This window comes from Enterobacter sp. FB (assembly GCF_000805795.1).
GTDB classification, from domain to species: Bacteria; Pseudomonadota; Gammaproteobacteria; order Enterobacterales; family Enterobacteriaceae; genus Enterobacter; species Enterobacter roggenkampii.
The window spans coordinates 1-55,393 of the sequence record NZ_JSZC01000002.1; the positions used below are offsets into that span (position 1 = coordinate 1).

The following is a 55,393-nucleotide window of genomic DNA, read 5'->3' on the forward strand; positions in this document are numbered from 1 at the left end:
GGCCAGCGGCCTCAACCTGGTGACGGCGGCTATCGTGCTGTGGAACACGGTGTACCTGGAACGCGCCACCCAGGGGTTGGTCGAGGCCGGCAAGCCGGTGGACGGCGAGCTGCTGCAATTCCTGTCGCCGCTGGGCTGGGAGCACATCAACCTAACCGGCGATTACGTCTGGCGGCAGAGCCGCAGACTGGAAGACGGGAAGTTTCGGCCCTTACGGATGCCCGGAAAACCTTAGCGTACGATTTTTTCCGAATTCTGCGGGCTCCCGACTATGCTCAATACTCGTGTGCACCAAAGCGAGGTGAGCATGGCGACGGAGGCTCTGTTGCAAAGATTGGGGCAGTCAGAGGTAGGCTGTCGCTCTGCGCCGATCAGGCGGCTGCTGCGAAATGGTGGTTGAGCATGCCCATGGCCTCCGTCAGCGCCGAGGGCCCAATGCCAAAAGCTCTCTCCACAAGGCGCACCTCGCCCCTGATGCCGGGCTGCAGGCACCAGGGCGAGCCTGTCCTTTGCGCAGGCTCGCATGACTTCGAATCCCTTGATCGTGGCATAGCCGTGGGGATCGATTTGAAACCGCGCACCGGCTTGATCAGTATCTTGAGCTTTCCGTGATCGGCCTCGATCACGTTATTGAGGGCTCTGTTGCAAAGATTGCGGCAGTCAGAGGTAGGCTGTCGCTCTGCGCCGATCAGGCGGCTGCTGCGAAATGGTGGTTGAGCATGCCCATGGCCTCCGTCAGCGCCGAGGGCCCAATGCCAAAAGCTCTCTCCACAAGGCGCACCCTCGCCCCTGATGCCGGGCTGCAGGCACCAGGGGCGAGCCTGTCCTTTGCGCAGGGCTCGCATGACTTCGAATCCCTTGATCGTGGCATAGGCCGTGGGGATCGATTTGAAACCGCGCACCGGCTTGATCAGTATCTTGAGCTTTCCGTGATCGGCCTCGATCACGTTATTGAGATACTTCACCTGCCGGTGGGCCGTCTCCCGGTCCAGCTTTCCTTCGCGCTTCAATTCGGTGATCGCTGCACCATAGCTCGGCGCTTGTCGGTATTGAGCGTGGCAGCTTTTCCCAGTGCTTCAGGCCTCGCAGGGCCTTGCCCAGGAACCGCTTCGCTGCCTTGGCGCTGCGGGTCGGCGACAGGTAGAAATCGATCGTGTCGCCCCGCTTGTCGACTGCCCGGTACAGGTAGGTCCACTTGCCCCGCACCTTGACGTAGGTTTCATCCAGGCGCCAGCTCGGATCAAAGCCACGCCGCCAGAACCAGCGCAGCCGCTTCTCCATCTCCGGGCGTAGCACTGGACCCAGCGATAGATCGTCGTATGGTCGACCGAAATGCCGCGTTCCGCCAGCATTTCCTCAAGGTCGCGATAGCTGATCGGATAGCGACAATACCAGCGCACCGCCCACAGGATCACATCACCCTGGAAATGGCGCCACTTGAAATCCGTCATCGTTCCGTCCGTCCAATCTCCGCCAAGCATGCTCAAGCTTCACGATTTTTGCAACAGAGCCCACACGAGTATTGAGCATAGTCGAGATTGGTGCAGATCACTTCTGATATTGAACTGTCAGGAGCTGGCTGCACAACAGCCATTACGCCCAATCAACTGGTGCAGTCGTCTTCTGAAAATGACATTTGGTATCTCTCATAAACGGATGTTTTTGAGAGAACTATCTTCGGCCTTCACACGCACGAAAGGCGGCGAAGCTCCGCCGTTAATCCGTCCGCCGGAGATCTCGCCCAGGCAGGCTGAAGGCCGAGCAAGCCTGACAGGCCCGAAAAGCCCGGCACGGGCGTCGGCGGCGATGACGGCGGCGGCATTATCCAGGGTTGATGATGGAAGTGGAGGATATCGACAACCTCTCGCGCAACCAAGACATCGCGGTCGGACTGCAAGTGATCTTGAAGCCACGGGCCCGTCCCACCCCGACATGGACCTCGATGCCCGAACGGACGTTAGATTTCGAGTTCTAGGCGTTCTGCGATGAAGGTTGGATCCCAGCCGGGATTGAAAGTGTCGACGTGGGTGAATCCGAGCCGCTCGTATAGGCCACGCAGGTTCGGGTGGCAGTCGAGCCGCAGCTTGGCGCACCCCTGCGTTCGCGCGGCATGGCGGCAAGCCTCGATCAGCGCGGAGCTGACACCCCGGCCCGCATGTGTCCGTCGCACCGCGAGCTTGTGCAGATATGCGGCCTCCCCCTTGAGGGCGTCGGGCCAGAACTCGGGATCCTCGGCCGACAAGGTGCAACAGCCGACGATGCCGTCGCTGCAACTCGCGACTAGGAGCTCGGATCTCAGGACGAAGGTCTCCGCGAATGTCCGGTCGATCCGCGCGACGTCCCAGGCGGGCGTTCCCTTGGCGGACATCCACGCCGCAGCGTCGTGCATCAGCCGCACAACCTCGTCGATATCACCCGAGCAGGCGACCCGAACGTTCGGAGGCTCCTCGCTGTCCATTCGCTCCCCTGGCGCGGTATGAACCGCCGCCTCATAGTGCAGTTTGATCCTGACGAGCCCAGCATGTCTGCGCCCACCTTCGCGGAACCTGACCAGGGTCCGCTAGCGGGCGGCCGGAAGGTGAATGCTAGGCATGATCTAACCCTCGGTCTCTGGCGTCGCGACTGCGAAATTTCGCGAGGGTTTCCGAGAAGGTGATTGCGCTTCGCAGATCTCCAGGCGCGTGGGTGCGGACGTAGTCAGCGCCATTGCCGATCGCGTGAAGTTCCGCCGCAAGGCTCGCTGGACCCAGATCCTTTACAGGAAGGCCAACGGTGGCGCCCAAGAAGGATTTCCGCGACACCGAGACCAATAGCGGAAGCCCCAACGCCGACTTCAGCTTTTGAAGGTTCGACAGCACGTGCAGCGATGTTTCCGGTGCGGGGCTCAAGAAAAATCCCATCCCCGGATCGAGGATGAGCCGGTCGGCAGCGACCCCGCTCCGTCGCAAGGCGGAAACCCGCGCCTCGAAGAACCGCACAATCTCGTCGAGCGCGTCTTCGGGTCGAAGGTGACCGGTGCGGGTGGCGATGCCATCCCGCTGCGCTGAGTGCATAACCACCAGCCTGCAGTCCGCCTCAGCAATATCGGGATAGAGCGCAGGGTCAGGAAATCCTTGGATATCGTTCAGGTAACCCACGCCGCGCTTGAGCGCATAGCGCTGGGTTTCCGGTTGGAAGCTGTCGATTGAAACACGGTGCATCTGATCGGACAGGGCGTCTAAGAGCGGCGCAATACGTCTGATCTCATCGGCCGGCGATACAGGCCTCGCGTCCGGATGGCTGGCGGCCGGTCCGACATCCACGACGTCTGATCCGACTCGCAGCATTTCGATCGCCGCGGTGACAGCGCCGGCGGGGTCTAGCCGCCGGCTCTCATCGAAGAAGGAGTCCTCGGTGAGATTCAGAATGCCGAACACCGTCACCATGGCGTCGGCCTCCGCAGCGACTTCCACGATGGGGATCGGGCGAGCAAAAAGGCAGCAATTATGAGCCCCATACCTACAAAGCCCCACGCATCAAGCTTTTGCCCATGAAGCAACCAGGCAATGGCTGTAATTATGACGACGCCGAGTCCCGACCAGACTGCATAAGCAACACCGACAGGGATGGATTTCAGAACCAGAGAAAGAAAATAAAATGCGATGCCATAACCGATTATGACAACGGCGGAAGGGGCAAGCTTAGTAAAGCCCTCGCTAGATTTTAATGCGGATGTTGCGATTACTTCGCCAACTATTGCGATAACAAGAAAAAGCCAGCCTTTCATGATATATCTCCCAATTTGTGTAGGGCTTATTATGCACGCTTAAAAATAATAAAAGCAGACTTGACCTGATAGTTTGGCTGTGAGCAATTATGTGCTTAGTGCATCTAACGCTTGAGTTAAGCCGCGCCGCGAAGCGGCGTCGGCTTGAACGAATTGTTAGACATTATTTGCCGACTACCTTGGTGATCTCGCCTTTCACGTAGTGAACAAATTCTTCCAACTGATCTGCGCGGGAGGCCAAGCGATCTTCTTCTTGTCCAAGATAAGCCTGTCTAGCTTCAAGTATGACGGGCTGATACTGGGCCGGCAGGCGCTCCATTGCCCAGTCGGCAGCGACATCCTTCGGCGCGATTTTGCCGGTTACTGCGCTGTACCAAATGCGGGACAACGTAAGCACTACATTTCGCTCATCGCCAGCCCAGTCGGGCGGCGAGTTCCATAGCGTTAAGGTTTCATTTAGCGCCTCAAATAGATCCTGTTCAGGAACCGGATCAAAGAGTTCCTCCGCCGCTGGACCTACCAAGGCAACGCTATGTTCTCTTGCTTTTGTCAGCAAGATAGCCAGATCAATGTCGATCGTGGCTGGCTCGAAGATACCTGCAAGAATGTCATTGCGCTGCCATTCTCCAAATTGCAGTTCGCGCTTAGCTGGATAACGCCACGGAATGATGTCGTCGTGCACAACAATGGTGACTTCTACAGCGCGGAGAATCTCGCTCTCTCCAGGGGAAGCCGAAGTTTCCAAAAGGTCGTTGATCAAAGCTCGCCGCGTTGTTTCATCAAGCCTTACGGTCACCGTAACCAGCAAATCAATATCACTGTGTGGCTTCAGGCCGCCATCCACTGCGGAGCCGTACAAATGTACGGCCAGCAACGTCGGTTCGAGATGGCGCTCGATGACGCCAACTACCTCTGATAGTTGAGTCGATACTTCGGCGATCACCGCTTCCCTCATGATGTTTAACGCCTGGCACAGCTGCCGACAAAATTGGCGCTTGTTTTGCCGGCTTTTTGGCAAAACAAGTGACACTTTTGGCGGTCAGTTGCTGCCACTTGTTAACCCTTTTGCCAGATTTGGTAACTATAATTTATGTTAGACACGAAGTCTTGGCTAAAAACTGGCCTAAAACTACTGGGGATTTCTGGAAAATAGACATCACCTTCTGGCTCAATGTCGATTGTTGAAATATGTAAAGTATCAACTTTATCGATCAGGCTTTTGTATATTTCACCACCACCAGACACAATCACATGATCCGTTATCGTCTTCAGATGATTTAGCGCTTCATCGATAGATGGAAATACCAATACATTCTCATCACTGGAAGTGAAGCTTGAACGAGTTACAACGGCATATTTTCGGTTGGGTAAAGCCCCCATTGACTCGAAAGTCTTTCGGCCTACCAAAAGCCACTGATTATAGGTAATCGCTTTGAAGAGTAATTGTTCCCCTTTGGCACTCCATGGAATATCTGGGCCATTTCCGATAACTCCATTCTTCGAAATTGCTGCCATTAGTGATAGTTTCACGATACTTCCTTAGGGGTTAACTTTGTTTTAGGGCGACTGCCCTGCTGCGTAACATCGTTGCTGCTCCATAACATCAAACATCGACCCACGGCGTAACGCGCTTGCTGCTTGGATGCCCGAGGCATAGACTGTACAAAAAAACAGTCATAACAAGCCATGAAAACCGCCACTGCGCCGTTACCACCGCTGCGTTCGGTCAAGGTTCTGGACCAGTTGCGTGAGCGCATACGCTACTTGCATTACAGTTTACGAACCGAACAGGCTTATGTCCACTGGGTTCGTGCCTTCATCCGTTTCCACGGTGTGCGTCACCCGGCAACCTTGGGCAGCAGCGAAGTCGAGGCATTTCTGTCCTGGCTGGCGAACGAGCGCAAGGTTTCGGTCTCCACGCATCGTCAGGCATTGGCGGCCTTGCTGTTCTTCTACGGCAAGGTGCTGTGCACGGATCTGCCCTGGCTTCAGGAGATCGGAAGACCTCGGCCGTCGCGGCGCTTGCCGGTGGTGCTGACCCCGGATGAAGTGGTTCGCATCCTCGGTTTTCTGGAAGGCGAGCATCGTTTGTTCGCCCAGCTTCTGTATGGAACGGGCATGCGGATCAGTGAGGGTTTGCAACTGCGGGTCAAGGATCTGGATTTCGATCACGGCACGATCATCGTGCGGGAGGGCAAGGGCTCCAAGGATCGGGCCTTGATGTTACCCGAGAGCTTGGCACCCAGCCTGCGCGAGCAGCTGTCGCGTGCACGGGCATGGTGGCTGAAGGACCAGGCCGAGGGCCGCAGCGGCGTTGCGCTTCCCGACGCCCTTGAGCGGAAGTATCCGCGCGCCGGGCATTCCTGGCCGTGGTTCTGGGTTTTTGCGCAGCACACGCATTCGACCGATCCACGGAGCGGTGTCGTGCGTCGCCATCACATGTATGACCAGACCTTTCAGCGCGCCTTCAAACGTGCCGTAGAACAAGCAGGCATCACGAAGCCCGCCACACCGCACACCCTCCGCCACTCGTTCGCGACGGCCTTGCTCCGCAGCGGTTACGACATTCGAACCGTGCAGGATCTGCTCGGCCATTCCGACGTCTCTACGACGATGATTTACACGCATGTGCTGAAAGTTGGCGGTGCCGGAGTGCGCTCACCGCTTGATGCGCTGCCGCCCCTCACTAGTGAGAGGTAGGGCAGCGCAAGTCAATCCTGGCGGATTCACTACCCCTGCGCGAAGGCCATCGGTGCCGCATCGAACGGCCGGTTGCGGAAAGTCCTCCCTGCGTCCGCTGATGGCCGGCAGCAGCCCGTCGTTGCCTGATGGATCCAACCCCTCCGCTGCTATAGTGCAGTCGGCTTCTGACGTTCAGTGCAGCCGTCTTCTGAAAACGACACCATGTGCAAACGATGTCAGAATAGAGTTAAATTTCCTATTGATTGACATATTCCGTCAAAGGTAATAGATTTCATCCTGACACTTTTGCCTTTGGAGGCATCTTGCAAGGTCAACGCATCGGCTATGTCCGCGTCAGCAGCTTCGACCAGAACCCGGAACGGCAATTGGAGGGTGTTCAGGTGGCGCGGGTGTTCACCGACAAGGCTTCTGGCAAGGACACCCAGCGTCCCGAGCTGGAAAGGCTGCTGGCCTTCGTCCGCGAGGGCGACACCGTGGTGGTGCATAGCATGGACAGGCTGGCACGCAACCTTGATGACCTGCGCCGCATCGTCCAAGGGCTGACACAACGGGGCGTGCGCATGGAGTTCGTCAAAGAAGGGCTGAAGTTCACCGGCGAGGACTCACCGATGGCCAATCTGATGCTGTCGGTCATGGGAGCCTTCGCTGAGTTCGAGCGCGCCCTGATCCGCGAACGTCAGCGCGAGGGAATCGTGCTGGCCAAGCAGCGCGGTGCCTACCGGGGACGAAAGAAATCGCTGAACAGCGAACAAATTGCCGAGTTGAAACGGCGAGTTGCGGCAGGCGACCAAAAAACCTTGGTGGCCCGTGACTTCGGCATCAGCCGCGAAACCTTGTACCAGTACCTGCGGGAAGACTGACCATGCCACGCCGCTCAATCCTGTCCGCCACCGAGCGCGAAAGCCTGCTGGCACTGCCAGATGCCAAAGACGAACTGATACGGCACTACACGTTCAACGAAACCGACCTGTCGGTGATCCGTCAGCGTCGCGGCGCCGCGAATCGATTGGGCTTCGCTGTGCAGCTTTGCTACTTGCGATTCCCTGGCACCTTTTTGGGCGTCGATGAGCCTCCGTTTCCGCCCCTGTTGCGCATGGTGGCCGCGCAACTCAAGATGCCAGTGGAAAGTTGGAGCGAGTACGGCCAGCGCGAACAGACACGGCGGGAGCACTTGGTCGAGCTGCAAACGGTTTTTGGGTTCAAGCCCTTCACCATGAGCCACTATCGGCAAGCCGTGCATACATTGACCGAGCTGGCCTTGCAGACCGACAAAGGCATCGTGCTGGCGAGCGCACTTGTCGAGAATCTGCGGCGGCAGAGCATTATCCTGCCCGCCATGAATGCCATCGAGCGCGCAAGCGCCGAGGCCATCACCCGTGCCAACCGACGCATTTACGCGGCGCTGACCGATTCTTTGTTATCACCCCACCGTCAGCGCCTGGACGAACTTCTCAAGCGCAAGGACGGCAGTAAAGTGACGTGGCTGGCATGGCTGCGCCAGTCGCCTGCCAAACCGAACTCTCGCCACATGCTCGAACATATTGAGCGCCTGAAATCCTGGCAAGCACTTGATCTGCCCGCAGGCATCGAGCGGCAGGTTCACCAGAACCGCCTGCTCAAAATCGCTCGTGAAGGTGGCCAGATGACGCCTGCTGATCTGGCAAAGTTCGAGGTGCAACGACGCTATGCCACGCTGGTAGCGCTGGCCATCGAAGGCATGGCCACCGTCACCGATGAAATCATCGACCTTCACGATCGCATCATCGGCAAGCTGTTCAACGCGGCCAAGAACAAGCATCAGCAGCAGTTCCAGGCTTCCGGCAAGGCGATCAACGACAAGGTGCGGATGTATGGGCGCATCGGTCAAGCGTTGATTGAGGCCAAGCAAAGCGGCAGCGATCCGTTCGCCGCCATCGAGGCCGTTATGCCCTGGGACACCTTCGCCGCCAGCGTCACCGAAGCGCAAACATTGGCGCGGCCTGCCGACTTTGATTTCCTGCACCACATCGGTGAAAGCTATGCCACGCTACGCCGCTACGCGCCGCAGTTCCTGGGCGTGCTCAAATTGCGGGCTGCGCCCGCCGCCAAGGGTGTGCTCGATGCCATCGACATGCTGCGCGGCATGAACAGCGACAGCGCGCGCAAGGTGCCCGCCGATGCGCCAACCGCATTCATCAAGCCGCGCTGGGCAAAGCTGGTTCTGACCGACGACGGCATCGACCGGCGTTACTACGAGTTATGCGCCCTGTCGGAGCTGAAGAACGCGCTGCGCTCCGGTGATGTCTGGGTGCAGGGTTCTCGCCAGTTCAAGGACTTCGACGAATACCTGGTGCCGGTCGAGAAGTTCGCCACTTTGAAGCTGGCCAGCGAATTGCCGCTGGCAGTGGCCACCGACTGCGACCAATACCTGCATGACCGGTTGGAATTGTTGGAGGCGCAACTCGCCACAGTCAACCGCATGGCTGCGGCCAACGACTTACCGGATGCCATCATCACCACCGCGTCAGGCCTGAAGATCACGCCGCTGGACGCGGCAGTACCAGACGCCGCGCAAGCCATGATCGACCAGACAGCTATGCTGCTGCCGCACCTCAAAATCACCGAGTTGCTGATGGAGGTCGATGAATGGACGGGCTTCACCCGCCACTTCACACACCTGAAGACCAGCGACACGGCCAAGGACAAAACCTTGCTGTTGACGACGATCCTGGCCGACGCGATCAACCTGGGTCTGACCAAAATGGCCGAGTCCTGCCCTGGCACCACCTACGCCAAGCTGTCTTGGCTGCAAGCCTGGCACATCCGCGATGAAACCTATTCGACGGCGCTGGCCGAGCTGGTGAATGCGCAGTTTCGGCAACCCTTCGCCGGCAACTGGGGTGACGGCACCACGTCATCGTCGGACGGCCAGAACTTCAGAACCGGCAGCAAAGCAGAAAGCACTGGTCATATCAACCCGAAGTATGGAAGCAGTCCAGGACGGACTTTCTACACCCATATCTCCGACCAGTACGCGCCCTTCAGTGCCAAGGTGGTCAACGTGGGCATTCGTGATTCAACTTACGTGCTTGATGGCCTGCTGTACCACGAGTCGGACTTGCGCATCGAGGAACACTACACCGACACGGCAGGCTTCACCGATCACGTGTTTGGCTTGATGCATTTGCTGGGATTTCGCTTCGCGCCGCGTATCCGTGACTTGGGCGAAACCAAGCTATTCATCCCCAAGGGCGATGCCGCCTATGACGCGCTCAAGCCGATGATTAGCAGCGACAGGCTGAACATCAAGCAAATACGCGCCCATTGGGATGAAATTCTGCGGCTGGCCACCTCCATCAAGCAAGGCACGGTAACGGCTTCGCTGATGCTGCGCAAACTCGGCAGCTACCCGCGCCAGAACGGCTTGGCCGTGGCGTTGCGCGAGCTGGGGCGCATCGAGCGCACGCTGTTCATTTTGGATTGGCTGCAAAGCGTGGAGCTGCGCCGCCGCGTCCATGCGGGGCTGAATAAGGGCGAGGCGCGCAACGCGCTGGCCAGGGCGGTCTTCTTCTACCGATTGGGTGAAATCCGCGACCGCAGTTTTGAGCAGCAGCGCTACCGGGCCAGCGGCCTCAATCTGGTGACGGCGGCCATCGTGTTGTGGAACACGGTATATCTGGAGCGTGCCACCAGTGCTTTGCGTGGCAACGGCACGGCGCTGGACGACACATTGTTGCAATATCTGTCGCCGCTGGGGTGGGAGCACATCAACCTGACCGGCGATTACCTATGGCGCAGCAGCGCCAAGGTCGGTGCGGGGAAGTTTAGGCCATTGCGACCGCTGCCACCGGCTTAGCGTGCTTTATTTTCCGTTTTCTGAGACGACCCCTGGAACATAACCCCGACGGGCTTACCACGGGTTCCCCATGCCATTTCCAGTGCTTTCATGGTGAGCCTGCTGTCCGGCGAGAACGACATGGCCCAGCCCACTGGTTTTCTTGCGAACAGGTCGAGAACAACGGCGAGGTACGCCCAGCGCTTACCCGTCCAGATATAGGTCACATCACCGCACCACACCTGATTTGGTTCCGTTACGGCGAACTGTCGCTCAAGATGATTCGGGATAGCAACGTGCTCATGACCGCCACGCTTATACCGGTGAGTCGGCTGCTGGCAACTGACCAGCCCCAGCTCTTTCATGAGTCTGCCAGCAAGCCAGCGCCCCATCTGGTAGCCTCTCTGGGTTGCCATTGTGGCGATGCTTCTTGCTCCGGCAGAGCCGTGGCTGATGCCATGCAGTTCAAGTACCTGACTGCGTAATACAGCCCGTCTGCCGTCTGGCTTTTCAGGACGGTTTTTCCAGTATTTGTAGCTGCTGCGATGAACCCCGAACACATGGCAGAGAGTGGCCACAGGATAACGCGCCCTGAGTTTCCCGATTATCGAGAACTGTTCAGGGAGTCTGACATCAAGAGCGCGGTTGTAGATTCAATTGGTCAACGCAACAGTTATGTGAAAACATGGGGTTGCGGAGGTTTTTTGAATGAGACGAACATTTACAGCAGAGGAAAAAGCCTCTGTTTTTGAACTATGGAAGAACGGAACAGGCTTCAGTGAAATAGCGAATATCCTGGGTTCAAAACCCGGAACGATCTTCACTATGTTAAGGGATACTGGCGGCATAAAACCCCATGAGCGTAAGCGGGCTGTAGCTCACCTGACACTGTCTTAGCGCGAGGAGATACGAGCTGGTTTGTCACCCAAAATGAGCATTCGTGCGATAGCTACTGCGCTGAATCGCAGTCCTTCGACGATCTCACGTGAAGTTCAGCGTAATCGGGGCAGACGCTATTACAAAGCTGTTGATGCTAATAACCGAGCCAACAGAATGGCGAAAAGGCCAAAACCGTGCTTACTGGATCAAAATTTACCATTGCGAAAGCTTATTCTGGAAAAGCTGGAGATGAAATGGTCTCCAGAGCAAATATCAGGATGGTTAAGGCGAACAAAACCACGTCAAAAAACGCTGCGAATATCACCTGAGACAATTTATAAAACGCTGTACTTTCGTAGCCGTGAAGCGCTACACCACCTGAATATACAGCATCTGCGACGGTCGCATAGGGAAGGTGCGAATAAGCAGGTCATTTCTTCCCAAGCTGACTCGCTGATTAAAATTTCGCGGATCTGGGCCGATTTTTTTCCCGCAAACACATCGAATCAGCCTATTTAGGCTATTTTTTCCACCATTTCTGGCGTTATTTCCGGTTTTTACTGAGATCTCTCCCACTGACGTATCATTTGGTCCACCCGAAACAGGTTGGCCAGGGTGAATAACATCGCCAGTTGGTTATCGTTTTTCAGCAGCCCCTTGTATCTGGCTTTCACGAAGCCGAACTGCCGCTTGATGATGCGAAACGGGTGCTCCACCCTGGCACGGATGCTGGCTTTCATGTATTCGATGTTGATGGCCGTTTTGTTCTTGCGCGGATGCTGCTTCAAGGTTTTTACCTTGCCGGGACGCTCGGCGATCAGCCAGTCCACATCCACCTCGGCCAGCTCCTCGCGCTGTGGCGCTCCTTGGTAGCCGGCATCGGCTGAGACAAATTGCTCCTCTCCATGAAGCAGATTACCCAGCTGATTGAGGTCATGCTCGTTGGCCGCGGTGGTGACTAGGCTGTGGGTCAGGCCACTCTTGGCATCGACACCAATGTGGGCCTTCATGCCAAAGTGCCACTGATTGCCTTTCTTGGTCTGATGCATCTCCGGATCGCGTTGCTGCTCTTTGTTCTTGGTAGAGCTGGGTGCCTCAATGATGGTGGCATCCACCAAAGTGCCTTGGGTCATCATGACGCCTGCTTCGGCCAGCCAGCGATTGATGGTCTTGAACAATTGACGGGCCAGTTGATGCTGCTCGAGCAGGTGGCGGAAATTCATGATGGTGGTGCGATCCGGCAGGGCGCTATCCAGGGATAATCGGGCAAACAGGCGCATGGAGGCGATTTCGTACAGGGCATCTTCCATGGCACCGTCGCTCAGGTTGTACCAATGCTGCATGCAGTGAATACGCAGCATGGTCTCCAGCGGATAGGGCCGTCGGCCATTGCCCGCCTTGGGATAAAACGGCTCGATGACAGCGGTCATATTCTGCCATGGCAGAATCTGCTCCATGCGGGAGAGGAAAATCTCTTTTCGGGTCTGACGGCGCTTAGTGCTGAATTCACTATCGGCGAAGGTGAGTTGATGGCTCATGATGTCCCTCTGGGATGCGCTCCGGATGAATATGATGATCTCATATCAGGAACTTGTTCGCACCTTCCCTAATCATCCCGCCGAATACACTGGTACCGATCGCATGCTTTGTGCTGTCACTGGCCCCATGGTAAGCATCAGCGGAACAGTGTTTAATGTGAAAACCAGAGAAGTAATCCGTATTGACCACAAGCGCTGCTTCAATGCAATCAATGTCGCATCAATAAGGGTCTTTCCTTCTTTCATCAATTGTTTCGCGAATTCGATAACCAGAATCGCATTCTTAGCGGAAAGGCCAATCAGGGTTATCTGGCCCACTTTGAAAAAGACGTCATTCGTCATATTCGTTACGGCTAAAGCCAGCACAGCGCCGAGCAATCCAAAGGAACTATAAGCATTTCCGCTAAGGGAACGGACTAGGTTTCGTAAAGAGCAATACCACCAGTATCAAGGCGAGATAGCTGCTTTATCTACTTATTAAAATGTACCTTTGAAAAAGTAGACTTTCTGCGATACGCTCTGGCGGTATCATTTCCCCCGATTTTTCACGCAGCGCGCCGGACGGTTTCCGGCCCTGACGGAGCCCTGGATGACACAGATGCCTGATGATGATCCTGACCTGTCCATGTCGCCGGCGGTCATACCACCTGATGGGGATTTCCTGCCGGCGCTGACAGGCGGCGAGGGTCCGGTCAGTCCCGCCCGGGCGTACCTGCTTTCCCTGAATTCCCCCCGCAGCCGGCAGACCATGGCCTCGTTCCTTAGCATCGTCGCGGACATGCTCGGTTCAGCTTCCATGGATGCCTGCAGCTGGGGCAGCCTGCGGCGTCATCACGTGATGGCTGTGACCGAGCTGCTGCGCGATAGCGGGCGGGCCACGGCCACCGTCAACACCTACCTTTCGGCACTCAAGGGCGTGGCGAAGGAAGCCTGGATGCTCAGGCTGATGGACGTGGAAAGCTTCCAGCACATCCGGGCGGTGCGCAACCTGCGCGGCAGCCGTCTCCCCCGCGGCCGGGCCCTGCTGCCGGAGGAGATCCTAGCGCTGTTCAGTACCTGCGAGGATGATGGCTCCAGTATCGGCCTCCGGGATGCGGCGATGCTGGGTGTCATTCTTGGCTGCGGCCTGCGCCGGTCGGAGGCCGTGGGGCTGGATTTGAGTGACGTTGTCACCACTGAGCGAGCACTCAGGGTGCTGGGTAAGGGGAACAAGGAACGGCTGGCCTATATGCCGGCGGGCACCTGGCAGCGGCTAAAGCTGTGGATCGATGAAGTGCGCGGAGAAAAAGACGGGCCGCTGTTTACCCGTATCCGTCGCTTTGACACCCTGACGAATGACCGTCTCACCGACCAGGCAGTGTACCATGTCCTGCAGGTGCGCCAGCGCCAGGCAGGAATAGCGAAATGCGCCCCGCACGATTTAAGGCGTACTTTTGCCACGGCCATGCTGGATAATGGGGAAGACCTGATTACGGTGAAGGATGCGATGGGTCATGCCAGCGTCACCACCACCCAGCAGTACGATCGCCGCGGCGAGGCGCGCCTGCGAACGGCGCGCGACCGTCTGGATCTGATATGAACTTAACAACACGTTAAGATAACAAGTTAACAAGATAGTAGGTGTGGATGCTCGCATGCTTGCAATTTTCTGAAATGGCGTCACATTGGAACTTCCGTTAAAGTAGGTCTGCCGGCTATCCCGTTTCCCCTTCTGAACCGGGGTGGTTTGGATATGCGGGATGGCCGGTCCTTTTCGTTCTTTTGCCGGGTACCATATGTGATTTTTAGGGTTATGAAGCGTGAAAATCTTCTGCAACTTCAGAAAAGTAGCTGAGTAACCGTGTATCTCTCGCGGGCATACGTTCATGAGCCGGTGTTATCAGCCCCATCAGCAGAAAGCGGCCGCTATCCCACATGTGTTCTGTGTAAATGAGATAGTGATCTGAGGTACGGTTGTAATTCTCTTGTCTGGCACTCCAGGTGAGCTGGAAATGCAGATTAACGTGAATATGCTGGACGTTAGCATCGACAGCGAATGGCGGGTAATCAAAAGGGGCGTCCCTTCCAAGAAGATTTGACGGTGCGCCAGTTGATTTATACGTAATGAACTCTGCTTGTAACTGGCTCTCCAGCTCAGGGTAAACGGCAAACGTGGGCTGGAAAAAAGTATCCCACGTGACATGACTGTACTCAGCTGTTAACGCCATTTAGCCGCTGCCCTGTTGCCTGAATCCAGCAGGTGATTCATGGCCGAGAGGTTGATTCCAGAGTCACGCACTTCTGTCGTTCGTGTGATTTGATCAATAAGACTGAGGTAGTTTTTAGTCGCAAGACTGACCATTTTAATGGCCTTAAAGAATGCAAACTCAACAGAATTCCTGTCATACGACTGAACGATTTTTTTTTCCGGCAGCATCAGAACAAAGGACTCTGCGATACCTGCGACATGGATAGTATGATTTCTGATGTCGCTGGCGACTTTGATAGCGCCGGCGAAATCGCTGTCTGCATACCGTGCCAGCTCGATGCGACTTGAGCGTAATTCTTCAGCTACGTCATTGAGAGCAACAGTGAGCTCGCTGATATCGGTTTTGTTGACTCTGGAGCCCATTTCGTAAACCCGTTCAACAATCGTAGGCTGACACGCAACCGCTTTGGGTTGCGGCTGGAAACTGGCAAGAACCAGTGCCACTGCGGCCTGCAAGTGCTGGATTTTAAATTTCACGACGGGCTCCATAATCATCATCTCTCGACGAGGCGCTGCATTTTACTACTGAACTTAACTATATGCTAAAAAAAGTTGGTTGCATATGTGGCTGGCACAGCAAACAGGAAATTGAAATCTTCTATCTGGCCGTGGCTTTCCGGATTGCTACCTGAAGCCTGTCAGCGGTTACGGCTTCCGGGAAAACCGTGATGGTGTCGGGAGTCGCCCCGCTAACGGGCATGACGATGATCCCCGGCGTTCCGGTGAGTCCCAGCGCCTCCGACAGATTGCTGTTTTTCTCAAGAGACGCGGTATGGTCGCCAGGAGCTGAGGTGGCCAGCCCCGCCTTTGACGCTGCAACGCGAATATCCTCCACCGTCAGTTTGCCTTCATTATGCCCGGTGGCGTAGATGGCATTGTGATATGTGACATAGGCCTGCGGCCCTTTCTGTTGCCAGACCGTCAGCCCCTGCTGTGCAGCCTGAAGTGAAGCTTCCCAGCGGCCACCAAATATTGGCCACTCCTTAAAGAGGTAACGGACGTCCGGCTGCGCTTTCATGACCTTCTCCAGCTCCGGCGCGAAGCGGCTGCAGAACACGCACTGGTAATCAAAGAATTCAATCACCGCGACCTTTGCATTATCAGGCCCGTAAACCGGGGTGTCCGGATCATGCAGAAGGTTCGACTGATTCTCCATCACGTTGAGTGCAAACATCTTCTGCTTACGTGCCTCCTGCTGTTCCTGCAGCTTATTACTGACGGTCACCAGAATCTCCGGGTGAGATACCAGATAGTCGGCAGCGATTTCGCCGATACGAGCTTCCTGCTCCGGGCTGAATACCGGCTGAGGTGCTGAAGCGTGTGCCGTTGAAATAAAGCTAATGTATGTTGTAACTATTAATGCGGCTAATTTTTTTGCTTTCATTGTCTGATTCTCATGGTTAAAAGGGGGATTAACGTTCTTTCTGAATGGTTCGGGTGAGGGTTTGTTCTTCACGCTCCAGCGTGCGGCCGCGTTCAGTATTTTCTGCCGCCCTGAGCATGTCGCGCTCTACGTTTGCCAGATCTGCAATCACACGCGATGCCCGCGACTGTTCACCAGCGGTCTTGTCAGCACCTTCCAGCTCGCTTCTGACGCCTGCAGCGGCTTTTTTTTCCTGTCCATCAGTGTTTTCCTCACCTCTGACCCTGGCGATCACATCCGCATCCGGGTTGAGTGGTTCCGGTTTACGCGGGTTAATGTCTTCCGGTTTCAGTCTGATAACCTCTTCCTGTGGAACTTCCGCCAGCAACGACTCCGGCTGCCTGCTCCGTCCGGCTTCTTCATTGCGAACCTGGTCTGCCAGCATTTGCTCGCGCAGCTGCTGTACGTTCTGTTCGTCCGTCAGCGTGGAGACAATACCCGGCGACACATCCTGTTTTGTCCCACCGCTTACCTTAAGCAGCCATGCTGAAGGCGGTTCATCACCGGTCTGCCAGACCACGCCGTCCTTTGGATGATTTCGTACTGCATCGAGTGCAGCCGTAAGGTCGCTGGCCACAATCGTGTTTCCGGACTGACTCCGCTGCAGCACGGCGCCACGGGTACGCTCTGTCATGACCATTCGGGTCGCCCCCTGAGTCATCCGTCCTTCCGGGCTGGAAACCAGGGAAACCAGGGCCAGGCCCGCACTCCTGCCATTGTTGTCATAAACCGGCAGCGCCAGCGCCGGTTCAGGAAAGCGCCGGGTGGCCGGGATGATTTTTGCCGTCAGTGACGCATCCTGCATGCCCTGATGGCGCACCCAGGCGCGACCGATGGCCGTTTTATTCACCGGCTGCCCCATTGCCCAGATGGCTTTCGCCTGTTTGCGCTGCGTTTCCGGTGCCAGCGCATCGTGCGCAGTTTTGATATCACGCTCCGGTGTTTTTACCGCCTTAACCCAGTCCGCTTTCCCGTCGGTGTATATCTGGACGTGCTCTTTCACGCGTGAGGCTGAAATGTAGAAGGCACGACGGGAAGCCAGTGCCTTACGTCCGTCTTTCGTGCCCTCAAGCGCAATGACATAATCACTGCTGGCCCCCTGTGCGCCGTAGCCGGTGACGGCCCAGCCGTAGTCGATATGCTGCTGCGCCCGGACCTTCTCCGGATTGATGGTGACGCGACCGTTCTCCCCTTTCAGACGGATATTCCCCTCCTCGCTGACCGACTCCACCGTATAGCGCTGGTTGGCCATCTGCCCCTGTTCGCGATCGGTCGCCGTGAACTTAAGCAGATCGCCGGAACGGACTTCCATCTCGCTGCGGCGAAACAGCTGCACGTCACCGGTGATCAGCTCATTCGGTGAAATCAGAGCAATCTTCCCTTCCTCATCACGTACCGTCACCGTTCTGCCGTTACGGTCAACAGCCACCACATCCTGGTAGCGGTCACCGCGTTTAACCACCATCCCTGCTTCCCAGGCCTCTGTTTTGTTGAACTCATGGCGCGTATGGGTGATTTTATCGAGCACAGGCACCTTAATGGCCTTCTCCCCCAGTTCTCCCCGCGCTGCAAGCGCGGCATGAATGCCGGCATTTATCGCCTTACGGTCGGCGTTCAGCTGCGCAATGATGAGCGTACGGGACCGCGCCTCCGGCGTCCGGTCCTTCCAGTCCGCCACGATGTCGTTAACAGGCGTCTCCGTTTCCTGAATCGCACTTTCCGGGAGCGCGGCTGAAGCGCTACGCGCCACACGGTCAGTCGGCTGGGTTTCAATGCGCTGCAGGGCCGCATCGATCCGGTTATCGATGATGTCGTGAACGGCGCCGCGCAACTGCAGGTCTTTCTGACGGACGATTTCCTTCATGATGGCCACATCCATCGGGCTTCGCTCCTGCATCAGCTTAAACGGCGCGCCCACGTCGACCGCTTCAAACTGGTCGATATCCCCCATCGAGACTGCACGTCCGCCGCCGCTGGCAATGGCCTGGAACAATGCCGCCGTATCCTGGTTGCCTGCCATTGATGATTCATCGATAAGAAACACCTGTCCTTTATAGTCAGGTTTCCCGCCTGCGGCCGTCGCCTGGTCATGCTCAACGACAAAGGATTTGATGGTCTGTGCCCGTACACCGACGTCGCTCATTTCTTTCACCGCCTGGTGCGTAGGAGCAAGCCCCGTCATCACCGGACGAACGTCCGCCGGTAGGGTCTCCAGTGCAGATATCACCGCCTTTAGCTGCGTGGTTTTCCCCACGCCGGCATAGCCCTGAATCCCGATAAACTGATCCGTGGTACCCAGCACCAGGGTGGTCGACTTTTTCTGGCCATCGGTGAGTCCGTTCAGCACGGCCTCCGGTACCTGTTCCAGCAACGGCTGCTGCGTACCTTTCCCTTCCTCCACCACGCGCAGAATGGCTTTCTCCATCTCCCAGGTGGACCGGGACACCAGTACCGGCTCTCCCCCTGCGGATACGGACAACAGCTCGCCATTTTTAATCATCGCGCCAATTTCATTCCCGATGGCTTCGAGGTCGGGATGATATTTCTGCGCTTCCGTCGCGAGCTTAAGCTCGCTGATCACCACGGTGCGCTGGTCGTTAATGGCACGCCAGACGGCCAGGCCCGCGTCAGTCCTGACGTTGTCATGCAGTGAATCAACCGCCTGACTGACGTCCTGGTGACCGCTCAGATTTCTGACCAGCTGCACGGGAGAGGCATTGGTCTTCATACGCTGCAGCCGGGCTTCGGCCCGGTCCTGCACTTCGGCCGTGAACACTTCCGCCCGGTGGCCACTCTGTGCCAGCGAGTTCATGGTCTGGGTCGATATGTCGCGGCTGTTCAGCGCGGCCAGCACCACGCCGGTGTCGTTATCCCGTCCGCCCGGCGCGGTCACGTAAGCATGTGACAGATAGAGCGGCTGGTCTTTTGGCAGAGTCAGGGTGTCTTCCCCCCGTTTAACCTCAATCCCCTTTTCACTTATCCCGGTCACCTCAAGACGATCTTTGGCCTTCAGGCTGTGCTCGCGGTCACCCGCCACGGACAGCAGTTTTTCGCCGGTGGCCACGCTGAGGGTTTCACGGCTGAAGAGACGCCAGTCAGCGCTGATATCCCCGATTTTCATCCGGGTCAGCACGCCGTCACCGTCGATTAGCGAGAGGACTCGCGTGTCCTCATGCACCCGGTCAATCACATAGGACTTACGCTCTTTTGCGTCCGTGCGATCTTCAAGCACCATGCCGGGACGGTACGAACCTGGCATGCGGCGCGTTTTGCTGTCGAGCCACACCGGCTGCCGGGCCTCTATCTCCACGCCGTCACGCCCCAGCTGCCCTGCGTTCTGCAGCGCCTCACGTACCAGACCCGTCAGCTGCGCCTGTTCACGTTTGCCGACCACGACGGCGGTGACGTTATCAGTTCCTCCGCTCAGCTCTGCAAACCGGTTGGCCAGCGCCTCGTAACGGTCGCGTTTGTTCGGAATACTGACCACTTCGGCCTCAAGCCCGGGCGCAGGCTCCGTGCGGCGGGAGCGAGCAACTCCCGCGGACTCCAGAACGGACATGGCGTTACCGTTCGCCTGCCGTCCGGCACTGTCGAGAAAGACCAGCTGTGCGTCCTGCGCGCGCGCTTCGCCCAGCAGAACCAGCGTCTCCTTTAGCCCCAGACGCTCTGCCCCTTCGATAATCAGCGTGCTCTGGGGTTTAAGGTGGAAATCACCGCTCAGAACATGCTGCCGGCTGATAATCCGTTCACGCAAATCGTCGGATTTTGCCAGCGAAATAGCGCGCTCGGCAGAGCTGGCCAGCACCTGCACGTCACGACCGTTCGCGCCGGCAATACCGGCCAGCTGCGCGGTCAGGTCACGGATACCTGCCACGCCTGACGGGGCATTCATCAGAACCAGGGCGTCTTTCTCTACCACTTCCAGCGCCGCTGGCGCGTACTGCGCCGGACGGGTGAAACTGACGACTTTTGTGGATTTGAGATGTTCCTGACTCAGCGCCTGGATCGAGAGTTCATCCAGCAGGTGAATACGGGAGGTGAAGACCCCTTTCTCACTGTCCAGCGGCACAATCATGCCGTCCTTCATCGCCGCATCGATGGCCACACGAATTTCCTGAATTTCCGGCAGCCGTTCGCTCAGCTCAGCGGTGGTCATCATCAGCTCGCCAAAGGTGAAGCGCGTTTTACTGTCGCTGAGCTGCGAGATGGCCAGCCGGACAGCCTCAGTCAGTTCCGGGCGGGGTATTTCAGTGTCCAGCTGCGCGGCAGGTAAGCGCCTGGTCGCCGGCGTCTTTTCGGGACAGGTCTGTGCCGGCTGACTCAGCGTGTCAGTTTGTTGTGGTACTGGCTGACGGGACAGGCTCTCCCGTTCTGCGGGTTGAGCAGGTGTGTCGACGCTCTTTTCTGCCGTGGACGACGTCTGCAGAGAAGACTGTTCAGGCCCGGCAGGAACCGGTTTAGCCTGGTGACCTTGCTCCGGCTGAGGCGCGGTCTCACGAAGACCTGCATCACGCGGCACCACGCTCTCCTGATACGCCTTCAGGTCAAATCCCTTCTCCTTCATCTGGCCCAGCCAGCGCTCCATCAGGCGCATCCGCGAAGGGTCAACTTTCGCCCTGCGGGTGTCTTTGGCGGCCACATCCCGGCTGCGCAGCGTGGCTTCCGCCCCCACGGCCCCCTGTATTTCCCTGCCCCGTGAGGAATATTCGTCCCTGACTTCTTCCGGAACGCCCTTGATCTCCCACATGCCATGCTTGCCTACTTCTTCCACTTCATGGCCAAGAGCTTCAACCCGCTCACGAAGCGCGCTGCGATAAATTTTCCCGAGGGTGACCTGGTGCTTCATGACGGTTTCGATAAAGCCGGCGTTATGGATATAGTCCGTGGCCAGGGCTTTCCATTTGCCCGCATACTCCGTCATGTTGGCAATCAGGAGATGGGTGTGCAGCTGAGGATCAAGATTGCGCGAGGTATCATGTGTATAGGCGGCCGCCACCATCTTGCCGGTGTGTACAATGGACGTAACGCCGTCTTTCGTGTCGCGGGCCGAGATGAGCTTCTCCACATAGCCAGCCGCCACGCGGACGGCATGGTTATGTGCTTCCACCATTTCTTTATCATTCCCAATGAGCGCCAGAATGGACACGCTCTTGGGAGCGGAAAAGGTCAGGTCATGGCCCGGGCGGTGGACGTGCTGTCCGTTAACCTCCTTGCCCAGCCGTGAGCCGTCCGGCAGACGGCCCTCGAGCACGGCCGTCAGGTCATCGCCACGGACGTTGCCCTCAAGGCCCAGCTCTTTTGCACCTTCCCCCATCCAGAGGCTCTGCAGGCTGCCCAGAAAATAGTAGTTATCGGAATTGCTGTAGTAGCCTGCAGCCTCGCCGGCTGACGCTACTGGGGCGACTGACATCATAGGTCATGCTCTCTGTCGTTATAGTGATGGTCGTTTTCGTCGTAACCCGGGTCGTCCGCGTGACGGTGAAGTAAAATGTTCTCTTCTTCCTGCGCCAGCTGACGGTGGGTGCTGTGGGCTTCATCCTGGGTCTGCGGTGTCACTGACTTCCCTGCCGTCGTCAGACTCAGGCCGCCGTCAGGCAGTGCCGTCACCTTCATATCCAGGTTCATTGATTCGCCCGCATTCTCGCTGGCCTGACCTTCTTCTCCGCCTGAGGTGGCTCCGGTATTGAGCCGCCGTTTCAGCATCCCCAGCGCGCCGGCTGCAGCAGGCTCGGAGGAAGTATCCAGCTGGGTTCTGCTGCGGATTTTTTGCAGTGCTGCAGGTATTTCCGGTTTAAGGGGCGCAGTCTCTTTTTGACGAGTTACTGAAGGAGGAGAAGACCGAAGTGAAACGACGTTGTCTTTTTTGTCTTCGGTGACAGGGTCTGTCACCGTGCTGTGATTTTCAGTTACTACTTCCGGGACCACTGGCTCTGTCCGCGATGTGACGTGCTCCCTGGCAGGTACCGGCTTCTGTTCAGGAGCAGCGCTGCGCGAAGGTTTCGGTTCTTCCATTCGGGTACGAGCCACTTTTTCGGTGGCCGGAGTTACCGGTGAGCCGGATGCCCCTGCAGAAGAAACCGGAGCAGGATTGTCAGCTGCAGATGATGTCTCGCTCCCCTTCTCCAGCACTTCATCGCCGGTCGGGAACGTCAGACCTGCGGCAGCCGCTGCGCGCTCGTTCTCCTGAATAACCTTCTCCAGCTCCGGACTGAGCGCATCGCGGATATTGCGCTCGAGAAGGCCTGCCTGCCGCTTCTTCGGCGCGCGATATTTCAGTTTCAGACGGACGACCGGATACTCACCCGGGAGGCGCACATAAAAGTTGAGGTTTGGCAGACGCATGATCTGCTCGTAGTCGACAATCGGGTTATTGACCTCGTCTTTACCGAGAGATACGCCGTCACGCACCTGGTCCAGACCGTAGCTGTTCTGCTCACGGATTTTGCGCTTACGCTGGTTGCCCAGTTCCTTTTCCACCACTTCGGCCATCTCCGCACTCGGTGAACGACCGTACATTCGGGTGTTCAACAGGTCGAAGATGCTTTTGGCCAGCTCGCGGCCATAGACGTGAACCAGCTGCGCCATGTTCTGCATCCCCAGCACGAAACAGCCGCCAAACTTACGCGCCTCGGCAAGCGTCTCAGCCAGCTCGGGGATGCGCTGCAGGCTGGGGGCTTCATCGATAATGAACCATACGCGGCGGTCGCTGTTCTCTCCCATGCTCTGCAGCATCAGCGTGGCCAGAGATACCCACAGCGAGATCAGAGGACGTACACTCTTGCGGTGACGTGCCTGGGTTGAAATAAACAGCCAGCTGCTGTCATAGCGTTCCTGCGTCATCCATTCCCGGATGGTGAACGGTGGCTTCGTTCCGTCATCCAGCCCCTGCAGATAGCGCAGGGCTTTGGCGTAGTTGGTTACCACTGAGCGAATGGAAATGGCCGTTTTCTCGATCTTCTCCTCAACCAGGTTGGCTGAGGGTGTGTTGGCCAGATAGTCACGCAGATTTTTCATGCTGAGGGACAGCAGGGTTTTGAGGAACTTCTCAATGCTGCGTTCCGGGTCTGTCGACATACGAATTGCAAGGTCGGCATAAATAGTTCGCGAACTGGATACCCAGAACGGATCGGAATCCCCTTCAGCCGGAATGAGGCTGGCGGCCAGGTTGTCGTAATCGACCGCGTCAACGCACTCCCCCCACATCTGCCAGTTTGCACAGCGTTCATCGTGAGCATTAAGGATGAAATCGGTGGACGGGTTGTAGTGGGTTTCTGTGAAGGTACAACCTGAGTCGTAGATGATGGCCCGGTCACCGCGTTTGCGGATGTAGTCGAGTAACCAGCGTATCAGCGTCGACTTCCCCACCCCGATAGTGCCATGCATCAGGAAGTTGAGTACCTCCGCCATCCTGACCATATGCAGATCACCCACGCGCAGGTCAGAGAACTCACCGTTTTTACGCAGGAGCTTGTTCACTTCAGCTGGCTTATCAGTCAGCTGCATCCCGGAAATGTATTCATCTTCACTTTCCTTTCTGCCGATACTGGCGATAAACCAGGTCACGGCGATAAACACCACCATACAGAACAGCCCGCTGCCACCGGCTGCCCACTGCAGCTCACGCAGGCACTGGTCGCCCATCGCCTGCATGTACGGGTCGGTATAAATCTGCGGCAGGGTCATTTTGAGCACCATTGCCGTCGCCGTTGGCGCATACCAGTAGTGGACGTCGTAGATTTTTGGCGTTCCCGATGCCGGCATCAGGTCAATAAAGCTGCTGTTGATACTGGCGAACCACCACAGGGAACCGTTATCCAGGGCTTCCTGAGGGATTCGCCAGAGAAAGATGGCGGTAGTCAGTACGGCGAACAGGATGAAGATCCAGAATCCTATCCAGTTGTTCACCTGAATGAACATGCGCCAGCGGTAGGCGGTCATCTGCCCGCCCTGGGTGAGGTTTTTTCCTGCGAAGCTCATAGCGTGTTGTCCGGCCGTTATCGCATCACCTGCTCGGTGATGTGTGTTATCAGAGAAGAAACGTTGAAAAGGGTGATGAAAAAATGTGGTACCGCGTGGGGGTTAATCGTCAGGTTATTACATCTGACTCAGGCCTGCTGACATCCGTCCTCCCAGTCCTGTTTATTAATGTATGCAGCCACAAAACGGACTGACGAGGCCACATCCCTATAAACCGCTGAATGCCCCCCCCGGGGCTCCAGATCGTAAAGGGTAAATTCATAGCCAGCCCAGAAAGCAACAATGGTCATACCCTGCCCCTCAGGAAGTGAACCGAATACATTCATCCAGGCCCTTGCTGCCATCAGCTCGCTTTCCAGATGGATAAGTGACCAGAATTCAGCTGAGTAATCTGCACGTTCATTTCTCTGATGCATCATGATGGACGAACTCCTTGAAATTAAGGACGCAACGCTCGCCGCAGACAGGGCTGCGCCTGGCGCAGTCATGCGAGGAAGCGTAATTACTGGTAACTGACAGAAAGCACTGACGCACCCTGCTCCGGAAAGAACGCGGTAAATATCAGTCTGAGGGGGAACAGGCTGTGACGGTCGCCACAGCCGCAGGGTATTACATGATGCCGGCGATGGATTTGGCCAGCTGAGCTTCCAGGACAGGTTTCGCCTCTTCGAACTTGAGGTTTACCTTGTTGGCATTGGATACCACACGGGTCTGGTATTTGGCGCGGTTACCCTGTTCTGAGCTGGTCTGTAGCTTGACGCCTGAGGTTCCCTGCTTCAGTGCAGCAATATTGTCAGTCGTGACGGTCGCCTTGCTGCGCTCGGAAATTTGCAGATCGGTCACCATCGTGTAGTTCACGTCTTCAACCATTTCATCTGCAGCCATACCAATCAGGCCACTGGCAAGCCCTACACCCAGCGTTGCGCCCGCTGAAGACGAGTTATACGCCGTAATACCCGCACCCAGTGCAGCTCCCATTGCCGCACCTTCGTACCCGGTCTTGAGGAAGCCCTGCGCATCACGCAGATCCATCTTTTCGGCTTCCAGCACGTTTGCCTGAATCCAGTAGTAGGCGGTGTCAGGAGAACTGGTGACGCGGTAACCTTTCGCGGCCAGTTCATTTGTAATTTGTGCCTGCAGACCAGACATGTCCTTGTCAGAGGTATTACGGATCTGCAAATAAACAGTCTTCTCTGATGATGGTTCCAGCCAGATGGTTTCACTCATCTGGGTTTTGACATCAAGATTACGTTTCTTCACCGCAGTGGACATGGCGCCACAACCTGACAGAGCGAGAGTAGAAGCGATCAGACCTACAACGGCTAATTGTTTTAATTTCATGAATTCATCCTGTGCATAGAAAAACGTCCCCGTTAGCGAGATATAGCTAACAGAGACGTTATCGGCTGATTTGAAAGGGAATTTAGGTTAAATAGATGATTGGCTTAGATTACTACAAAAATTAAGGGGGCCATTGCCCCCTTACTCTCAGTATCCCCGGTTAGGGTCATACGTATTTAAAGGTTCGTTGAAGTTTGTTCCCCAACTGTTTCCGTGTATATCCAGGCCAGAGATGCCACCAACCATTGGCATTCCTGATGCAGGGTTCACCGTTATTCCATTACTGAACGAATCGTTGAAGGAAGTATTTAAAGGAACAGGGGTTATACCGGCATCTTGGATACTCATTTGGCTGCCTGAAAAGCTGATAATTTTGTTGTCACTAGCGCTAAGGCGTTGAGCCTCATTATCTGGTAACACATGAGCTATCCCGTTCCGGATAACGTATATCCGCCCATTATCTTCATCCTTAAGAAGGGTATTATCCTTGTAAGTAGTAGGTCGCAATACTGCTCCCACTAGGATAAAAGCTATTAACGAGTGAACAGCTATGCCTGCTATTAAAGCACTTTCTGTATCATTGCCTACATACACCATCAGGAAGGTTAGCAAGACTGCAAGCACCACGTTACTCAGGAAAGTTGCTTTTAAACCCATCCCTCTTTGGCTGCTTCGTAACTTCCAAAAGCAGAGCAGATAGATAGCGCTGGGGATAATTGATAAGAGCATGCTCTTAGCCATAAATGGCACGTCAAAAAGTACCTGCATGCTTAAAGAATAAGCTGCATAAATGCCGATTGGAATGAAACAACAATAAGCACTTACTTTTTTGTTCATTTTATCCTCCAGTTTTCTTCCTTAATTCTGCCACTCTCTGTTGCAGTTCATCTGGTTGGAGATCATTAAACGGATTGAGTTTACTTGATTGATCCAGTTCAGCTTCGGCACGACCAAGCTTGAATCGCCCTTGACCGATTAAGTTTTCTCCTTTCAGGATATCACTGGATACCTGAACAGTGGATTGTTTTTTATCAATTTCTCCAGCAGATTCGTTGATTTTATGCTCATTTTCAGATCTTTGTTCCGCCACTCGGCGCTGTAATTCATTCTGAGGACCAAAACCCTGCGTAGAATGTTCATGCAACTTAGCCTGATTTTCTCTATAGGACTCCTGCATAGCATCACCACGTACTTTTTCGCCGCCAACATTAATGCCTGAACGGCTATGAGTCACTTCACTCTCCTGGCCATACGTGTTTCCTTTCTCCCTAATGGCTCCTGAATGATGGAACTCCGGGTGCGATTCTGCAATGTGACCGGTCCTTTCATCTGCAGTGGTGCGTCCACCGGAAACAACCATGCCAGCCGACGAGGTGATATTACCCGAGCTGCTTCTCTGTCCGGCTGCTTGTCCCTGATGAACAGTTGAATGCTCAATACCCGGCGAAGCAGAATCGTTTGTTCTGGCAGAATAATTCCCACCCTGCTGGCCTCCATTTTCAGCGCCCTGAGTCGTTCCGTAAGTCTGGGTACCGCCAACACCTCCCGAGCTATGAGCACCACCATTCTGAGAGCTGTAACTGACTCCAGCATCATGACCAGATGAACCTGATACCTGCTGACTGCCGCCCGCTGGCTGAACAATATGCTCACCACTGAATGCTGCATGCTCCTGGCCGCTGGTAAGATCAGAACGACCCTGCTGATAATCCCCCATAATTTCAGGTTTGAGACGCTCATTTACGAATTCCATCGCTGCTTCTCGCGCCGACGGCGCACTTGTCAGCATGGACTGGGCCTTATCACCGTATTTATTAGCCGCCCAGTCCACAAACTCCTGCGTATAGTTCGTATCGAGGCTTGCGCTCTGATTCTGCGCAACGGTGGCCATCCGACTGAACTCGCTACTCTGTGTAGAACTGGTGGTGTACTGATGGTACTGGCTTTCAGCATCATTGAGTGTTGCGGCCAGCTGCTGAACATTACTGCTTGCTGCATTTTCGGAATGATTCGCGCCATCGGTGATACGGCTGCTTTTAACCATATCCATACCCTGGCGGAAGTCATTAACTGCCTGGCTGTTCTGATCATGCCGCATATCTTGCGAATGGGAATCTGAATTCTGGATTCCTCTTGAGCTGCCCGTCGAATGCCGCAAATCGCCTGAAACACTTCCTTCAGCACCTAACTTAACAACACCCAGATTAAGCCCCCCTCCGGCCGTTCCTTTAATGCCTGCAGATATAGAACCCTGATTACTGATATCCATCAGTTTGTTATAGGCTTCCTGCGTCGAGATGTTGTTTGCTTTCGCATAACTTTCAGCGGCAGACAACATCATGCCAGCACCGCGCGTTGCATTAGTGGCCTGGCTGTTTTCACTACCGCTGGTCAGGCTGTCGCTGGTACCGGTCTGGTGAGACAGCTGAGATAGCTGTGACCAGCCACTGGTCACGCTGTGGTTGTAGCCATCGAGGGCGGTCTGCGCCTGGACCTGCGACTGACGGGCGGACTCCTGGAATCCACTGCTGGCCAGCTGGCTGAGCTTCATGTTCACCGGCAGATTCGACATTGCACCCGAGCCGTCGATAACCGTATGGCCACCGGCCGTCTGAGTCTGCGTGGAGCCATTATCCGCCTGCCAGGTTTGCTGACCCTGACGCTGCATCAGGTTGGTATCCATCTTGTTCTGGCTGACATTGTCCATCGACATGTTGTTAAACGACCAGTTTCCGTCCGCCGTGGTCGCGGCCACACCTGCTGACGTGAATGCGCCCGAGCTGAGTACGCTCCCTGCCACCTGAGAGCCCATCGCCGCTGCACCTTTGGTCAGATAGAACGACAGCACCGGAATGGAAAGGGACAGATACCCTGCCAGATTCGCCACGTCCGAATGCTGCAGCGCAACCACATCCTTGTTGGCCAGCACCAGGGGCGTGCCCCCGGACTGGCTCTGCAGCCAGTAGTTGGCGGCATAGTTAAGAATGGCGAACATCACTGGCCACATCTGGAAATAGATAAAACCGGAAACGTATATTTTCAGGGTGTTCAGACCAAAAAGCGTGTGGTTTGACGCGGCCAGCGCAATCATCAGCGGGAACAGGCAAACCAGGATAAGCATCAGCAGGGACTGTGCAAACGGCAGCGTTCGGGTCGCCAGCTCGTTACCTGCAGCCCAGCTGAGTCGCTGTTTTGTTGCAGCGTTCTCGGTGGCCAGATTAAGCAGGTTAGCCGTATCGGATGAGCGAGCGGCAAAACCCTTGATCCCCTGCCGTACTGCACTGTTCGTGATGTTGTTCTTCATGATCTGCGCAGCAGTCATACCACCGGAATAAAAATATCCGTAGCTTTCCCCCATAGCGTTGGCCAGAAGCGTCGCGCCATTCAGCTTGTTGCCGAAGACCTTTCTCGTCAGCCAGGTAAACGTCGCACTCCCCGGGTTGACGTCAGTATTGGCGAGCTTCTGTATCTCCGTTGCGGCCTGCTGGCAGGTCAGGAACTGGCGTGAGGTGGAGGTCATCTTAAAGATGCCCCGCAGAGGGCTTGGGTTACTGGTTATCAGCGTCAGCGGGTCAGTGGAATTGAGCAGCTGATTGATTGTGTATTTACCATTCAGAAGAATGTCGCCGATCACACAGTTTTCCACGTAATCCGGCAGCATCTGCGCCAGCTCCGGGTTTTGCGTGGCGAAGTCACTGGTTTCTGCCACAATCTGCGAGCCAAACAGCATCCCGGTTTTGCTGTAGGTCACCGAGTCGGGTCTGGCCATCAGCATGTCGTAAACTGACGCCATCTTATACCCGATACTGGTCGTCAGCGACGCGATAGCCGCCAGGCCAACCGGTACGTTATCGGTTACCCAGACCGCACCGGGATCGGACAGGTCAATGACCTGCACTGAGCGTTTCGGTACCAGCAGGATGGAAGTCAGGATCATGAAGACCGCCAGCCACTGAACGAAAACCATCGGGTTACGCTGTTTGATGAAGGTAAGCAGTACGGCCAGCACACCGAAGGTGCCGGCAATACGCAGTAAGGTGTGGAAAGTATTCTGGCCGACAAGGGTGACAACGGCGTCCAGCGCCGTTTTCCACATTCCCCCGCCATAAATGGTATATATCTCAAGCATCAGCGATCACCCCAGTGATAGTTGCTTTGATAGGAGCCTGAAACAATGGTGGATACCTGTTGCTGCAGGTACTGCATGTTGCGGTCGATACCGTCCAGCGCGTTCTGATCGGCTGCTGACTGCAGCTTCATGTCAGCGAGAAGTCCCTGCGCATGAATGATGTTGTCGCGTAGTTTTGCGGCTGCTTCTTCAGGGAAGTTCTTGCCGGCCAGAGACAGGCTTGCCTGTTTCACCAGCTCCTGGAGGTACTGAATCATCAGGTCCTGAGCAATGAAGTCGGAAACCTGCAGAAGGTACGTGGCGCTCATCCCCATACTCTGGGCGTTAGTCAGATACTTCAGCACCGGTACAGAGGTGGTGTTCACAAAGCCTTTTTCCTGATCGGTCAGCGCAGTATCGTCGACCAGCTTGTTCTGCATTGAGAGCATCAGGTTTTTAACCAGCGTGACCAGAGCGTTGGACTCAGAAATCGTCAGACTGGTGACAACAGGTCCCAGACACAGAGTGGATTCGTCGCATCCGTAGACCTTCGCCGTCCCCCCGCGCATCAGGACTTTAATCAGGTCGCGGTTATCAACCAGCGGCGTCAGAATTGTCACATCGCCATCCTTGTTGAAAATGATGGAGCCGACGGTACTCATGACCAGCTCCTTCAGCGCGCGGTCGTTGCCGAGAAGGCCATTCTTACTGAGGGTGTCCCAGATAAGGTTTTTGTTCTTCAGCACCTGATCCTTCTCAGCATCACCGGCTTTAGCCGTGACTTTGTCGCCCTGTCCTCCGACGGTACAACCCTGACGGGAAGCCGCCCAGTCGGAGAACATGTTGGTTTCGCCGGCAATGTCCTGGCAGATTTTCTGCTGGGAGACCTGCGTCACTGGCCACAACCCGCCGATGATGCCCTGAGCAGCCTGGCATGAACTCATGTTCATGGAGTTAACATCACTGGCCAGTTTCTGCAGGAAATCTTTCGCCTGCTTCAGCTCCGGTACCATCGTCTGCAGGGCCAGATCGAAAGCATAACCGGCGGCGTTGCTCATGATTTGTTTTACAAATCGCTGAATTTCTTCCCCGCTGATCATACTGAACGACCCCAGATAGGCATCGATACCGCCGCAGCCGGCGTTCAGGGAGGGCAACTGCATTGAGATGAGCTGCACGTTTTTGACGGGGTTTCGCAGATAGACAGAACCACCCGAGAAGTACCCGGCCGCCTGTCCCTGCCAGGCCTGTGCCTGCGACACATTGCCGCTGTAGCCCAGATTATTGAAGAAACCGTTCAGGTCGCCGTTGACGTCCGCCTTCGCTGGCAGTGCAACCAGCCCAGCCAGAAAGACAGCGCCTGCCGTTATCAGTGCCTTAATCATGGGGCACCTCTGTTCTCTCAGGCTCCAAGCCGCTGTCTTTTCGGATTATCCGGCGGTACAGGGATTCCTCAAGTTTACCCACACAGCACAGAATGCAGTGCAGTACCAGTACTGCAAACAAACCACTCATGATCGCCCACAGGAGATACTGCGGATAATGGATGAGCAGCGAGAGTGTAAACTGTTCAGAACGAACAAGCGGCTCCGGCATGGCAGCCAGCGTGTTGTCAGCCCACCACACATAAATTCTTTCAGCGAAGATAAAGAAAACAAGGCTGTACAGCAGTTTCAGCGTGAATAAATTCGCCCACTGCCGGGACTCTTTGCTCCCCTCAGAGTCCTTCATCTGTTTAATGAAGCGATTGTGGACACAGGTTTTCAGTCTGGTGAATTTCATGCGATCTCCTCACGGGGTTTCCGGGACAGGGTCAGACGGCAGATGTACAACCCGGTGGCAGTGAAAAAGAAGCCGACACTCAGCGAAATGAGCAGCAGCACCGGCACGTCCTGAAGGTAAAGAGTCATTTCCGGGCGAGACAGTGCGCTGACCACGCGATGGGCCTGCGTCCCGTAAAACGCGGCAGATACCAGCAACGTCATGCTGAACAGCAGCCACACGCGCTCGGCACGCGATAATGCATACGATGTTGTATTCATGTTGAAGTCCGGTTGTCTTACTGAGGGGTGACCTGCGCACTTGCCGGCATCGGCGGCAGCGATTTCGGGTCAACATTATCCAGGTCAGCCTGAATCAGGCTGGCCATACGGCTTTCAAGCGTGGGGATTTCCATCACGCCCTGGGTGAGTGGATAGGCTTTCAGGGTGTTGACGTTGACCATAAAGGCCGTCGGTGTCGCAATTGGCAAACCGTTTCCGAAGAAGGTGACAATCTCATCTGCGATGGGAGAGTTAGGGTCCGTCTTACGCGGGATCATCGGGGTCGGGTAAGATACGTCCCCGCCGCCGTCAAGGGTGTACGGGTACACCCTGATGGCATGCTCATCGGCCCAGCCCTTCAGCAGCGGGTCAAACTTCGCGCTGTACTGACAGTGCGCCTGCATAAAGAGCACCACCGCATAATCCTTCATGTTTGCCTGGCGACCGTCCGGCAGCGACATCAGGTTTACCGGCGCGGGAACCGGAATGGTGGAGGCGGTGACGGCTGCAGCGTCAGCAGAGGCCGTTTTTGTCGCTTCAAGCGCCACTAACTCCTCGCGCGCCCCGGCGTTCGCCAGCAGCGGTATGGCCATCAGCAGAGCCGTGAGTCCGGTTTTAATGTTCATGGTCGCCTTCCTTATGCGTTTGCCCTCTTTCGTCACGGAACCAGCGATACACGGCATACACCACCATGCCAGCCGCCCCGGCCCACATACCATTGCAGAGCCATAAAAGCCCCTGCTGCGTATGCTCAACCGACCAGGTCATCAGCTCGCTCAGTACGCGCGCCATCGTGCCCCAGAAAATCAGTCCTGCAACAAGGGATGCATTCATACATGTGTTTCCTTTTGGAAGATATCACGCCCCTCATGCACAGAGGCGCGACGATGAATATACAGATGGGTCAGAAAACCCAGAGTTGCGCCGAAGAGCGCAGCTATCAGCCAGAAGTTGAAAAGCGTGGCATCCATCGGCTTTGTCCAGCGTTCGCTGTCAACCGGTTCACGATGGCAAATCGACATCGGCGGGAGCTGATAAGAAGGAGGACTGGCCTCCTCGCCGGGTTCAGGTAGCCGGGGTCGTGGTGCCGGTTCATAATGCGTAACGCACTGCATTACCTTACCGTCGGGCGCGCCTTCGGTTAGCGTTTGCGCCTCTTTCACAAACTGCCCGGCCAGCGAGCCCTCCAGCGATATGGCTATCACAATACCGTACAGCAACAGCGCCGGGCCGAAGACAAGGGTGAACAGGGCAAAACGCCCTGCATCACGGATGAGGGGTAAAAGCATTTTTGTCATAAGAAACTCTCAGGAATTCGGTTTAAAGCCGGTGGCCACGTTCAGGAATCGCTTCGACAGATCATCCTGAGTCATGAAGCCGTATGACAGCGCGCGGTAATTCTTGCTCCGGGGGTCAACAAGGTAGAGCGCCGGGAAGTGCGTGATATTCATCGACCGGGACTGCCCCGTATCCGGACGGCTCTGCGGCAGGGAGGCTGCCACCTGACCGTCAACCGATACCGGGATAAGCGAAATCCCGTTGGTTTTCGCAAAGTCCGCCACCACGCCCGCCATCTGCACGTCAATCGGGTCACTGCCCCGGTAGAAGTAGAACAGACCGTACTGTTGCGCCAGCTGCTCCACGGCGCTCTGCCGCGTCTGCTGGTCGCGGGTCTGCATAAACGGCGCCATGCTGTTGTAGTGCGGATACTCCAGGTTGTAGTCGAGATCCGGGTGGCTCAGCTGCGCCGCCGCAAAGGACTGGCTGAACATCGATGCCCGATCGGTCCAGAACTTCTGCCAGCGCAGGAACGTCGCCGTGTTTTCCCGCGAGGGATACAGGATGGCGCGATTAAGCGCCTCCTGTGTGTACCCTTTCAGTACCCGGGCCTGCTCCATCGGGGACATTCTGCTGAGGTCCGGAATGGCCTGCGGTGCAGGCTGTTGTGGCTTTCTGGACTGCTCCGGCGGCTTTTTCGGCTCGTTGTACCAGGACCAGCCGGTGAACGGCTCTGCAGGCGTTACAATCTCTTCGGCCACTGCCGTATGGCTCGCCAGCGCCATGAGCAGGCCACAGAGGACACGCTTCATTTACCACCTCCCTGCTGATTCACCTGCGCGGCGATGCGCTCCTTAATCTGCTGGACCTGCGTGCTGGTATCGGGGATTTTCTGGTTCTTCATCAAATCCTCGTAGAAGTCAGAGAAGTTGATTTTGTCGAAGTCGATACTCTGCAGCTCTGGGACCGTGATCCCCCGGCAGTTCGGGCTGTCGCCGCTGCCGAACTTAACGCCCAGCTGGTCGCGACGCCCCTGCTCCTGAATGATGCGGGCAAGCTTGCCGTCAAAGACGCAGTAGACCTGACTTTTCTGGATGCAGGCACCCAGCACCTGACGGTCACAGCGATCGCCGACGCTGACGGTGATCTTTTTGGCTTTGGCCTTCCCGAGAGCTAATTCATCATCGTTACAGGCGGCAAGCCCCGTATCCTGTCCCCAGCCGGAATCCTTGCAGCAGTTGGAGAAGCCTGCAAACGCCTTACGGCAGCTCATGGCCTTACCCGTGAAGGCCCTGACATCTATAGTGCTGTTCTGATCCCTGACATCTTCTGCCGCAGAGGCCAGGCCCGCGAGTTTGGCCACAGCCGTATCAAACCCGTTATCACCGGTACCGTTCGTCTCATCGCAGGCACCGGACTGACATATATACTCCCCGCCGCAGACCAGACCGCTGGATGACCAGGTTTTCTGACACTGATACGTTTCTGACTGATGGGTACAGATGCCCGACTCAGTTGTTGTACAGGAATGGGAAGAGAGCGTGCAGGCGGGGTTATCCATCAGCGAACCGCAGTTCCCGCGAGAACTGGTACCCGTCACATAAGAATCTGAATATGCCCAGCAACTGTTTGTCTGGCTGTACTCCTTCCCGTCGACAGTGATGGTACGAGTGCCGCCTGGTTCGGTACAGATACTGCCTGCGCTGGACAGGGCCGATTTTTTGTCAAAACCACAGCTTTCAGTCCAGGTCGTCTGCGGAACCCAAACCTTAGTGCCGGTACGGTAAACGATGGTGATGACAAAATGGTACATGTGGTTGGTTTTTCCGGTCTGCCAAATGCTGGCAACCCTTTCGGGTACGTTTCTTTTGTTATTAAACGTGATAGTCAGCTTCTCTCCTTCGGTAAAACTCTTACCCGGAGGCAGGTCATACGACCCGGAGGTCTGGTACATCGTCATCAGCGAACCGAGAGCCGTAATGTTCAGGAACCAGAGATCGTTGCTGAACGCTAAATTTTTCTTGAACGTGTAATTCATCGTCGCTGAATACACCGTTCCTTCCGGCATGCTGTAGGACACTTGCGGGCTGCTGACGTCCAGATTGTCTGAATCTATGGTGATGGTCTTATAGCTGTAGTTATCCTCATAATGCCCGGTGATACTGGCTGTTCTTCCGCACGTCTGGATGGTGGCCATATCCCGATCGCAGGTAAAGTTCTCAAACGTCGATTTTGATACCGTCGTCTCCTTACACTGCTGACTGGTGCCATTCATGATCCCGTCTGCCGTACTCTCCGCATTTTTTCCGATTGTGATGAAAGGTGCGTTCGGGTCGATGGCGGGCGTCGGGTTCGTTTTTCCGGCGTTGATAACCGACTGCGCTGCGTCATTGCCCTGCAGAGCGGCCTGCCCTTTGTTGGCCAGCCCGCCGTCTCCGCCATCCACGCCGCCGTAATACCCTTTCTCTGGTGGATTAGCGGTGTAGCCTGGTATTGCCCCCGTGACGGTATCCGGGTTCTTCAGGGCTCCCGTGCCGGCGGAAGCATTGCCTTTGCCAAAGCTCGCTCCCGCCTCAAAGGCAGGATCAGCTGCGCCAGCCAGAAGCGGAAAAAGCATCAGCACCGCTGAAAGCAGTTTTTTCATTTGCCGGCCTCCAGAAGATGGCGTGCCGTTGCCGCACAATCACCACTTTCAGCGACTTTTTCGAGAGCCTGCTGCAGGGGCAGGCTTCCCCTGATGACGTCATAGTGGCCAGGGCAGGTCACCACCAGGGCGGGCACCGTGGTGATGTTGTACTGAGTGAACAACGTTGGATCGATTTGCACGCCAGCGTCCTTGTCCTCCTTACTCAGCTCAAACATAGCCGCCGCGGTCTGTCGCATGTCGTTATTCACCAGACCGCGCAGCGTCGGCGGAATGTTGTAACGGCGGGCATCCTTCAGCATGGGCAGCAGGCCTTCACGTGGAATACCGAGGCTCACAAAGTAAATAGCCGGGAACGTGCCTTTTTCCCCCATCGTGTTGGTCCGGGCTGCGATATCGCCCTGCAGGCGGTTAATCAGGTCCAGTTGCTGCTGCGGTAAGACGGGTGCGGCCGCCGGATGCCCCTGCAGGTCTTCCTTCATCGCTGTCAGCGCATCCTGCTGACCTTTTATCCAGCTATGGTCGGAGACGGAGATATCGGTCTGGGCGCTCGCCAGTGCCAGCGGCGAGAAAGCAATCATGACGCTGATCGTCAGCGCCCGGAGATAAGCGTTTTTCATTGTCATGTCCTCAAAGGAATACGCAGTTACGTTTGCGCCAGAAGAGGTAGCCGAAGTTCTTTTTGGAGGATGGCGAGTTATGCGTCGTGCCCCAGAGCTGCGTGCTGGCCCCGAAGGGATGGCAGTTACCCGGTTCGGGGTACATGTTTACCATCTGGTATCGCCATCGCTCTTTCGGGATGATCGGGGATGGATACTGGTTACATACGGCGACGTCCGCGCCCACAGAGTTCCAGACCAGCCCCTCACGATGCATCTTGAAGGCCATTCGCTCTCCGACCAGCAGAGAGGCCTCGAGCGGAGAAAACTCACCGCTGGTATAGCCGGTTAGCGGATAGATAGACCCCTGACTTCCCGCGCACCAGAACAGCGGCGACAGAGGAAGACCCGCAGATGATGCAACTGCGTCAGCAGCACAGGCCCCCTGAGCTATCAGGTTGCCGAAAAGCGCAGCCTCGGGGTTAATCAGCATCGAAAGCGTGCTGTCATTCCAGAGAGGATCAACTTCGGAGAGATAGGCAATATCCATGTCGCCGGTTTGCAGACACCCCAGGCTGGTGATGATGTTCAGCCAGAAAATCAGCGGATATTTGTACCAGTGAACATGGTAGAACGTGCCGGCAGCGGGCCGGTCACTCTGCCCGGCGGTTCCCGTTCCCGTTCGTCCGAGATCGATTTTAAAGCCGCCCATGTTGACCATGACGCCAGGCTCACGGGTTACGTCCACCATCGCCATTGGCTCCCAGAATCCGATGGCCAGACCGATACGATAAAACACACCATATGAGCAAATCTGGATCGGCGAAGCCGGGTTGTTGGTATCCTTTTGTGGACCGGCGGCCAGCTGAATATTCCCGAGCGTCATCGGAAACAGACACTTCCAGCAGACATCGCTTATCGGGTTAACCCAGCGGCCATCACCCGCGTTGCTGGCTGCGGCCGTTGCCTGAGCTGGCATCCAGGACAGCAGGACCAGCATCACGCCGGCAAGCCATGAAAAACGCTTCATTTCACCTCCCGCAGCCATACACAGACCGGGCCGTCCTCAGTGTCATGAATGGAGCCAATGAACCAGCCCTCCCCCTCTGGCGCGGAAGGAAGCCAGTCACTGATGTTTTGTTTTCCCTTTTCCCAGTCGGCGATCACCTGGGGAGGCGCGTCGTTTTCCATCCAGCGGGTGGCACAGATCAGATTGTGCTGGCGCATCCAGTCGCCAAACTCAGTCTGTGTGGCCTCATCACTGGCAGGTGCAAAATAATGAGGGTGCGTCCAGAAGCCGTTGCGGTCACGGGTAACCGTCACCGGCCTGACAGATTCAGGGTGAGTCATGGGGTATCTCCGGAAGTGCCGCAGCCACCGGACGGCGGGAGGGCTTAAAACAGGATTAATGGTTTTTGGTTTTGTCGGCCGCCTTCATGATGAATGCCAGCCGCTGGTCTTTGGACATGTCCTCAAGAGCCAGTAAGCCAGCTCTTAACACTATTGAGGGATAATAAAGGGGATTTTCTGCAAGAATGGCCTTAAGCCGTAAAGCCGATTTTTCATCATGACGAACGGCTGTAACATTCTGGCCCTTTTCAGTATCAGGGTCTTTTTTCATGGCATTACCTGGTCGGGGTTAATCGGAAACCGTGAGGCCATTCAGGCTGAGGCGGAGCGCAACGCAGTGAGCACCGAACATCCTGAAGGGCAGCGCGGTTGAATCAGTGGGGTCTTCTGGTCCGCAGGACGATAAAGGCATACCCGTTGTCATCATCGTAATCAGCCGCATATTCCTCTCCTGCCGCAATACGGTCGCCGACGGTTCTGATGAATCGGGCCAGGACGTCTTTCGCAGGTGCTGACGTTATCTGCGCAAAGACGACAATACGCTTCTCACCGTACTTTAGCTCAGGCATCTGACTGAACAATTCATCCGGTACACTGCTGCCGCTTTCATCCGGGAAAAATCCCGGCGGGGTGTTGCAGAGCTGGCGCATCAGTGTCACCTGAAATCCACAGATGTTCACAGGCACAGCGCTGAGGTCTGGTTCATCAGCCATGTCGGGGAACGCCATGTTGCTTACAGCGTCGGCCGCTGCGTTCAGCCCCTGAACGAAATCACGGGTAATGACGAGGCTGTCTGACTTCAGGGTGATCATCACCTGCCTGAGCGGCCAGAGACATTTTTGCCTGTCGCTCAGTACCGCTCCTGCCGCCTCTGCGGTTCGGGTGATATACCACCCTTCCCGCTCACTGCCCTGGATAAGCAGATTCAGCCATTCATCTGCGGAACCATTTTTCATGGCATCATCAATGCTGTCATTCAGCATCTGTTCTGAGATGAGCGGGGTCATATAGCGGTGGCGCACACGAGTCACTTTCCGGCTGATGTCACGTCTGTCTGTATTTGCCAGCCGTGTGCTGCGCGATGCATCCCGCGTCAATTCATAGCCTGCCGAAAACAGCGCTTTTTCCATCTCGGCCAGCATCGCCTGGTAATAATTCCGGTTTGCAAAGTCATGCACAGCAGTTGCATGACAGGCATTACCAAATTGTGGGAGAGGGAGGGGTTTTCCCGGTCTGCTCTCCCACATCCGGCGTTCACGCCGTGCACATGCCACGTACTGAACAACAATCCAGGCAGCGAGCAGCGCAACGACGACCAGAATACCGGTCATGCCCTCGGTATCGCGCAAACAGGTGAGCACTCCCTGCAGCCCCTGCTGCCCCTGAGGGCCGGTGAAGCAGCCGATTAACGCCATGCGTTCATCTCCTCCATTCTGTTGCGGATAAGCCTGACGAGGTACAGGGGAAACGCCTCATCCCGTTCCTCCGGCGCTATAGGCTGACGCTGGTTATTCGCGCACCACTGATGCCAGGCACCGGCGATCAGCGCCGGTTGCCATGAAGCGATCTCAGGGTACAGCTGACAGAGTTGATTCACGGTTTCGTCGCCGCCTTTGGTATCAGCATTGTGGCCTGTCATGTGCTGAGACGCAGGGGGCACAGTGTTATTGTGTATCAGTGACATTCAGCGTTCTCCTGCCCTTCGCCTGCAAACAACCTGTCGAGACGCCCGGAAAGTGACAGCGTCGTGCCCTTTTTACGTTTCGCGCTGTCCTCGGCCCGCATGTTCTCCAGTAAGAGGTGAATGATGTAGTCCGGGAAACGTTCATCACGCCTGGACGGCTCCCGGCTGTCCTGCTGGTTCTGCTCACACCAGTGGAGCCAGGCTTTGGTCACCAGTACCGGATGCCAGGAGTCAATTTCGGGGTACAGCGTCTTCAGTCGTTCTGCTGTTCCCATGCGCGGCGTTATCTCAGCGGGTTTGCGCGGTTTTCTGGCGTAACGTCGAGGGGATGTAACCGCCTGACGCATTTCGGGAAACAGGTCACCTAACGTTGTTGCAGTCATTTTGAGTACCTTTAATGTATTTTACCGTGCATCATCAGAATTCTTGCGGACTGGCTAAAACACGGGAACGGAAAGAATGGGGAAAATGATGTACAGACTCAGGCGTATACAGCCAACTGATAATCAACTTGAAGCAACCCGAAATCTGGTGAGGGATTTAATTGCCTCCGGCACCTTATTTGCTCTTCTCAGTACTGGAGCGAGGTCGTGCATTCCAGCGACATCTTTTGCTGATTATGTCTTTCTGACTTTATTTTTTATCTGCTTCATGTTTGTTCTGACCTGGTCATCCTTAATTGCTGATTTAAACCTGCGGCAGATAACAGGTAGCGATGCCTCGAATTACCGCGTGCCGTATTTCATTCTGGCGATATGTTTCACTGTCGTATTTTTTGGACTGACTTTTTTACTTCTCAAAAGCTTCTGGTAAGCAGCTGGTATTATCTCATCTCAAAACCATCCAGATGGGAAACCAGCTGGCACCGATCAGCACCAGGCACAGGATGTACATCAGCAGATAACCGGGCACTGAAGGTATCCTGAAATGCACTCTCAATTTCCTTGTCTCTTTAGCGATAAGGGGGGCGAACCACTGGGAAAGCATCAGTCCGGCAGCAATCAAAAGTCCGCTACCGTCCGTGTCGAGTGGTATGACCTTAAGAATGCAGCCCTGAATAATCAGGGTAATTACCGCGCACTGGACTCCCTGCCAGCGCAGGTTCGCCGGTAACCATGCTGTTGTAATCGCACAACCTGCGATACCCGTTATAACGGACAGAACAAGCAGAAATATCATTTACCGTCTCCCTTAACAGGTATTTCTTCCACTTTCATCACGCGGCCGTCGCGCGATATCCGCGCGGGGATGTGTTCAAAACCGAATTTACGGGTCAGTACGCCAGACTGGTCGAAGTAGATACGTTCATTCAGCGCATCACTGGTTTCTTTGATGTTGCCGTTCACCAGGATGACCTTCACGCTGGTCTGGCCGGCGAGCTGCTGTCGTGCCCAGTTCACCTGCTCCTTGTCATCGCCGTCGATAAAAAAGAGCACCTGGCTGAAGGGCACCTTATCCAGAGGATTGACCGTGTCACCCTTGCGGGCGATCACGTTGCCCTGCATGTCTGTGATCGTTTCCTTCACGGTAAATGTCGGGTCCCAGGCAAAGCTGCGGTATTCCTTCGCTTTTGTGAGCCCTTCCACCGGCGTCGGACGTACCGCATGCTCCTTCACTCTTTCCGTTGCCTCTTTGCGAAGGCGGTCCAGCTCGCCCGTCTGCTCCATTCCCTTCAGGCGATTCTGGATAAACGCCAGCATGTCCTGCTCTGCAGGCTCGAAGACGTTGCCCCAGGTACCGAGATCTTTCGCCCCGCTGCCGGCGGAGAGCATCAGCAGCATCATGGCCGTCAGCTGCAGTCGTTTTTTCACTGGCCCCCCTGGGTGCGTCGTGCGATATCAACACGGATTTCATTCGTGATATCGCGCTGCGGGCTTATCACCGCCGGTTTCACCAGGATGATGGCGTTGTGTGAGGCCTGCCACTCCGTGATACTATCCGTCAGCGCTGCGTTGAACTGCACTGTCATCGCTTTTGCCCGACCTTCATCGAGCGGCAGCTGCGCGGACTGCTGCTTAAAGAGGTCCACCGTTCCCTTCATGTCGAAGACCACCACCTCCGGGGTGACGGCTTTCGCCGTCACATATGCCACGCCTGTCATAACCAGAAGTCCCGCCAGCCCCTGCATGCCGGCTTTAACCCAGCGGGATGTTTTGCTGGCGATCGTTACACCGTCGCGGACGGTGTCGCCGTCATACGGCTTGTCCTGTTGTTCACTCATGCTGCTTTCACCCACTCTTCAAGTTCGCGAAGTTCACTGCCGTATTTTTTCTCCGCCAGCATATACGCCGCTTCTTCCGCAGTTGCCCCCGCTTCTTTCTGCGCTTTCTGCATGAAAGCAAAGTCCTCGCCGCGCGAGCTGAACATGGCACGCGTCACGGGATCGACGAACAGTCGATGGAAGGAGCTGTATTCACCGGCGTTTATCAGCAGGGAGCTGTAGCCGGTCTGCAGGGCTGGCTGGAAGCCACGGATAACTTCTTTTTCCATGTCCGAGAACTGATCCGGGTTATCGGCAAGGTACTGTTTAAACGCCTTCGCATCCTGCAGGAGGGTGATTTTGGTGGAGCTGTTGTTCCAGGCGGCTTCCGCTTCCTTACTGGCGCTGAAGTCCTTAATGCCCTGGGTGATGGTGATAAACGCGCCACGGTGACGACGCACAGTACGGTAGCCGGTTTCGATGAACCTTGCCGCGTGTGGGTTGGAGCCACCCAGCAGGCGCCAGGCCTCGTCGATGATGCAGACTTTTTTGAGGTCGCGCGGGCTGTGGTACATCTTTTCCTGTATCGCCAGAATGAGCGAGAACAGGATGGACGAGAGCAGCTTCGGCTTGTCTTCCAGGCTCAGCAGCTCCAGCACCGCGAAGCGGGTTTCACCATCGAGCGTCGGGGTGTCGGCGTTGAAGTATTCTCCGTCGGGTCCCCAGGTGCAGTAGGTCTCAAGCAGCATGGCCAGCTCAGCAAGGCGCGCGATGATGGTCGGCTTATCTGCGGACGCGTGATTCACGTCCTCATTGGTCAGGTAATTATGAACGTCGTCGATACGGGCTTTGTTTGCCTTCTTCTCCCACGCATCCATTACCGCTTTCTGCAGGATTGCTTCACAGACGCCATCCAGCGGCTGCGTCGGACTGGCGAGTACCGTCAGCAGGCGCACAATCCCTTCCGCAGAATGATTAATGTCCTTAACGTTGGCGAACGGGTTAAAGCGCAGTTTAGAGCCATCGAGATAAACCCCGCCGGCCTGGTGACAGTAGTTCTTGTAGCTGTCCCCCATGTCGATAACCCAGGCGTATCCCCCGGCATTCAGTACGTCACGAAGAATGCCCTGCGTCAGGAAGGATTTACCGGCCCCGGACGTGCCGGTGACGGCGATGTTAAAGTTGGTACTGCCGTTCTCTTCACCAAACATGTCGTAGAATGCCACCTGGTTGCGGTAGGTCGGCAGTGGCATACCCACGTTGGACAGCTGGCGTTCGGCGACGACCGGCATCAGGCTCACCGCGTTCCATGACTTGGAGCGTAGCGTTGCCCCCGTCATCTTCAGGTCTTCCCACATCCCTTCCTGCATGACGAACGGGAAGCTGGCCAGCCAGTTGCGCATCTGCTGGTACTGTATCGTCACCATTTCCAGCTCGTTCTTACGGAACACGTTGACGGCGGCCAGTTCACACTTCTGTGCCTCGGTATTGTTATCCGGGGCGAACAGGGTCAGGTTGAAGTAGGTATTGCAGAGCGCGATTTCATTGCTGTGAAGCTGCTCCCGGGTACGCCGCCATTCCTCTGCAGCCTTTTTGGTGTTGGGGAACAGTGCAGCGTAGGCTGAGTTGGCCTTTTTAGACAGGTCCTGGTCTTTACGGAAAGCCTCGCTCTGACTTTTGGTCTGTTCTTCCAGCGCCGTCGTCCAGGTCAGCATAAAGGGGCAGGGTATCCCGAGGTCGGGAAAACGCAGGTTCTGCAGATTGTCAGCCCCCTGCCAGAGCGCGAATCGACGCGGATTTTTAGCAAGCTGCATGTTGATGATGCGACATGCCGATGCCGGCAGGCGTGTCCCGCGCGCGTCAATGGTTTCAGGCAGCTCCATCCGGATATGCGATGGATGCACCTTCAGGTCAATCCCGGGATCAACCACCTGGCGGTTGAGCTTCTCATCCTCGTTGTAGTCCCCGGAGGACGTCAGCACCTGTTCCTGACGGTAGTTCATCTGCTCGCGTACCGCAGACATGAATGCGTGCACATCGGTGTTCATGCTGTCGATGCGCGCGGCTCCCAGTGAGACGCGGATAGTGTTACGTATCTGAATCAGGTCATCCATCACCCGCTGCACCTGGGAAGCGCGCTTAATGGGCTGACCATAGACAATAAAGATACGGTAGTTACGCAGGTAGAGCGGGTATTCCCGTTCGTTGGCCAGGCCGTGCAGCGCGGAACGCTGCCAGAACGCGCGGGTAATTTTATTGAGATGTTCGGCCATCCCCCCTTTCCACATGTCGTTACTCACGCCGCGATCGATGCGTTCCCCGACACACTTGCTGGCAAGCATAATCACGGTCACAGGGGTCTGGCGGGGAAGCTTCTTACGCAGCATGTCATCGAGCGCGGCCATCACCTGCTCGTTCGCACCAGGAAGCGGGGCGGCTTCCATAATGAAACCCGCAGAGCCGGCGTTGACGAAAATTTCATTCCTGTCGTCGTAATACCGGTACGGCAGCGCAGCGACCAGGGACGGATAGTCCCAGGTCTGGGAAAGGTTGTTGCGGGCCGTTGCTGCACCGTCTTCCTCTTTCCCGTTTTTCAGCATATCCATCAGGCTGTCGACAAAACTCATTTTCGGCCCTCCGCAGCGGCCCGGATTAACTCCAGGCGACGCAGCTTCTCTTCGTTCATCTGGCCGGTGTGCGGTGCATCACCGGTGGTCTTAATCTGCCAGTTACAGCTCACGCTCAGAACGGCCAGCGTTTCATCATCGGTATCGACTGACTGTGTGGCGGTGATTTGCGCCGTCCCTTTCCGTGAATGGACTAACGATTTCGCCAGATGATCTATGCCGTTCTTGCCGGTAACGTAATGGCTGCTCATTCCCCGCCCTCCCCGATAACGCGGTAGCTCTCATCCCAGTGGGATTTGTTTTTCACGAACTCGACCACAGCCGGCTGATGAAAGTTGTCGTCCGTGTCCACCCAGGGTGCAATCCACAGGCGCTGCGTGGCGTCAGGAATACGCTGAACCGGAACGCGGCCCGCAGTGTTAACCGGCACAGGGGCTGCATGACTGGACGTGGTCAGCGGCGTGACCAGCGAGCCAGACGATTTCGCCGGCGCAGTGGTCAGAGGGCGCGGTGCAGCAGGCTTAGCGGCAGTGGTTCCGGTTGCTGCAGCGGAGACAGGACGGAAGGGATTCACGACCGGTGCTGAATTGCGCAGTGCCGGCAGGGTTTCACCCGCAGGCTTTTTTGCTGTTTTTTCTGCCGTCAGGTCATCCAGACTTTTACCCTGAGCGGCCAGCTTGTTGGCCTCACCGGTGGTCAGGCACTGGTCGGTCGCGGTCTTGTTGCAGTCGAAATCAGAATTGAGACCGGCGCAGCCGGTCAGTGCGCTGCACAGCAGTGCAGCACCCAGTAGTTTTTTCATGGGGTAACTCCGGTTTTGATTTAAGGGGTATTCAGGGAGGGGTAATACTCAATTTCGATTATTTGCAGTTGCACTGAAGCACAGTAAAAACCAGCTGCACAGCAAGGCTGCCAAACACGCCGGCATAAAACATGTCCAGCGACAGAAAGTTCAGGTTCATCTGGATGAAGCCATAAACAATGGCCGCGATCAGCATTCCTCCCCACGGAACGACTGAACCATACATAAGAAACCCACCATCGAGTTTGTTAAAGGCTGAGTCGCTAAAGCATACGAGGAACACGCTAAAGAGCAGGCACACTCGCCAGGAGATCCTGCCCATATCACCCACGCCTTTAAGATTGAGCGCTGCCCACACTGTCAGTTCGGTAGTGAATACCAGTGCTGGAATCAGGATATAGCGATAGTTGTGCAGGATTTTGAGTAATGGGTAGCTTGCCATGCTGGCAGACATAAATACTCCAGTGAAATGAATTACAGGAAGAAGGTGATGACACGATACAGAACTCCGATGGTCATCAGGGTTGCAACCCAAATGAGTGCGCCGGCATCGTAGTAAACAGAAGCACCGGTAGCTCCAACAATTATTACCAGCAGTGCAATTGATGTATTACGCTTCATTTCTCTCCGCTTTCCTTGTTACTGTCAGTGGCTTTATGGAGGAACTTCAGGTCAGGTTTCTTTTCTGGCCAGACGGACCTGGCTTCCTCACGATGCCAGTTGCTGACAATTCTGGCCGTCAGCCCTTCTGTTTCAGCCTGGTGCTTCAGGTGTTCCCAGGCAGAAAGGTTCAGGGGTTCATAATCAGAAAGTAACCTGTCGAATACCTCATCCCAGCTTTCGTTGTAACGCGGGATAATTCGCTTAAATATCTTCTGACTCAGAAAAAACCAGGCAATCAGGAAACACAGTGCAAACAATGACGGGCGGAACACTGAAACCGTAGCTACCAGTACAACGATGAAGGTTGCAAGCCAAAGGAAAATGTACTTATTTCCTTGCGGAGTGGGCCGGCCAGCCTCCCATTCAGCAATATGCATCCGCATTTTCCTGAGCAGTGAGTTATTACGCTCTTCATCACGCATTACGGCTTCCCCCACGAAGAGCAGCATCAGAAATGGCGCTGAACTCCGCGTCCAGCCACTGTCTGAGTTCTTCCCGTGTCAGCTTATCCTTGTGAAAAACAGAAACGGCCAGGGTGCGCATGGCATCAATATCAAGCGGCTCATATGCCCGAATTTTCCGCTGTATTTTTTCTTCCCATGTTTCACATGCCTGTAACAATCCGGCTAGAAGAAAAGCTATTCCAACAGCAATGGAAGCCACGGTAAGCCTCTGATTGTGTGACCAGAAGCTAAAAATCAACATCCCTGTAGCGGTTAATCCCCCTACCAAAAATAGCCAGTGGGGTTTTGTGTTTTTTCCTGCGGACCAGTCTTCCCAGTCCCGTTCAATACCCCTCAGAAAGCTAATGCGGTCATCTATGCGTGCTCCCTTCATTTGCTCTCCTTTTCTTCAGGTGTTACGTCTGAAGGTGATGAGTGCAGCTCACGCCATATCCAGCCACCCGGCATGGTTTCAATCAGGAAGTAACCACCTGCAAAGCAGATGAGAAGTCCTGTGAGCTTTACCCATATACTGAAGTGCAGCGCGAACCATAAAATGAATACTGTTACTGTGAATAACAGTATTGGGATCAATCCGGTTGCCGCCCGAAACATTATTTTCCGTGCTTTCATCTTCATTCTCTCATCATTTGATGGTGTCACCGAGGCGCAGCTGGCTGGCCTGGCGGAGAACGTCATCCGGGTTGATGTTGCCGACTGAGGTGGTGCTTGATGCGGTGGTCTGGCTCGCCGGTTGAGGAGTCACGGCGTTCTGCGCGGCGTTGCCGGCTTTCTGCAGTTCCTCTTTCGCTTTCGCGTCCTCGGCGTCCTCGATGGTTTCAAGGCGGAAGCCCTTCTGGAATACAACGGTCACCTGATTGCCGGCACCGATATCAATTACCGGGTGGTACTGCTCAGCGCGTTTAATCCAGTACTGGCTCAGCGTGTCGGCCGCCTTGCTGGCCCCGCCGCCTATGCCCTGCTTAAACACGTCGCCGGCACCGACATCCGCTGTGGCGCCGAGGCCGACGGATGGTGTAGCGGCAGATTTGATACCTTCACCAAAACCTGACAGGAGGCCTGCTGCACCGGCGTAGCCGACAATCATGCCGTTTCGCATGACTGGCTTGCCGCGAATGCCGCCTTTACCCTGGAAGCTGACATGCCCCTGAAACTCCATGTCCACGTGCTTGCCGTTTTTCAGGATGCAGCTGATGGACTGGGTGCGGACGTTTCCGCGTTCGCTGGAGATATCGCCCCACATCTCACCCACAATAAAGCAGCCGTCAGCGTTGAACTCCTTGTTGTTGGGCATCTGAATGTTGCCCTGCAGGCGGATGGTTACAGGACTGGTATTCTGCTGACCGGTGACGCTGGCGTTCGCGTCAGCCCCCTCAATCAGAACAGCATCAGAGAATGAGCCGGAAGGAATCCAGGGTAATTTAGTTGGCTTTTTCTTCAGGCTGTCGTAGCTGAACTTTGTTGTCGACAGGCCACCTGTCATTCTCTGGCCAGAGCCGCCCGGGTAGAACGCTGCGCCCTGCCCCATATTAACACCAGTGGCGGCCGGTGTGCCTGAAGGGGTTACGGTGTATTCGGGTGGCCGGGCCTGACCGCCAGCAACGGGACCGGGGAGTGGTGTTCCGTTCTGGCCAACAGGTGGTGTCTGCTGGCCAGTGGTCTGGTTGCTGCCGGGGGCTTTCGTTAGCTGGTCATTCAAGCGCTGTATTTCAGCGTCCTTCTCGGCCAGCTTCTGCTCGGTTGTGAGCTTGTTCTGCGCGAACTGCTGAGCAAGCGTGGCAAGGTTTTGCTCAAGAGCGGAGGTCTTTGCCTGCTGCTGTGTCAGCGCGGCATCGTTGACCTGTTCGTTAAACGTCGCGGTCACAACGCCGGTCAGGTTTGGTGTTGCAACCGGTGCGGGTTGCTTTTGTTTTTGCTGGTATTGCCCGTACCACATTACGCCGCCTGCTGCAGCTGCGCCGCCAATGATGACGGCGGCCAGGATGGCCAGTTGCTTGCGGCGGGTTTTCAGGTTTTCATTCAGGCTGATGGTCATGAGCGGGCGTCTCCGTCATCTGAAAACACAATCCAGGCATAGCCCTCACCGCCAGCGTAGAGCTGATTCTGCGACAGCATTACGGCCCGGACGCCCTTGCGCCAGAAATCGCGCTCGCGGAGGCTGCGGGTGATGCTGCCCGGGTTGCTCATCCGGAAGCGAACAACCCGCAGGTGGTTGCCCACAAACTGGCGTTCAGGCGTCAGGCGTACATCACTGGCGGGTGTGTAAGCCGGCATGCGGCTGACCGGGTATTCCCGGTAGTCGTCCGGCACCTGGCCATTGACTGCGGCGCGGGATAGCGCAACCAGCGTTTTTTCATAGGTCTGCCCTTCTTCCCATGCCTTCGCATCGTCGTTCTTGCGAAGTGGTGGTGACATCGGGGTGAAGCGCAGTGTTTTGCCGTTACCCGGCTGCGGCCTGACGTTCAGGCTCAGCGATGAACCGTGGTCAGTCTGGATAAACAGGGTGAAGTTCTGGCCAACAAGCGGAGACAAAATAAGCGCTCCGTCCTCGGTCTGGCTCTGGTCATACGCACCGGTTGGTCCGCTGATGCTGGTAATGAGTTCTCCGTCTACAACAACCTTACTCGGGTTGGTGTTGCTGAGAGTGACGTTAAAGGCGGCGTCGTTCTCAAACGGAATGGCTGCGGGTGAGGAAGCGGCCCGGAGGCCGCTGGTAAATAATCCCGCTGCCAGAAACACAGCAGCAGCTGCCGGTGAAATGCGAAATTTCATGGGCAGTCCTGTCAGTTAGTGGAAGATACCGGCTTGAGTTCTTCAAAGCTGTGGAGGTTAATCACACCGTTGTCATAACTCAGTTTCAGTCGGTAGGTTTTTTCCTGGTCTTTCAGTGGCGTGATGATTGCGCCGTTTGTGGTGGAGGATTTCAGTACCCCGCTGTACTGCACGGAGCCATCATCCATGACGCGAATTTCTTTCGTGTCGAACTGGGTGGTGATGCCCGCTTTCTGGATGCGCTCAGTTTCTATGTCCAGGGCTTTCTTGAGTACGTCCCGTTCGGCGGAGGGGACAAATCCAAGAATCATTTTCTGGTTATGTTCGATGTTTTCCGGGGTAACGTTGAGTCGCCAGTAAATAAAGGAAGCGGCGAACTGTGTCAGACCGGTCGCATCGACACTTTTAGAATCTGATGCAAATGGGCGGTTAAACGTTAACGGCGTGGTGATGGTTTTCTGGGTTGTGGCGAAATACCATGCCAGTGACCCTGTCAGTACATTCCCTGCGCTCATGAGTAAAGTTAAAGCTGAAAGACCAATAAACGCATAGCGGAGTTGTTTATCGCGCTCTCCTTTAATATTCAGTTTCATGAAAAACTATGCCCTCCAGTGCCGGAAACTTGAGTCAGGTATCTGGCGAAAGGTTACTTTGAATAAAAGTGATGGCAGGTGCCAGTAGCAGAAATTAAGCAACCAGTACGACCCCTGCCCTTTTTTCAGATATCTGACGATGAACCAGAGGATTCCCGCGATTACACCAAGTTCGAGTGACAGGTTGTTAAGCACCCCCAAAACTAAAAGGGGTGCGGTAACAATCAATTCGTCAATCGGTAAGCCTAAATAGCGGTTCTGCTGGTTCATTGTTTCCGGGAAGTTATATTTGTCTCCTTCCCCGTTCATCATTTAGCTCGCGATACCGAAGGCGACACGGGTAAAGATGATTGCCATAACGATACCGACGAATACCAGTGGTGAGCGGGCCTTAATGTAAATAAACAGGCCCATGATGATTTCGGCGATGTAGAACCATTTAACCAGTGATGAGCCGGAGCCGAAGGTGGAATTAACCGTGGCGTTCTGCGAGGAAAGAAGGTCGGTACCAGATGCGAATGCCGGGTGAGTGACCATAAGTGCAAATAAAAAAGCGCCTGCTGACTTTAAGTAAAATTTAGCCTGGCGATTTTCGCGTGCTTTGCGGAATAAAGACGCTACCGCCCATCCCTTACCGACGTTAAGGGCACTGCCTTTGGTTAACATGTTTGTTTTCTCCGAAGTAAACAAAAGTGAATCGCGTAAGTGCTTGTTTACGCGGGCGCAATTGTCCCATGACCCTAAAAAAAAAAAACTGTGACGCATGTCACACTTTTTGGAACCATTCAGATTTATCCGAATATGTAAGTGGGTAGGCTTTGTTGACCAGTAAGTTCGGAGATGGCCTACGGGATCTATAGCTATGAAAGTAAAAGAAAAAATGTGGGATGGTCGCGGCCGTCCACGCAAGTTCCAGCCAGGTGAGGCGGTGGAGTGGCGATTGCGTGCACCGGATAATCTGCTTATGGAGCTGAGAATATGTGCCAGAGCTGGCAACAGAAGTGTGAATGAGGAAATTATTGCCAGGCTTTTGTTGTCGCTGAATTATCAGCCCGGCAAGCCTGTCATTAAAACTGCGGAGGGTGAGCGGCTCATTGCTCTGGCGGTGAGATTTGAAGAGTGGCTAGGGCAATTACTTGATGGTGAATCTCTTGATGATGCTGGAGAAATTAAATCCTCGCCCAAGCAGGAGCAATTGTGGATGTGGCGTGAGGGTGAAAGAGTTTTGCTTCCGGGGAAAACAACCGGATATAGCATGCGAATTCCTGAAAACCTTGCAGATGAAATCAGGGCAATGGCGAAGGTGCATAACCGTAGTCTGAATGATGAAATGCTCACCCGTCTGATGAATACGCTGGGTTATTTTACGGAAAGGTTACTTGACCAGAATGAGGATGCGCAGGCGCTTAAAGTTCTTTGCATGGAGTTCGAGGTGTTCCTGAAAGAAAAAATAAAGGAGGTGGAGAAAAGTGACCTTCCCTGGGATGAAAAACCGTCCCTGTGATCGATGTGGGCCGGGGTGTCCGGCTCACGGATTTATTCTTTTTCGTTGATGAAGTGCCTTGCTTCTGCTTCGTTCTCGGCTGTGTGTATGCCGCTTAAAATCATATCAAGCGTATCTTCAAGGCTGCCTTCGCCGTCTTTTCCTGTCATTTTTAAATACATCTCAGCGATTAGGGTGGCAATGAGAACTGTGCCTTCGCGTGAGCCGGCTGCTTTTCTTATGAGGTCTCTTCGATATCCTTCGATATCAAATTGATTGCCATCCTCGCCATCGCGTTTATAAACAAGCAGTCCAAGCCGGATTAATTCGTTGCAGGTAGCTGATATGTTTGCTTCTCCAGCATTAGCGCCGTTCTGCAGGTCTTGTTGAACAATATCGCGAACTTCGCGTTCAATTTTATCTTTAAGGTAGATGCCGACTCTTCCCATATTTCTTACCTGTTTTAAGTTAGTGTCGGAACCGACACTATGTATGGCCTGTTGGTGGATTTCCACATTGCTGTGCAAGGCTGTAATGGGTTGATACTGCTGTGCATTTCTGTTCTATACAGTAGTACAATCCAGCACTATGATGTGCGATAGTGTGACACTGTGCGATATATAATTCAATGTAATTAAAGCATATCTACAATTGTATGATACATGTGTGACATACCGACACTAACAGGTATCAGGATTATACGATAGTGTAGTGTCGGTATGTACGACATTAAACGGTCACATTCCAAAAGCGCGCAAATTTCTTACAAACATCCCACTGAAATGAAAGGAAAAATCTGCAAGACGAAGTCTTGCGTGGGGTGTGATGTTTTAAGAAGTTAGTAAAAAGCGGCATGTTAATACCTCCATCTGGTTTGGTTTTGTTATTTCACATGGTTAATGAATGCGTGCCTCAGAGCGCTCACGCGCGTTTGTAGTGAATTAACTTGATTACAACGATCCGCCGGGGTATTTTTTAAAGCACCTCACCTACGTCCGTGTGTTTCGTTAAAAGGCCAAATCATGAAAATATCATTACTGCCTACAACATTGCTGACCCTTTCACTATCTGCTGGCGCTGCTCCCCAGATGTGCTTTGAACAAGCCGGGAAAGATTATCAAATTGATCCGCTGCTGCTTATGTCAATTTCGATTAAAGAGAGCAGACTTAAACCAGGAGCAATAAATGGATCAAACAGGGATGGAACAGAAGATGTCTGTGGGATGCAGGTGAATAGCTCACATTACGGCAAACTTAAAAATTTTAATATTACCCGTGAACGCCTCCTGAATGATCCATGTATATGCGTCTATACGGGCGCGTGGGTTCTGGCGCACAACTTCATATCATACGGAAAAAACTGGGACAGCGTTGGAATGTATAATACGGGACCAAGCAAAAAGCTAATCGTGAAGCGTAAAGCCTATGCTCAGGAGATTAAAAATATATATCGCGTATTGCTGGCCAGAAAAGCGTTACTTTCTGAACGTCTCGCACCAGCCACTGAAAAGGATCTCAGAAGTCAAATGACAGAAACGGTATCGTTAAACATGGGTCAGTAAAAAGCCGCTCTTTCGAGCGGCTCAATTTTCAGGCCTTCAGTTTTGCGAACTCCTCAGCCATTTTCCAGAGAACTTGATTTAATTTGATATCACCGTCTATTCCAGTGACTTCCCGCGTTCTGGTCATCTTTCCTTTTTCCGTTTTGCCACGAATCCCCCCACGGATCACATTTTCCTGCACCACGTTAAATGTGGTCCATAAATCCTGTCCTTTATCGAGAACACGGCGAGGATTAATAATTTGCTCCGGAGTAATCGGCGCTGGTTTTCCGTCATACTTAAGTTCCAGGGCTGTAGCACCAAAAAGGCGCTGCTCAGGCAAAGTAAGCTGTATGCTTTTCATCAGATCTATATTTTCATCAACCGCGTCAAATGTTTCCAGCACCGTGTAAGCGCCTTCGATAACCTGCCCGACAATATCCCCTTTGTGTGGTACGCGAATTTCTCCAAAATCCTTCCATGCAACCAAACCATTACTACAAACCTGACGGAACATACCAGGGATCATTTTATAGCTACTTGAACCATCATGACTATTCAGCAGAATAATTTCCGGTACTTCCTTTCCGTTAATCTGGTCATGGCGACGCAGGCGAAGCATATGCTTTGTAAAGTCGCGTTTATCCTGGTCACGTGTACGTGACTGTGTTGCATAATACGGCTGAAAACCTTCATCACGTAAACGGTCGAGAATGACAATCGTTGGGATATACGTATAACGCTCTGACCGAGAATCGTGTTTCTCCTCAGAGAACGCGCTCGGAACAATGCGCTGTAATTCGTCATTCGTCAGCGGGCGGTCTTTACGGATTGACGTTGGCATACGATAGCGGCTTGCGAAACTGACCATAATTATTTACTCCTGATTATTTAGTTAGAGATGAAGAAATAACGCGATAAAAATTATCCAGCGGCACTTCAACTGCTACCGGACGACCAGCGACCACCCAGACAGAGATATAATCCGGGCATTCGTCATTAATTAACGTCAGCTCAGTGGCATTCACTGGCGGCGTAAAAATTGCTGGCTGTGACTCCCCTTCCGATGCAGTCAGGACCCAGCAAAACAGATCCGTGAACTGGGATGTAGTGAGTTCTGAATCACATCTTCCGGTAGATTCTTGAGCGGCGGTTTTGACGTTGACGTTTCGTGTGTGCATCCTGGTTTTCTCCTGTGGTGATGGTTGTCCATCTCCCTGGTGAGTTCTCTCGCGGCAAAGGGCAAAGGAGCAACTGCGAAGGGAGGAAGGAAAGGGGCGCAGACAAAACTTTTTGCGGACCCTCGCAAAAAGTTTTGGCGGAGTTCATTTCACCCCTTGGATGACGACCCGACGGTGCTACGACCAGCCCTCCGCGTGAGGACACACGGGGGATGGCCTCACCGGGTGAACAGGATGCACACACCCGACACGTCGGAACGGCGTGGCGCCATTAAAGCGACGGCTTCAGCCGGCGCGGTGAAGGCGTTCCGGACGGCACGGCCGGAGAAGCCGCAGCCCTTGACCTCAGCCATCAGACCCTAGCCGTATGGCCCGAAACCCGAAGGGGTTCGGCGGAGCCTGGCGGCTGCGCAGCGGCTGCCCTGGCGGAGTGGGGCTCGACGACCGGACAGCAACGCTGGCCGGGAGCCGAAGGGGGCCCAAAAAAGGGATTCAGGTGTTTTCAGAGGATTTGCTGATCGGGTTTCAGAGTCGGTGACCACGCCACGCCACGCCACGCCACGCCACGCCACGCCACGCCACGCCACGCCACGCCACGCCACGCCACGCCACGCCACGCCACGCCACGCCACGCCACGCCACGCCACGCCACGCCACGCAGGACCGTATCAGTGACAATTTGCCCTCACAATACTGTTCATCAGAATCGCCACGGGATCAGACCAGGGCGGGAGGAGGCAGCGCCGCAGGCGCTGGCCTTGCCGCCCCGTCAGCCCGAAGGGATGACAGGGTTTTCGCGCGCGAACAGGCGGCGCATATGCCCCGCCCGGATTATTTACTGTCCGTCGCCCTGACCGCCCTGGAGAATGAAGTGGCCGCAAAGATAGACGGCACACTGGCGGGTAGCTGATTCGCAGATCTCATCAAGCACTTTCGCTGTGGTTACGGGGCTGAGTCCTGATTCGCGCCTTCTCTCGTTGATGAGCGTTTTATACTGGCGCAGGATACTGCGGGTTTCGGGTGTCAGTTGCATGGTGTTCTCCTTTAATCGGGCGGCATCGCCGCCCGTGGTCAGTCAGTCAAGGGCACGCCAGATGGTGGCGCTTTCCGGATGGGTATCAGCAAATGCCATAAGCTGCTCATAACGGCGGCAGAAATGGCGGCACAGTTCCTCATGGTCATGATTACTGTGGTGCCAGCTACGGTGATTCAGTACCAGTGCCGTGAGGATGATCCCCGCCACTTCTCCGCTGACAGTCTGCTCAAACCAGTTGTCCGGAATGCACAGGGTCAGGCTCTCCACGTCAGGCGCCATATACCCGCCGCCTTCCGGCAGCCGGTAAAACTGCCAGAATCCCCCCTGATAGTCGGGGCAGTAACGCTGGGCGTAAGCGTACACGGATGCCTCGGACGTCATAAAATCGCCGCCAAACAAATCAGGCAGAAAAGTCAGGCGCTGCGCACCCTCAAGACGAACAACATCACAGGTCACGGTCTGGTTCATAGATCCTCCACGGTTAACATATTCTCGGTTCCGGCATCGCCGTGACGACACAGAAGACCGGCGAAAAGCGGAGGACGCAGGGGCGACGCCGCAAGCCGCAGCGCAAAGCCTTCACGGGCTGAATGCACCGTGAAGGGTGCGAACGGGTGAGGACGGAGGCGTCAGCGAA

The 55,393-nt window shown here is 55.2% G+C and carries 60 protein-coding genes and 7 pseudogenes; 10 read left to right on the top strand and 57 right to left on the bottom strand.

Features of this window, described 5'->3' with window-relative positions; genetic code table 11:
* Positions 1 to 235, top strand: a 235-nt coding sequence (locus PI91_RS00060; protein ID WP_131093071.1) for a Tn3 family transposase, incomplete at its 5' end; no start/stop codon positions are given.
* A 136-nt stretch (positions 236 to 371) separates the two neighbouring features.
* Here PI91_RS00060 and PI91_RS26305 read toward each other — a convergent pair.
* The 7 genes and pseudogenes from PI91_RS26305 to dfrA15 form a co-directional block, all read right to left on the bottom strand.
* Positions 372 to 635: pseudogene (locus PI91_RS26305) on the bottom strand (DDE-type integrase/transposase/recombinase); the annotation flags it as partial.
* A 53-nt stretch (positions 636 to 688) separates the two neighbouring features.
* Positions 689 to 1,451: pseudogene (locus PI91_RS24235) on the bottom strand (IS6-like element IS6100 family transposase).
* A gap of 506 nt (positions 1,452 to 1,957) precedes the next feature.
* Entirely contained in the window at positions 1,958 to 2,458 is a 501-nt protein-coding gene (locus PI91_RS00075) for a GNAT family N-acetyltransferase (RefSeq protein WP_000376623.1), read from the bottom strand.
* Positions 2,459 to 2,585: 127 nt separating this feature from the next.
* Positions 2,586 to 3,425 carry a sulfonamide-resistant dihydropteroate synthase Sul1 gene (gene sul1, locus PI91_RS00080; protein ID WP_000259031.1) on the bottom strand — a complete coding sequence of 280 codons (840 nt, stop codon included), beginning with the start codon at positions 3,423 to 3,425 and terminating at the stop codon, positions 2,586 to 2,588.
* Complete coding sequence (locus PI91_RS00085; protein WP_000679427.1) at positions 3,419 to 3,766, bottom strand: quaternary ammonium compound efflux SMR transporter QacE delta 1; 348 nt, start codon at positions 3,764 to 3,766, stop codon at positions 3,419 to 3,421. The genes sul1 and PI91_RS00085 overlap by 7 nt, the downstream gene beginning before the upstream one ends.
* 116 nt (positions 3,767 to 3,882) lie before the next feature.
* Positions 3,883 to 4,721, bottom strand: a pseudogene (aadA1, locus tag PI91_RS00090) (ANT(3'')-Ia family aminoglycoside nucleotidyltransferase AadA1).
* Between the two features lie 101 nt (positions 4,722 to 4,822).
* Complete coding sequence (gene dfrA15, locus PI91_RS00095; protein WP_001355915.1) at positions 4,823 to 5,296, bottom strand: trimethoprim-resistant dihydrofolate reductase DfrA15; 474 nt, start codon at positions 5,294 to 5,296, stop codon at positions 4,823 to 4,825.
* A gap of 156 nt (positions 5,297 to 5,452) precedes the next feature.
* Here dfrA15 and intI1 point away from each other — a divergent pair, with 156 nt between their 5' ends.
* The 3 genes from intI1 (at position 5,453) to PI91_RS00110 (ending at position 10,304) form a co-directional block, all read left to right on the top strand.
* Positions 5,453 to 6,466 (top strand): class 1 integron integrase IntI1, encoded by a 1,014-nt coding sequence (intI1, locus tag PI91_RS00100; protein WP_000845048.1) that lies wholly within the window; start codon positions 5,453 to 5,455, stop codon positions 6,464 to 6,466.
* Positions 6,467 to 6,771: 305 nt separating this feature from the next.
* Entirely contained in the window at positions 6,772 to 7,329 is a 558-nt protein-coding gene (locus PI91_RS00105) for a recombinase family protein (RefSeq protein WP_001162012.1), read from the top strand.
* A gap of 2 nt (positions 7,330 to 7,331) precedes the next feature.
* On the top strand, positions 7,332 to 10,304 hold the full coding sequence (locus PI91_RS00110; protein WP_001138073.1) for a Tn3 family transposase: 2,973 nt from the start codon (positions 7,332 to 7,334) through the stop codon (positions 10,302 to 10,304).
* Positions 10,305 to 10,330: 26 nt separating this feature from the next.
* Here the strand turns inward: PI91_RS00110 and PI91_RS00115 are convergent.
* Positions 10,331 to 10,927, bottom strand: a pseudogene (locus PI91_RS00115) (IS3 family transposase); the annotation flags it as partial.
* On the opposite strand from PI91_RS00115, the pseudogene PI91_RS26310 reads away from it, so the two are divergent.
* Together PI91_RS26310 and PI91_RS24265 are read left to right on the top strand one after the other, a co-directional pair.
* Positions 10,915 to 10,995, top strand: a pseudogene (locus PI91_RS26310) (hypothetical protein); the annotation flags it as partial. The pseudogenes PI91_RS00115 and PI91_RS26310 overlap by 13 nt on opposite strands.
* A pseudogene (locus PI91_RS24265) lies at positions 10,992 to 11,570 on the top strand (IS30-like element IS30 family transposase); the annotation flags it as partial. The pseudogenes PI91_RS26310 and PI91_RS24265, both read left to right, overlap by 4 nt.
* Here PI91_RS24265 and PI91_RS26580 read toward each other — a convergent pair.
* From PI91_RS26580 to PI91_RS24270, 3 genes and pseudogenes are all read right to left on the bottom strand, one after another.
* Positions 11,532 to 11,738: a hypothetical protein gene (locus PI91_RS26580; protein WP_369803979.1), complete on the bottom strand. Its 207-nt coding sequence runs from the start codon at positions 11,736 to 11,738 to the stop codon at positions 11,532 to 11,534. The pseudogene PI91_RS24265 and the gene PI91_RS26580 overlap by 39 nt on opposite strands.
* Complete coding sequence (locus PI91_RS00120; protein ID WP_000019445.1) at positions 11,720 to 12,700, bottom strand: IS5-like element ISKpn26 family transposase; 981 nt, start codon at positions 12,698 to 12,700, stop codon at positions 11,720 to 11,722. Before PI91_RS00120 ends, PI91_RS26580 begins: the two co-directional genes overlap by 19 nt.
* 70 nt (positions 12,701 to 12,770) lie before the next feature.
* Positions 12,771 to 13,116, bottom strand: a pseudogene (locus PI91_RS24270) (efflux RND transporter permease subunit); the annotation flags it as partial.
* Positions 13,117 to 13,289: 173 nt separating this feature from the next.
* Here PI91_RS24270 and PI91_RS00130 point away from each other — a divergent pair.
* Positions 13,290 to 14,279, top strand: coding sequence for a tyrosine-type recombinase/integrase (locus tag PI91_RS00130; RefSeq protein WP_023327721.1), 990 nt, complete (start codon positions 13,290 to 13,292; stop codon positions 14,277 to 14,279).
* Between the two features lie 211 nt (positions 14,280 to 14,490).
* Here the strand turns inward: PI91_RS00130 and PI91_RS24275 are convergent, their stop codons facing one another.
* The 24 genes from PI91_RS24275 to PI91_RS00250 form a co-directional block, all read right to left on the bottom strand.
* Entirely contained in the window at positions 14,491 to 14,907 is a 417-nt protein-coding gene (locus PI91_RS24275) for a type II toxin-antitoxin system YafO family toxin (protein WP_023327722.1), read from the bottom strand.
* Entirely contained in the window at positions 14,898 to 15,425 is a 528-nt protein-coding gene (locus tag PI91_RS00140; protein ID WP_223195142.1) for a hypothetical protein, read from the bottom strand. The genes PI91_RS24275 and PI91_RS00140 overlap by 10 nt, the downstream gene beginning before the upstream one ends.
* A 121-nt stretch (positions 15,426 to 15,546) precedes the next feature.
* Positions 15,547 to 16,332: a DsbA family protein gene (locus tag PI91_RS00145; RefSeq protein ID WP_039265163.1), complete on the bottom strand. Its 786-nt coding sequence runs from the start codon at positions 16,330 to 16,332 to the stop codon at positions 15,547 to 15,549.
* A gap of 28 nt (positions 16,333 to 16,360) precedes the next feature.
* Positions 16,361 to 21,784 carry a conjugative transfer relaxase/helicase TraI gene (traI, locus tag PI91_RS00150; RefSeq protein WP_039265164.1) on the bottom strand — a complete coding sequence of 1,808 codons (5,424 nt, stop codon included), beginning with the start codon at positions 21,782 to 21,784 and terminating at the stop codon, positions 16,361 to 16,363.
* Entirely contained in the window at positions 21,781 to 24,348 is a 2,568-nt protein-coding gene (traD, locus tag PI91_RS00155) for a type IV conjugative transfer system coupling protein TraD (RefSeq protein WP_039265165.1), read from the bottom strand. Before traD ends, traI begins: the two co-directional genes overlap by 4 nt.
* Before the next feature lie 128 nt (positions 24,349 to 24,476).
* Positions 24,477 to 24,767, bottom strand: coding sequence for a hypothetical protein (locus PI91_RS00160; protein ID WP_039265166.1), 291 nt, complete (start codon positions 24,765 to 24,767; stop codon positions 24,477 to 24,479).
* A gap of 190 nt (positions 24,768 to 24,957) precedes the next feature.
* On the bottom strand, positions 24,958 to 25,689 hold the full coding sequence (gene traT, locus PI91_RS00165; protein ID WP_039265168.1) for a conjugal transfer complement resistance protein TraT: 732 nt from the start codon (positions 25,687 to 25,689) through the stop codon (positions 24,958 to 24,960).
* A gap of 147 nt (positions 25,690 to 25,836) precedes the next feature.
* Positions 25,837 to 26,526 (bottom strand): hypothetical protein, encoded by a 690-nt coding sequence (locus tag PI91_RS00170; RefSeq protein ID WP_039265169.1) that lies wholly within the window; start codon positions 26,524 to 26,526, stop codon positions 25,837 to 25,839.
* A gap of 1 nt (position 26,527) precedes the next feature.
* Positions 26,528 to 29,818: a conjugal transfer mating-pair stabilization protein TraG gene (gene traG / locus PI91_RS00175; RefSeq protein ID WP_039265170.1), complete on the bottom strand. Its 3,291-nt coding sequence runs from the start codon at positions 29,816 to 29,818 to the stop codon at positions 26,528 to 26,530.
* Entirely contained in the window at positions 29,818 to 31,182 is a 1,365-nt protein-coding gene (gene traH, locus PI91_RS00180) for a conjugal transfer pilus assembly protein TraH (protein WP_039265172.1), read from the bottom strand. The genes traG and traH overlap by 1 nt, the downstream gene beginning before the upstream one ends.
* Positions 31,175 to 31,579 (bottom strand): hypothetical protein, encoded by a 405-nt coding sequence (locus PI91_RS00185; RefSeq protein ID WP_039265173.1) that lies wholly within the window; start codon positions 31,577 to 31,579, stop codon positions 31,175 to 31,177. Before PI91_RS00185 ends, traH begins: the two co-directional genes overlap by 8 nt.
* On the bottom strand, positions 31,576 to 31,839 hold the full coding sequence (locus PI91_RS00190) for a hypothetical protein (RefSeq protein WP_039265174.1): 264 nt from the start codon (positions 31,837 to 31,839) through the stop codon (positions 31,576 to 31,578). The genes PI91_RS00185 and PI91_RS00190 overlap by 4 nt, the downstream gene beginning before the upstream one ends.
* A 17-nt stretch (positions 31,840 to 31,856) precedes the next feature.
* Positions 31,857 to 32,465: a type-F conjugative transfer system pilin assembly thiol-disulfide isomerase TrbB gene (locus PI91_RS00195; RefSeq protein WP_032656074.1), complete on the bottom strand. Its 609-nt coding sequence runs from the start codon at positions 32,463 to 32,465 to the stop codon at positions 31,857 to 31,859.
* Positions 32,455 to 32,673, bottom strand: coding sequence for a hypothetical protein (locus PI91_RS00200; RefSeq protein ID WP_032656077.1), 219 nt, complete (start codon positions 32,671 to 32,673; stop codon positions 32,455 to 32,457). Before PI91_RS00200 ends, PI91_RS00195 begins: the two co-directional genes overlap by 11 nt.
* Entirely contained in the window at positions 32,670 to 33,137 is a 468-nt protein-coding gene (locus tag PI91_RS00205; protein WP_052232701.1) for a hypothetical protein, read from the bottom strand. Before PI91_RS00205 ends, PI91_RS00200 begins: the two co-directional genes overlap by 4 nt.
* Before the next feature lie 9 nt (positions 33,138 to 33,146).
* Entirely contained in the window at positions 33,147 to 33,929 is a 783-nt protein-coding gene (traF, locus tag PI91_RS00210) for a type-F conjugative transfer system pilin assembly protein TraF (protein ID WP_039265175.1), read from the bottom strand.
* A complete protein-coding gene (gene traN, locus PI91_RS00215) occupies positions 33,926 to 35,761 on the bottom strand; it encodes a type-F conjugative transfer system mating-pair stabilization protein TraN (protein WP_039265176.1) in 1,836 nt (611 codons plus the stop codon). Before traN ends, traF begins: the two co-directional genes overlap by 4 nt.
* Entirely contained in the window at positions 35,758 to 36,381 is a 624-nt protein-coding gene (gene trbC / locus PI91_RS00220; protein ID WP_039265177.1) for a type-F conjugative transfer system pilin assembly protein TrbC, read from the bottom strand. The genes traN and trbC overlap by 4 nt, the downstream gene beginning before the upstream one ends.
* Positions 36,382 to 36,391: 10 nt before the next feature.
* Positions 36,392 to 37,390 carry a conjugal transfer pilus assembly protein TraU gene (gene traU, locus PI91_RS00225; RefSeq protein WP_039265179.1) on the bottom strand — a complete coding sequence of 333 codons (999 nt, stop codon included), beginning with the start codon at positions 37,388 to 37,390 and terminating at the stop codon, positions 36,392 to 36,394.
* Positions 37,387 to 37,710: a hypothetical protein gene (locus tag PI91_RS00230; protein WP_023345504.1), complete on the bottom strand. Its 324-nt coding sequence runs from the start codon at positions 37,708 to 37,710 to the stop codon at positions 37,387 to 37,389. Before PI91_RS00230 ends, traU begins: the two co-directional genes overlap by 4 nt.
* A gap of 55 nt (positions 37,711 to 37,765) precedes the next feature.
* Positions 37,766 to 37,981, bottom strand: coding sequence for a hypothetical protein (locus PI91_RS00235; RefSeq protein WP_039265180.1), 216 nt, complete (start codon positions 37,979 to 37,981; stop codon positions 37,766 to 37,768).
* A 103-nt stretch (positions 37,982 to 38,084) separates the two neighbouring features.
* A complete protein-coding gene (locus tag PI91_RS00240) occupies positions 38,085 to 39,059 on the bottom strand; it encodes a hypothetical protein (RefSeq protein WP_157841576.1) in 975 nt (324 codons plus the stop codon).
* A 56-nt stretch (positions 39,060 to 39,115) separates the two neighbouring features.
* Positions 39,116 to 39,394, bottom strand: a complete 279-nt coding sequence (locus tag PI91_RS00245) for a hypothetical protein (protein ID WP_039265183.1) — start codon at positions 39,392 to 39,394, stop codon at positions 39,116 to 39,118.
* Positions 39,385 to 39,777 carry a hypothetical protein gene (locus PI91_RS00250; protein WP_039265184.1) on the bottom strand — a complete coding sequence of 131 codons (393 nt, stop codon included), beginning with the start codon at positions 39,775 to 39,777 and terminating at the stop codon, positions 39,385 to 39,387. Before PI91_RS00250 ends, PI91_RS00245 begins: the two co-directional genes overlap by 10 nt.
* Before the next feature lie 85 nt (positions 39,778 to 39,862).
* Between PI91_RS00250 and PI91_RS00255 the strand changes: the two genes are divergently transcribed.
* Positions 39,863 to 40,207: a hypothetical protein gene (locus PI91_RS00255; RefSeq protein ID WP_232764366.1), complete on the top strand. Its 345-nt coding sequence runs from the start codon at positions 39,863 to 39,865 to the stop codon at positions 40,205 to 40,207.
* A gap of 15 nt (positions 40,208 to 40,222) precedes the next feature.
* On the opposite strand, the gene PI91_RS00260 is transcribed toward PI91_RS00255, so the two are convergent.
* From PI91_RS00260 to PI91_RS00330, 16 genes are read right to left on the bottom strand one after another with little or no spacing between them, the layout of a single operon-like run.
* Positions 40,223 to 40,573 (bottom strand): hypothetical protein, encoded by a 351-nt coding sequence (locus PI91_RS00260; protein ID WP_039265186.1) that lies wholly within the window; start codon positions 40,571 to 40,573, stop codon positions 40,223 to 40,225.
* Complete coding sequence (gene traW, locus PI91_RS00265; RefSeq protein ID WP_039265187.1) at positions 40,570 to 41,205, bottom strand: type-F conjugative transfer system protein TraW; 636 nt, start codon at positions 41,203 to 41,205, stop codon at positions 40,570 to 40,572. The genes PI91_RS00260 and traW overlap by 4 nt, the downstream gene beginning before the upstream one ends.
* The gene (gene trbI, locus PI91_RS00270; RefSeq protein WP_039265188.1) at positions 41,202 to 41,615 is read right to left on the bottom strand and encodes a type-F conjugative transfer system protein TrbI; all 414 of its coding nucleotides are present in this window, start codon (positions 41,613 to 41,615) and stop codon (positions 41,202 to 41,204) included. Before trbI ends, traW begins: the two co-directional genes overlap by 4 nt.
* Positions 41,612 to 44,221, bottom strand: coding sequence for a type IV secretion system protein TraC (traC, locus tag PI91_RS00275; protein ID WP_039265189.1), 2,610 nt, complete (start codon positions 44,219 to 44,221; stop codon positions 41,612 to 41,614). The genes trbI and traC overlap by 4 nt, the downstream gene beginning before the upstream one ends.
* Positions 44,218 to 44,472, bottom strand: a complete 255-nt coding sequence (locus tag PI91_RS00280; protein ID WP_039265190.1) for a hypothetical protein — start codon at positions 44,470 to 44,472, stop codon at positions 44,218 to 44,220. The genes traC and PI91_RS00280 overlap by 4 nt, the downstream gene beginning before the upstream one ends.
* Positions 44,469 to 45,023, bottom strand: coding sequence for a type IV conjugative transfer system lipoprotein TraV (traV, locus tag PI91_RS00285; RefSeq protein ID WP_039265191.1), 555 nt, complete (start codon positions 45,021 to 45,023; stop codon positions 44,469 to 44,471). The genes PI91_RS00280 and traV overlap by 4 nt, the downstream gene beginning before the upstream one ends.
* A 58-nt stretch (positions 45,024 to 45,081) precedes the next feature.
* Positions 45,082 to 45,477, bottom strand: coding sequence for a hypothetical protein (locus PI91_RS00290; RefSeq protein ID WP_039265193.1), 396 nt, complete (start codon positions 45,475 to 45,477; stop codon positions 45,082 to 45,084).
* Positions 45,478 to 45,497: 20 nt separating this feature from the next.
* Positions 45,498 to 45,644: a hypothetical protein gene (locus PI91_RS25970; RefSeq protein WP_156174859.1), complete on the bottom strand. Its 147-nt coding sequence runs from the start codon at positions 45,642 to 45,644 to the stop codon at positions 45,498 to 45,500.
* On the bottom strand, positions 45,641 to 46,108 hold the full coding sequence (locus tag PI91_RS00295) for a hypothetical protein (RefSeq protein ID WP_126297368.1): 468 nt from the start codon (positions 46,106 to 46,108) through the stop codon (positions 45,641 to 45,643). Before PI91_RS00295 ends, PI91_RS25970 begins: the two co-directional genes overlap by 4 nt.
* The gene (locus PI91_RS00300) at positions 46,101 to 46,523 is read right to left on the bottom strand and encodes a hypothetical protein (protein WP_039265196.1); all 423 of its coding nucleotides are present in this window, start codon (positions 46,521 to 46,523) and stop codon (positions 46,101 to 46,103) included. The genes PI91_RS00295 and PI91_RS00300 overlap by 8 nt, the downstream gene beginning before the upstream one ends.
* On the bottom strand, positions 46,520 to 46,768 hold the full coding sequence (locus tag PI91_RS00305) for a hypothetical protein (protein WP_232764367.1): 249 nt from the start codon (positions 46,766 to 46,768) through the stop codon (positions 46,520 to 46,522). Before PI91_RS00305 ends, PI91_RS00300 begins: the two co-directional genes overlap by 4 nt.
* Positions 46,769 to 46,775: 7 nt before the next feature.
* The gene (traB, locus tag PI91_RS00310; protein WP_039265248.1) at positions 46,776 to 48,179 is read right to left on the bottom strand and encodes an F-type conjugal transfer pilus assembly protein TraB; all 1,404 of its coding nucleotides are present in this window, start codon (positions 48,177 to 48,179) and stop codon (positions 46,776 to 46,778) included.
* A 2-nt stretch (positions 48,180 to 48,181) separates the two neighbouring features.
* Positions 48,182 to 48,922 carry a type-F conjugative transfer system secretin TraK gene (gene traK, locus PI91_RS00315; protein ID WP_039265197.1) on the bottom strand — a complete coding sequence of 247 codons (741 nt, stop codon included), beginning with the start codon at positions 48,920 to 48,922 and terminating at the stop codon, positions 48,182 to 48,184.
* 11 nt (positions 48,923 to 48,933) lie between these two features.
* Entirely contained in the window at positions 48,934 to 49,515 is a 582-nt protein-coding gene (locus tag PI91_RS00320; protein ID WP_023327726.1) for a TraE/TraK family type IV conjugative transfer system protein, read from the bottom strand.
* Between the two features lie 6 nt (positions 49,516 to 49,521).
* Entirely contained in the window at positions 49,522 to 49,824 is a 303-nt protein-coding gene (gene traL, locus PI91_RS00325; protein WP_023327727.1) for a type IV conjugative transfer system protein TraL, read from the bottom strand.
* A gap of 3 nt (positions 49,825 to 49,827) precedes the next feature.
* The gene (locus PI91_RS00330; RefSeq protein ID WP_039265198.1) at positions 49,828 to 50,181 is read right to left on the bottom strand and encodes a type IV conjugative transfer system pilin TraA; all 354 of its coding nucleotides are present in this window, start codon (positions 50,179 to 50,181) and stop codon (positions 49,828 to 49,830) included.
* 196 nt (positions 50,182 to 50,377) lie between these two features.
* On the opposite strand from PI91_RS00330, the gene PI91_RS00335 reads away from it, so the two are divergent.
* Positions 50,378 to 51,019, top strand: a complete 642-nt coding sequence (locus tag PI91_RS00335; protein ID WP_039265199.1) for an Arc family DNA-binding protein — start codon at positions 50,378 to 50,380, stop codon at positions 51,017 to 51,019.
* Between the two features lie 32 nt (positions 51,020 to 51,051).
* On the opposite strand, the gene PI91_RS00340 is transcribed toward PI91_RS00335, so the two are convergent.
* Complete coding sequence (locus PI91_RS00340) at positions 51,052 to 51,447, bottom strand: conjugal transfer protein (protein ID WP_039265200.1); 396 nt, start codon at positions 51,445 to 51,447, stop codon at positions 51,052 to 51,054.
* Positions 51,448 to 52,020: 573 nt separating this feature from the next.
* On the opposite strand from PI91_RS00340, the gene PI91_RS00345 reads away from it, so the two are divergent.
* On the top strand, positions 52,021 to 52,560 hold the full coding sequence (locus tag PI91_RS00345; protein WP_052232702.1) for a lytic transglycosylase domain-containing protein: 540 nt from the start codon (positions 52,021 to 52,023) through the stop codon (positions 52,558 to 52,560).
* Positions 52,561 to 52,588: 28 nt separating this feature from the next.
* On the opposite strand, the gene PI91_RS00350 is transcribed toward PI91_RS00345, so the two are convergent.
* From PI91_RS00350 to PI91_RS00365, 5 genes are all read right to left on the bottom strand, one after another.
* Positions 52,589 to 53,410 (bottom strand): DUF932 domain-containing protein, encoded by an 822-nt coding sequence (locus PI91_RS00350; protein WP_039265201.1) that lies wholly within the window; start codon positions 53,408 to 53,410, stop codon positions 52,589 to 52,591.
* A gap of 16 nt (positions 53,411 to 53,426) precedes the next feature.
* Complete coding sequence (locus PI91_RS24285) at positions 53,427 to 53,720, bottom strand: hypothetical protein (protein ID WP_071580395.1); 294 nt, start codon at positions 53,718 to 53,720, stop codon at positions 53,427 to 53,429.
* A gap of 525 nt (positions 53,721 to 54,245) precedes the next feature.
* Positions 54,246 to 54,398 carry a hypothetical protein gene (locus PI91_RS25975; protein WP_157841577.1) on the bottom strand — a complete coding sequence of 51 codons (153 nt, stop codon included), beginning with the start codon at positions 54,396 to 54,398 and terminating at the stop codon, positions 54,246 to 54,248.
* Between the two features lie 157 nt (positions 54,399 to 54,555).
* Positions 54,556 to 54,753 carry a hypothetical protein gene (locus tag PI91_RS00360; protein ID WP_039265202.1) on the bottom strand — a complete coding sequence of 66 codons (198 nt, stop codon included), beginning with the start codon at positions 54,751 to 54,753 and terminating at the stop codon, positions 54,556 to 54,558.
* A 42-nt stretch (positions 54,754 to 54,795) separates the two neighbouring features.
* Entirely contained in the window at positions 54,796 to 55,224 is a 429-nt protein-coding gene (locus PI91_RS00365; protein WP_039265203.1) for an antirestriction protein, read from the bottom strand.
* Positions 55,225 to 55,393: the final 169 nt, after the last annotated feature.

Bases quoted from the DNA above. Each gene is read 5' to 3' on its own strand.
- PI91_RS00075 (WP_000376623.1), bottom strand. From the start codon at position 2,458: ATGGACAGCGAGGAGCCTCCGAACGTTCGGGTCGCCTGCTCGGGTGAT.
- sul1 (WP_000259031.1), bottom strand. From the start codon at position 3,425: ATGGTGACGGTGTTCGGCATTCTGAATCTCACCGAGGACTCCTTCTTC.
- PI91_RS00085 (WP_000679427.1), bottom strand. From the start codon at position 3,766: ATGAAAGGCTGGCTTTTTCTTGTTATCGCAATAGTTGGCGAAGTAATC.
- intI1 (WP_000845048.1), top strand. From the start codon at position 5,453: ATGAAAACCGCCACTGCGCCGTTACCACCGCTGCGTTCGGTCAAGGTT.
- PI91_RS00110 (WP_001138073.1), top strand. From the start codon at position 7,332: ATGCCACGCCGCTCAATCCTGTCCGCCACCGAGCGCGAAAGCCTGCTG.
- PI91_RS00120 (WP_000019445.1), bottom strand. From the start codon at position 12,700: ATGAGCCATCAACTCACCTTCGCCGATAGTGAATTCAGCACTAAGCGC.
- PI91_RS00130 (WP_023327721.1), top strand. From the start codon at position 13,290: ATGACACAGATGCCTGATGATGATCCTGACCTGTCCATGTCGCCGGCG.
- PI91_RS24275 (WP_023327722.1), bottom strand. From the start codon at position 14,907: ATGGCGTTAACAGCTGAGTACAGTCATGTCACGTGGGATACTTTTTTC.
- PI91_RS00145 (WP_039265163.1), bottom strand. From the start codon at position 16,332: ATGAAAGCAAAAAAATTAGCCGCATTAATAGTTACAACATACATTAGC.
- traI (WP_039265164.1), bottom strand. From the start codon at position 21,784: ATGATGTCAGTCGCCCCAGTAGCGTCAGCCGGCGAGGCTGCAGGCTAC.
- traD (WP_039265165.1), bottom strand. From the start codon at position 24,348: ATGAGCTTCGCAGGAAAAAACCTCACCCAGGGCGGGCAGATGACCGCC.
- PI91_RS00160 (WP_039265166.1), bottom strand. From the start codon at position 24,767: ATGATGCATCAGAGAAATGAACGTGCAGATTACTCAGCTGAATTCTGG.
- traT (WP_039265168.1), bottom strand. From the start codon at position 25,689: ATGAAATTAAAACAATTAGCCGTTGTAGGTCTGATCGCTTCTACTCTC.
- PI91_RS00170 (WP_039265169.1), bottom strand. From the start codon at position 26,526: ATGAACAAAAAAGTAAGTGCTTATTGTTGTTTCATTCCAATCGGCATT.
- traG (WP_039265170.1), bottom strand. From the start codon at position 29,818: ATGCTTGAGATATATACCATTTATGGCGGGGGAATGTGGAAAACGGCG.
- traH (WP_039265172.1), bottom strand. From the start codon at position 31,182: ATGATTAAGGCACTGATAACGGCAGGCGCTGTCTTTCTGGCTGGGCTG.
- PI91_RS00185 (WP_039265173.1), bottom strand. From the start codon at position 31,579: ATGAAATTCACCAGACTGAAAACCTGTGTCCACAATCGCTTCATTAAA.
- PI91_RS00190 (WP_039265174.1), bottom strand. From the start codon at position 31,839: ATGAATACAACATCGTATGCATTATCGCGTGCCGAGCGCGTGTGGCTG.
- PI91_RS00195 (WP_032656074.1), bottom strand. From the start codon at position 32,465: ATGAACATTAAAACCGGACTCACGGCTCTGCTGATGGCCATACCGCTG.
- PI91_RS00200 (WP_032656077.1), bottom strand. From the start codon at position 32,673: ATGAATGCATCCCTTGTTGCAGGACTGATTTTCTGGGGCACGATGGCG.
- PI91_RS00205 (WP_052232701.1), bottom strand. From the start codon at position 33,137: ATGACAAAAATGCTTTTACCCCTCATCCGTGATGCAGGGCGTTTTGCC.
- traF (WP_039265175.1), bottom strand. From the start codon at position 33,929: ATGAAGCGTGTCCTCTGTGGCCTGCTCATGGCGCTGGCGAGCCATACG.
- traN (WP_039265176.1), bottom strand. From the start codon at position 35,761: ATGAAAAAACTGCTTTCAGCGGTGCTGATGCTTTTTCCGCTTCTGGCT.
- trbC (WP_039265177.1), bottom strand. From the start codon at position 36,381: ATGAAAAACGCTTATCTCCGGGCGCTGACGATCAGCGTCATGATTGCT.
- traU (WP_039265179.1), bottom strand. From the start codon at position 37,390: ATGAAGCGTTTTTCATGGCTTGCCGGCGTGATGCTGGTCCTGCTGTCC.
- PI91_RS00230 (WP_023345504.1), bottom strand. From the start codon at position 37,710: ATGACTCACCCTGAATCTGTCAGGCCGGTGACGGTTACCCGTGACCGC.
- PI91_RS00235 (WP_039265180.1), bottom strand. From the start codon at position 37,981: ATGAAAAAAGACCCTGATACTGAAAAGGGCCAGAATGTTACAGCCGTT.
- PI91_RS00245 (WP_039265183.1), bottom strand. From the start codon at position 39,394: ATGTCACTGATACACAATAACACTGTGCCCCCTGCGTCTCAGCACATG.
- PI91_RS00250 (WP_039265184.1), bottom strand. From the start codon at position 39,777: ATGACTGCAACAACGTTAGGTGACCTGTTTCCCGAAATGCGTCAGGCG.
- PI91_RS00255 (WP_232764366.1), top strand. From the start codon at position 39,863: ATGATGTACAGACTCAGGCGTATACAGCCAACTGATAATCAACTTGAA.
- PI91_RS00260 (WP_039265186.1), bottom strand. From the start codon at position 40,573: ATGATATTTCTGCTTGTTCTGTCCGTTATAACGGGTATCGCAGGTTGT.
- trbI (WP_039265188.1), bottom strand. From the start codon at position 41,615: ATGAGTGAACAACAGGACAAGCCGTATGACGGCGACACCGTCCGCGAC.
- traC (WP_039265189.1), bottom strand. From the start codon at position 44,221: ATGAGTTTTGTCGACAGCCTGATGGATATGCTGAAAAACGGGAAAGAG.
- PI91_RS00280 (WP_039265190.1), bottom strand. From the start codon at position 44,472: ATGAGCAGCCATTACGTTACCGGCAAGAACGGCATAGATCATCTGGCG.
- traV (WP_039265191.1), bottom strand. From the start codon at position 45,023: ATGAAAAAACTACTGGGTGCTGCACTGCTGTGCAGCGCACTGACCGGC.
- PI91_RS00290 (WP_039265193.1), bottom strand. From the start codon at position 45,477: ATGTCTGCCAGCATGGCAAGCTACCCATTACTCAAAATCCTGCACAAC.
- PI91_RS25970 (WP_156174859.1), bottom strand. From the start codon at position 45,644: ATGAAGCGTAATACATCAATTGCACTGCTGGTAATAATTGTTGGAGCT.
- PI91_RS00295 (WP_126297368.1), bottom strand. From the start codon at position 46,108: ATGCGTGATGAAGAGCGTAATAACTCACTGCTCAGGAAAATGCGGATG.
- PI91_RS00300 (WP_039265196.1), bottom strand. From the start codon at position 46,523: ATGAAGGGAGCACGCATAGATGACCGCATTAGCTTTCTGAGGGGTATT.
- PI91_RS00305 (WP_232764367.1), bottom strand. From the start codon at position 46,768: ATGAAGATGAAAGCACGGAAAATAATGTTTCGGGCGGCAACCGGATTG.
- traK (WP_039265197.1), bottom strand. From the start codon at position 48,922: ATGAAATTTCGCATTTCACCGGCAGCTGCTGCTGTGTTTCTGGCAGCG.
- PI91_RS00320 (WP_023327726.1), bottom strand. From the start codon at position 49,515: ATGAAACTGAATATTAAAGGAGAGCGCGATAAACAACTCCGCTATGCG.
- traL (WP_023327727.1), bottom strand. From the start codon at position 49,824: ATGAACGGGGAAGGAGACAAATATAACTTCCCGGAAACAATGAACCAG.
- PI91_RS00330 (WP_039265198.1), bottom strand. From the start codon at position 50,181: ATGTTAACCAAAGGCAGTGCCCTTAACGTCGGTAAGGGATGGGCGGTA.
- PI91_RS00335 (WP_039265199.1), top strand. From the start codon at position 50,378: ATGAAAGTAAAAGAAAAAATGTGGGATGGTCGCGGCCGTCCACGCAAG.
- PI91_RS00340 (WP_039265200.1), bottom strand. From the start codon at position 51,447: ATGGGAAGAGTCGGCATCTACCTTAAAGATAAAATTGAACGCGAAGTT.
- PI91_RS00345 (WP_052232702.1), top strand. From the start codon at position 52,021: ATGAAAATATCATTACTGCCTACAACATTGCTGACCCTTTCACTATCT.
- PI91_RS00350 (WP_039265201.1), bottom strand. From the start codon at position 53,410: ATGGTCAGTTTCGCAAGCCGCTATCGTATGCCAACGTCAATCCGTAAA.
- PI91_RS24285 (WP_071580395.1), bottom strand. From the start codon at position 53,720: ATGCACACACGAAACGTCAACGTCAAAACCGCCGCTCAAGAATCTACC.
- PI91_RS00360 (WP_039265202.1), bottom strand. From the start codon at position 54,753: ATGCAACTGACACCCGAAACCCGCAGTATCCTGCGCCAGTATAAAACG.
- PI91_RS00365 (WP_039265203.1), bottom strand. From the start codon at position 55,224: ATGAACCAGACCGTGACCTGTGATGTTGTTCGTCTTGAGGGTGCGCAG.